Source organism: uncultured Shewanella sp. (genome assembly GCF_947497935.1).
Classification (GTDB): domain Bacteria; phylum Pseudomonadota; class Gammaproteobacteria; order Enterobacterales; family Shewanellaceae; genus Shewanella.
The window spans coordinates 115,343-173,013 of the sequence record NZ_CANMIO010000007.1 but is presented as its reverse complement, the minus strand read 5'-3'; the positions used below and the strand labels follow the sequence as shown (position 1 = coordinate 173,013).

Below are 57,671 nucleotides of genomic sequence, written 5' to 3'. Positions count from 1 at the left end.
GCCGAGGTGTAATGATTTTCTTATCGAATACAAAGAAAATATTCGCCATCGATGATTCAACCACATTGTCATCAGAGTCCAAAACCAACCAGTCCTGCGCCCCCTCAGCCAAATCTACCGACTTAACCAGTACCTGCTCTAAGCGATTACAATGCTTGATACCTGCAAGCTTAGGTTGTTTACCTAACCTCACCTCGGAAAGGGCTAAGCAGACCCCCTCCTGCTGCCAATTTTGATAATGGGTCGGCAAATTGTGCACCGACACAATTTCAGTGGCATTTAGTGGTGCAGCGGCTTGCGAGTTTGAAGCTGTCATAGCTTCACTTCGCAACACTGTCTCACTCACAGGGATAATTGCAGGATTATTCCTAACAACACTTGCACCGTAACCTCGACCGCCAACTCCACGAGTCAGTAGTATTTTGATGCAGGAATTAGAGTTAGCCTTAGCTAAGGAGTAAAGTTGCAGCTGAAGATTCTCGGATGGATGCCAGCCGAACCCGAGTCGAAAAGCGCCTTGTCTTAGTCGCTCAAGATGGGATCCTAAGAATTGAATTTCGCCCTGATGGACTCGCATCGTCGCGAAAATACCATCACCATAAGCGACTCCTCGATCAAGAGGATTAACATGATTATCGGGTTGTCCATCTACCCATACTTGTGTCATTCGTTTTCCTAGCTAATGCGGCTAGCAATCGTTTTGCACATCAGTGCTGAGATATTCAAGATCATATCAAGGATCCAGTGATGCAAAGAGACGGTATTGATTGCCTAATTTAATATCGGCCACTCGCCACTCGCTCACCACGATCCCTTAATATGTTGAATAATATAACTATGCTAATAGATGCTGAATACGCGCCTTTAAAATATCTGTCGCGATACGGTTTTTACCGCCACGTGGGACAATGATATCGGCGTACTGCTTGGATGGTTCGATAAACTGCAAAAACATTGGTCGAACCGTCTCAGTGTACTGTGACATAACCGATTGCATCGTTCTACCACGCTCAGCCACATCACGAGATAGACGGCGCATAAAGCAGATATCGAGCGGTGTATCCATAAATACTGATGCATCCATCTCTTTACGTAAAGCGGGATCGGTAAGCAACAAGATCCCTTCAAGAATAATGACCTTTTTAGGAGTTAGAGTCACTTTCTCGTCGGTACGAGTATGTTCTGTATAGCTATAGACTGGAATATCGACAGCATTACCCGCTTTAAGCTCACGCAGATGACTACACAATAGCTCGTGGTCTAGTGCCTTCGGATGGTCGTAGTTTGTCAAAATACGTTGGTCCATCGATAGGTGGCCTTGGTCGCGATAGTATGCGTCTTCTGCAATCACACCGATTTGATCTGTACCGAGATCACGACATAGTTCTTCATATATCGTTTTCGCGATAAGGCTTTTACCCGACGCTGAAGCACCCGCAATACCAATAACAACACAATCTTTAGAATTCATTAAGCTAACCTTTACTCGTCATCAGACATGCTGATTGATACTTTTGGCTGTGCTTGACATAGTGCAAGCTGAGCCCCTACTTTTCGCGCGATTTCACGATAAATTCCAGCAACTTGGCTAGATTCATCTGCCACTACAGTTGGTACGCCTTTATCCACATCTTCACGAATATTAAGCTGTAGTGGTAACTGCCCTAGTAATGGAACATTATAGCGAGTCGCCATTTTCTGACCACCTTCCGCACCAAATGGATGGTCTTTATGACCACACTCAGGGCATAAGTGGAAGCTCATATTCTCCACGATACCTAATACTGGGATATTCACTTTCTGGAACATGCTCACGCCTTTTTTAGCGTCAGCCAAGGCGATATCTTGAGGGGTAGTGACAATCACCGCGCCACTTACTGGCACTTTTTGAGAAAGTGTCAATTGGATATCACCGGTTCCTGGTGGCATATCAATAACCAAGTAATCCAGTTCTGGCCACTCGGTTTCAGTTAATAATTGCACTAGTGCGCCCGCCGCCATAGGGCCACGCCATACTGCCGCTTGATCACCATCTAGCATAAAGCCAATAGACTGGGCTGCAATGCCGTGTGCTGGTGCGAAGGTCATGATCTTGCCATCTGGTGAAACTGGCTTGAAATCTTCTACACCTAACATCATTGGGATTGATGGACCGTAAATATCGGCATCCAAAATACCCACACTTGCACCTTCTGCCGCAAGCGCTAACGCTAAGTTAACGGCAGTCGTCGACTTACCCACGCCACCTTTACCAGAGGCCACCGCAATCACTTGCTTGATGTTTGGCAGTGGCTCAACCGCGCTGATAGCTGAAACCGTTTCAGGCTGGAAGTCAATTTCACACTCAACTTCATCAATCGCATCCAGTACAGCCAACTCTTTAGTCACTGCCATCACAATATCGCGATACTGCGTCTGACAAGGGTATGAGTAGCATAACCCTAACTGCAGTCGCTTACCTTCAATCGCAAGTTTAGTAACCATACCTGCGCTTAATAGGCTCTTATTCAAATACGAGTCTTGAAACGTATCTAGAATCGCCAATACAGGACTGAGAAGATCATCATTAAGATGATAATTTGGATGTGTTGAAGACAAAATGCAGACCCCCGAAATATAATTTGCGCAATTGTACCAGATATTCCGGCAAACATTAGTCTAGATTTAATCCACTTGGGCGAGCTTTTGATGAAACTATGTATTGGATCGGTTAGTATCTATGCCATTCCAATTAGGTTCCCGGCGATTTTGAGAAAAGATGGCAAATTCACAACGTAAAATCCTAGTCACAAGTGCACTTCCGTATGCTAATGGTCCAATTCATTTGGGTCATATGCTTGAGTATATTCAAACCGATATCTGGTCACGTTTTCAAAAACTACGTGGACATGAGTGTCACTACATCTGCGCCGACGATGCTCACGGCACGCCAATCATGCTTAAAGCACAGCAGTTGGGTATGACGCCTGAAGAGATGATCGCTCAAGTTCAAAAAGAACATGAGAAGGATTTTGCTGACTTCAATATCCAGTTTGATAACTTCCACAGCACTCACAGTGATGAAAACCGTGAGCTAGCGAGCCAGATTTATATCAAGCTACGCGATGCAGGCTATATCAAGACTAAGACGATTTCTCAGCTATTCGACCCAGAAAAGTCGATGTTCCTACCTGATCGTTTTGTTAAGGGCACTTGCCCACGCTGTAAGTCTGAAGATCAATATGGTGACAACTGCGATAACTGTGGTGCAACCTACAGCACGACCGATCTGATTAATCCGAAATCAGCGGTATCGGGCGCAACACCTGTGATGAAAGATACCGAACACTTCTTCTTCGATCTTCCTTCTTTCGAAGGCATGCTTAAAGAGTGGATCAACTCAGGCTCTCTACAGCAAGAGATGGCTAACAAGCTTGGCGAGTGGTTCGAGCAAGGTTTACAGCAGTGGGATATCTCACGTGATTCACCATACTTTGGTTTTGAGATCCCAGATGCACCAGGTAAGTTCTTCTACGTTTGGTTAGATGCACCAATTGGCTACATGGGTTCATTTAAGAACCTATGTGACAAACGTGACGATCTAAACTTTGATGATTACTGGAGCAAAGATTCAACCGCCGAAGTCTATCACTTCATCGGTAAAGATATCGTTTACTTCCACAGCCTATTCTGGCCAGCCATGCTTGATGGTGCCGGTCTGCGTAAACCCACTAGCGTATATGCTCACGGTTATGTCACGGTTAACGGCGCTAAGATGTCAAAGTCTAAAGGCACCTTTATCAAGGCTCGTACTTACTTAGATAACCTAGATCCTGAGTACCTACGTTATTACTACGCAGCCAAGCTTAGCAGCAGAATTGATGACCTTGACTTAAACCTTGAAGATTTCGCCCAGCGCGTTAACTCAGATTTAGTCGGTAAGCTTGTCAATCTTGCGTCACGTACAGCGGGTTTTATCAGCAAACGTTTTGACGGCAAACTAGCACAAATTGCAGATACCAGCCTGACGACAAGCTTCTTGGCTAAACAAGAAGTTATCGCGAACTACTATGAGACGCGTGAATTCGGCAAAGCAATGCGTGAAGTGATGACTCTTGCAGACATCGCTAACGCTTATGTTGCAGACTCGGCTCCTTGGCAGTTAATCAAAGACGATGCTAAACAAGAAGAAGCGCATCAGGTTTGTAGTAATGCACTTAACCTATTCCGTATCTTGGTAACTTATCTTAAGCCTGTACTACCTAAGCTTGCACAAGATGTTGAAGCCTTCTTACAGATGGAACTCACTTGGGACAACCTTGACGTAGATCTTGCTGGCCATGAAATCGCTAAGTTCAAGGCGTTAATGCAGCGTGTAGAGATGAAGAGTATCGAAGCGATTATCGAAGCCTCTAAAGAGAACCTTCAAGTAGCAGCTGAGCCAGAAGTGAAAAAAGAAGTTAAGACACCGCTTGAGCAAGATCCAATTAGCGACGAGATTAGCTTCGATGATTTCGCTAAGATCGACTTACGTATCGCACGTATTGCCAAAGCAGAGCATGTAAAAGAAGCTAACAAGCTTCTGCGTCTTGAGCTAGATTTAGGCGGTGAGACCAAACAAGTATTTGCAGGTATTAAATCGGCTTACGCCCCAGAAGATCTCGAAGGTAAACTCACTGTGATGGTGGCAAACCTTGCACCGCGTCAAATGCGTTTCGGTGTATCTGAAGGCATGGTATTGGCCGCAGGGCCTGGCGGAAAAGATCTTTGGATCATGGAGCCACATGAAGGTGCCCAGCCTGGTATGAAAGTAAAATAAACTTTTTTACCTATACTGATTGGTATTAAACGCTCAAATAAAAAGCCGCTTTCATAAGCGGCTTTTTTTATGGGCAGAGACCAACCGAGTAAATAATTAAACGGGATTTACGATATCGACAAAATGGTGTTTAACACCAAATTTGTCAGCCAAATGCTCACCCAACGCCTGAATACCATAAAGCTCTGTTGCATGGTGACCTGCGGCATAATACTGAATGCCCTGCTCAACCGCACAGTGATAGGTACGCTCAGAAACCTCTCCGCTGATAAACGCATCAAGCCCCATACTTGCAGCAACGTCAATATAATCCTGGGCGCCACCAGTGCACCAAGCAACGGTACTAACCATGGCGCCACTATTACCTAAATGTTGGCATTGGCGATTAAGTTTAGCTGAAATCAGTTCATTAAAGGCTTGAGCCGTTAAAGGTTGCGCTAGCTTTCCTTGCCACATCAGGCCTTGCGCCACATTTTCTATCACTTCAGGCTCAGTAATGCCTAACACATTAGCCAACTGAGCATTGTTACCAACAATAGGATGCGCATCCAAAGGTAAGTGATAACCAAATAAACTAATATCATTTATCAACAGCGCTTTAATGCGCTTTTGTTTCATACCGACAATAATTTCTGGCTCACTTTTCCAGAAGAAACCGTGGTGCACTAAAATTGCATCGGCATTAAGCTCGACTGCGGCATCGATTAATGCCTGACATGCGGTCACACCAGTCACAATAGTGTTGATCTCTGTCTTTCCTTCAACTTGCAAACCATTTGGTGCGTAATCTTTAAAATTGGAAATTTGTAAAAAGTTTGCCAAGTATTGGCTTAGTTCGGTCCGAGTCATAAGTCCGCCGAGAGTAGCAAAAATCGTATTTTAACCTATTGTTAGTGTAAATAAATAGTTGAACGCGATCCGACCAATTTTACGGCGGCGCTCAAAAAGCACACCGATTCAACTCACTTTTTACGCTAAAGTGCTTAAAACATCATAGAAATACAGTCATATAAGGCTAAAATTGGACTTTACGGTACATTAAACGATAAAATCAGTTTAAACCTTCAAGTACACACAAAAATAAACAGGTTATTATTATGTCAAAACTGACCAAAGAAGAAGTTATCAGCACACTTGAGGCAGCGCTAACTCAGCGTGATGGCCAAGCTGTTAAAATTGAACAGAAAGGTAGCTGGTACAAAATCGATGGCGGTAAGTCTTTACGCTTTAGTGATTTAGAAGCGATGTTAGCCGAGTTCGGTGGCGAAAGTGCCCCTGTTGAAGCTAAAGCGGAGAAAAAGGCTGTTGCAGCTAAACCTGCCGCTAAGAAAGCGCCAGCGAAGAAAGCAGCTAAGCCTGCAGCCAAAAGTGGTGGTAAAACGCCGAAAGAACTTTGGCGTGAAAAGCTAGCGGGCAAAGGTCAACTACCTCGCGGTTTCTAATCGTATTCGATTAAGACTGTCCCAGCGATAGCCGCAGTGCTTAGTTAGGATGAAAATAGAAAACTCCATGACTGTAATAGTGATGGAGTTTTTTATTTTTAAGCCTTATCTAATTGGCGCTCCCATAGCCAATCAAAACCCTAAGCCATAGACACTGGTTGTTCCACTCAACTCATTGCCTATGACTAACAAGGGCTCAGCTGTTGGACTGTTCTGTGCTGAGATAATCTTCATGCCTTCTGGTCCTAAATCCCCTACAAGCGTTGCATCGCCGCTGACTTCACCAGTGTCGGTATCGATTTCAAATTCAGCATCAAAGTCGCGATTAACTACGTAATCGACAAAACTCACATCAAAAGGGTTACTGATATCATAAATCATGAAACCACCATTTCGCTCTAGCCCGATAAACGCATAATATTTATCAGCTATTTTTCCTAAAGCTAAGGCTTCTGGTTCATGGGCTTTGTCATCACTGCGGCTATCACCTTTATTCTCATCGTTATTGTTATTGAAGTTATCACCTAGCACAGCAGCTGTGATCCTCGAAAAATCTGACGCAGAGTCAAATACTCTATTACCTTGTTCGTCCCAAATTGAGAAAGAGCGCGCGCCATAGCTAACGATATTATCCATGTCGCCGTCATTATCGGTATCCCCCATACTCGTTGTCACTTTTAGACGACCGAGCTGAGTTTTATCCTGTGCAGCTGCAAGTTGTGGATGTGCAGCATCTAGGATTAAGTCGTCTGCCCTAACTTCTTCAGAAAAACCATCATAGTCCCTAGCATCACCTTCGTTTGCAGAAACGATAAAATTGGCGCCCTTCCATTGGTAACTTTGTATGGTATCGGGCTGGTACATACCATAAACGCCCTTATAGGCGACAAAGTTAACTTGACCATCTTTATCGCTGGCATCAATCTTATTGTGCTCTAAGCCATAATCTTTAAGCCCTAAAGCCAAAATTGACTCTATACGCATTTGATTCAAGTCAACAACAGCAATAGCATTGTTTTCTTGCAATGAAACATAAGCTTTATGATTATCTTCACTAACTGCAATGTATTCAGGTTCAAGATCTTGAGCAACACTTGCACCAGGGCCGTTAATCTTAATTAGCGAGCTAATTTCTGCTTCCCTTGCAGCGCCAAGATTAAACTCATTAAAGCTTAATTCTATAGCTGTGGGATCAGGTATATTATCCGTTATCGCAATAGCTGAAATGCTGCCTTCAGGGTCAAGCGTATAAGCGGAATTAGGCTCTCCCTCATTAGCAACTAGCAACAGCGAACCATCCCGATTAAAGGTAACATTATCCGGCAAGTAACCCACTTCAACTTGCTGGATAAGCTCCGCTTCGCCACTATCATCTAACCGATAAAAGGCTACATATCCACGACCTTGTTTACTGTTACCCTTATCGTCTGCACGTTCGATAGCAACGGCAAGCAGATCGCCATATATACTGAGACTGTTAACTCCACCTAACCTTTTCAGCGCGAGATCTGCAGCGACATCAACTTCAGTCACCTTTGTAAGATTATTTAACGCAAGCGCCCCTGCACCAATAACTGCATCGTCTAAGTTTAGACTTGATGCTTCTAACACATCGACCTTACCGCTCTTAGCATTTACAACAAAAATACGCTGAGACATGACATGATAATCAACAATCTCTGCAGCGCTTAAACCATAAACCCCACTTTGGTAGCGACCAATAAGGCTAGCGGTTAACTGTCCAACAGCTTGATTGCACATATACTGAGTCAACTCGCTGTTCACCTCTTCAGTATCTAAGCTTCCATTAGCATTTAAATCTATGCCGCTTGTCAGTAATTGTCCGCCTAAAGCGCATTGCTCATGCCCAATGGCAAGTGCTGACGCAGAGGTGAGAGCATTTAAGCCATCAGTGCCAGCCAGCCCCTGCTCACCATCATCACTACAAGCCGTTACCCAGCAAGCGCCCACTAAAAGAGGGATCAACGTCAGCGTTTTGTTCATTTTTATTCCTTTAATCATCTTTTGTGTGAGCCTCTTAACCTGTGCCATGAGCTCACCGCTTGTTTTAAAACCAGTAAACTAGAAATAATTAAAGACATGAAGATGACAAATAAAAGACATTTAAGTGACATACAACCAACAGTAAGCTCATATAGAGTACACGACGCGTTTGCTTACAAATTGAAGTGTTTTTGATTTAAAATAAGGCTGACTTAAGATTGATTATTAAGTTTAAAACGCTACTATAATTGAATCTGATCCTTTAAATATTCAGCACATTTAAAGGGTCCCTTTCATTCGCCAAAGCGGTTACCCCTTTGGTCGGCAATGTAAGTACCACCAGAACAATTTCACCTTTTTAACGTCAAGTTAAGGTATTCCAAACTCTGTTACTTTTGAAACTCGGTAACTCAGCCATGGCATAAACTAAAGGTTCGATTTAATTTGTAGATTAGTCGTATTTTATAGAGGTCTTTTTGAACAACTCATCCAATAGTCAAGCCATAAACAAACCAGCATTTGGCGTCAGTTTGGCTTTGTTGATCCCCATGTTATCGGCCATTGTCGCTATTACGCCGCTTGCTATTGATATGTACCTGCCAGCAATGGCAACACTCGCATCAAGCTTCGACACCGATATCACCTTAGTGCAACAGTCTCTAAGCCTGTACTTAGCCGGTTATTCACTCGGTATGCTTTGCTTCGGCCCCCTAGCAGATAGGTTTGGTCGAAAACGCTTAGTACTTATGGGGTTAACGGGCTTTATGCTTGCAAGCCTTGCTCTCGCCTTTGTGACTTCTATTGAAGCATTCCTTACTATTCGCTTCATACAGGCTTTTATTGGTGCTGCGGCAACCGTTGTAGTGCCGGGTTATATTAAAGAACTTTATGGCAAAAACACTGCAAAAGGCATGTCTTATGTCAGCCTTATTATGATGTTAGCGCCGCTTATCGCCCCGAGTATCGGCAGCCTGATTTTAGAGCTAGGTGACTGGCATCTGATCTTCTTTATCTTGGCTTTCTATGCATTCGTTTTATTGCTGCTAGTGAGCGTTAAACTTAAGATGCCCAGCGATAAAGACAAGAGCAGCCGGAGTACTCAGTCTTTTTTTGGCGCCTATGCTACGGTATTTACAAAAAAAGGCGTAAAGCTCAATATCGCCAGTGGTGTACTCACCTCATTTGCCTTTTTTTGTTATCTAACGGCTTCTCCATTCGTTTATATGGAAGTGTTTGGCTTAGACAAGTCACTGTTCGCGATTCTGTTTAGTACCAATGTTGGGGCTTTAATGCTGGCTAACGTGGTCAACAGTAAAATAGTGGGCCGATACGGCTCCAAACGTATGCTTAAGGTATCGACTTTTTTCGGGGCTATTTCAGGTATTGCGCTGCTGAGCGTTAATCTATTAGGCTTAAGCTATCACTTTACCGTGATGATGTTATTACCGCTAATGGCCTGCTTGGGTGTTATGTCAGTTAATGCCGATGCCATTGTACTGATGAAGTTTCAAAAAGAGACAGGAACCGCCACCGCTGTCATTGGTACATTGCGTTTTGGTTTTGGTGCATTAGCGGGGCCTTTACTGGCACTGTTTTATACCGGAACCGCGGTACCTTTTTCGGCTTTAATGCTTTCGGCAGTGCTATTAGTCGGTTTATGCCAGTTTTTAAGTCGCCATGAACCAGCAATTATTTTGGATTAGCCAGTGTAAATCACTGGCTCCTAAGCAATTGCTCTTAAGTACTCACTGACGGCATTCGAGTAAATTTATCTTTTGAAAGGCCTGGCCTTTAGCGACAAAGCTATTGAGATATAACTTCAGCTTAAAAACAAGGCGGAGTGGCTTAACAGCTAACCAGCCTAATCTCCCCCCTTGGCCGGTCCCCAAATCCGGCCGTTTACTTGCTCTTCGCCCTACTGATGGTGCGCAAAGTCGCCCCCTTCTTAAGTCAGCCTCTTGCTGCACCTTATTTACTCACTATTTTGCCAGCAATAATGAATTTTCTTCATTCAGAACGGTTTTTCTACTTAAGCACTTGTAATAACTGATGGGTTTTATATGATGAAAACACACTCAGCTTGAGTGTTTGCCGAGCAACTCGTTTGCGTTTTAATCTATATCTAAGATTAAATGGCTATTTAGCGAGCAAAGATTACCGTCTGAGCTTAATTATTAGAGCGATTACCGTCGCTGTAGCAAGATACTGCATACCGTCGCGGTAACTTAAGAGGAAGTACTATGGAGAAGTTATCAGGCGCCAGCATGGTTGTCCGTTCTCTTATTGATGAAGGTGTTAAACATATTTTTGGCTATCCAGGCGGCTCCGTACTGGATATCTATGATGCCCTACACGAAAAATCTAAGATCGAGCATATCCTAGTCCGTCACGAACAAGCCGCTGTACACATGGCCGATGGCTACGCGCGTGCGACTGGCGAAGTGGGTGTTGTACTCGTAACCTCAGGCCCCGGTGCTACCAACACCATTACCGGTATTGCTACTGCCTATATGGACTCGATTCCTATGGTGGTTATTTCTGGGCAGGTTCCGAGCAATCTAATTGGTAATGATGCATTCCAAGAATGCGACATGATTGGTATTTCAAGACCCGTTGTTAAGCACAGTTTCTTAGTGACCGATCCTAGAGATATTCCTGCCATTCTTAAGAAAGCCTTTTATATCGCTTCTAGTGGACGACCTGGTCCCGTGGTTGTCGATGTGCCAAAAGACTGTATGAACCCTGCGATATTACATGATTACCAATATCCTGAAGATATCAGCATGCGCTCATATAACCCGACGACTTCAGGGCATAAAGGCCAGATCCGTCGAGGCCTGCAAGCTCTATTGCAAGCCAAAAAGCCAGTACTTTATGTCGGTGGTGGCGCGGTTATATCAGGCTGCGACGCACAAATTTTAGCACTCTCGGAAAAGCTTGGGATCCCAGTTGTTAGCACATTGATGGGTTTAGGTGCTTTCCCAGGTACTCATAAAAACAGTGTCGGCATGTTAGGCATGCACGGCTGCTACGAAGCCAACATGACCATGCATAATAGTGACCTTATTTTTGGTATTGGTGTTCGATTTGATGATCGAACCACCAATAATGTTGAGAAGTACTGCCCTAACGCCAAAATATTACATATCGATATCGATCCCTCATCGATCTCAAAAACCATTCGAGTCGATATCCCTATTGTGGGCTCTGCTGAAAAAATCTTAGATGATATGCTCAAGCAGATTGAAACAAATGATTATCAAATCACAGATCCTGCAGCCAATGATCAATGGTGGAGCGATATAGCTAAATGGCGAGCAGTAGATAGCCTCAAGTACAGCACCAATGACAAAAAAATCAAACCCCAACAGGTTATAGAAGCCCTGCATAAGCTCACTAATGGCGATGCTTACGTTGCATCCGATGTGGGTCAGCACCAGATGTTTGCCGCACTCTATTACCCATTCAATAAACCACGTCGCTGGATCAACTCTGGGGGTCTAGGCACCATGGGCTTTGGTTTACCTGCCGCTTTAGGGGTAAAGCTTGCTATGCCAGAGGAAACCGTCATCTGTGTAACGGGCGATGGCTCAATTCAGATGAATATTCAAGAGCTTTCAACGGCACTGCAGTATGATATTCCGGTGATTATTGTCAACTTGAATAACCATTTCTTAGGTATGGTTAAGCAGTGGCAGGATATGATCTACGCGGGTCGACACTCTCAATCTTATATGGACTCTGTACCAGACTTTGCCAAAATCTCTGAAGCTTATGGCCATGTCGGTATGACAATTAGCAACCCAGCGGAATTAGAAGAAGGCCTTAAGAAAGCGCTTAGCATGAAAAATAGGCTGGTGTTTATGGATATTCACGTCGATGAAACTGAGCACGTTCACCCGATGCAGATCCGTGGTGGTGCAATGAATGAAATGTGGCTGAGCAAAACGGAGAAAAGCTAATGCGTCGTATTATTTGTGTATTACTTGAGAACCAACCCGGCGCCCTTTCACGAGTAGTTGGCCTGTTTTCTCAACGCGGTTACAACATCGAAACCCTCACGGTTGCGCCAACTGAAGACATGACACTTTCGCGCCTGACCGTTACGGTTAACGCTGATGAATATGTTTTAGAGCAGATAGAGAAGCAACTACATAAACTGATTGATGTACTCAAGGTGTCGAATATTACCGAATCAGCCCATGTTGAGCGTGAACTAGCACTTATCAAAGTAAAGGCTCACGGTGATAACCGCGAAGAGGTAAAACGCTTAGCTGATATTTTCCGTGGGCAAATTGTTGATGTGACACAGAGTCTCTATACAGTACAGCTTATTGGAACCAGTGAAAAACTCGATGCTTGTATCGCAGCGTTAGCAGAATTTACTAAGGTCGTTGAGATCTCCCGTTCTGGTGTAGTAGGTTTAGCACGTGGCGAGAAAGCAATGAAAGCCTAAAATTTATATAGAATAAATAGCAAAAGGGAGCTAATTGGCTCCCTTTTTAAATTCACTTATAATCAATAGTTGCTTCAGTTAGCAGTCTATTCTTTACTAGAATTTACTCAGCGTCGAGTATTCTTGTACTACCGATTTCAATCTTTCTAGGCTTCATCGCTTCAGGGATCTCGCGCTTGAGATCGATATTCAGTAAGCCGTTTTCAAGATTGGCACCAATCACAGTGACATAATCAGCAAGCTGGAATGTCCGCTCAAATCCGCGCTCTGCAATCCCTTGGTAAAGGTACTTACGCTCATCACTCGAGTCTGCTTTAGTGCCTTTGACTAACAGCTTGTCACCTTCGCTTGTGATATCAAGTTCCTGCATCGAAAAACCTGCGACAGCCATAGTAATGCGGTAGCGATGTTCATTAATCAGTTCGATGTTATAAGGCGGGTAACCGGAATTCGCTTTGTTCGATGCGGCATGCTCAGCAAGCTGTGCTAAACGGTCAAAGCCAATAGCGCTGCGGTATAGTGGTGTTAGGTCGTAATTTCTCATGGGTATATCCTTGTCTTAAGCAATATATTTTATCGTTAAATGGCCGACACATGTCGCACCACATCGAAGCGTTTATTCGCTTCTCACATATCCTCTGCCCCTAAGGCACAAAGTTTAAGTCGTTTATTTAGGCCCTCATCGAGCGGCCCTACTTCTAAATATGTGGATGCAAAAATTGTTTTCAAGGTTAAGAAACAAAAAATTTGCTAGCTATGTAAAAATTCGATTAAAAAATATTTTTATTGAGCAATGAGAAGTAAAAAACCAGCCACAAAGGGCTGGTTTTTAGCAAAATAATTCAAGATTAATTATTAAATTTTCGTTATTAGTAATTAATTTGAAGCAGGACAACCCTTAACTTCTGAACCATTGTGCAAGTATACAAGTTTACCTGGAACTGGTGCATAATCCGCAGCTTTAACACTCGGATTCGCCACAAAGAACTCACGTAATGCTGCAGCATCAGTGATTTGAGTTGACTCTACGTTAATCACAGGGTAATCATCGCCACCAGCTGCGCTGAAGCTAATAACTGAGAACGAATATGTATCAGTTAAGCTAAAGCCTTTATTATTGATATCGGTAATATCAACTTTACCAGCATCACAATCCACAGTCATAGAGATGTTATCAAGCTGAGCATATGCACCTGAACCTGCAGTCTTAGTCGCAACAACATTAAGATAGTCTATTACTTCAGCACCCGTCATCGTTGCTTTAGTTACAAAGTTACCAAATGGCTGTACAGTCAATACGTCACGGTATGTGATCTCACCAGCAGCAATTGAATCACGTACACCGCCCGAGTTCATTACACCAAAATCAGCGTTAACTAAATTGAATGTTCTGTATGCGTGGCCAAGTAAATGACCTAAGTTAGTCTGCTCGCTTCGAACAACATTACGGTCACCTTCAAGCTTAGCGTCAGTTTCAGAAATAACTTCATCAAGCAACTCCTGACCTTGATCTTGGAATGGCTTTAATACTGCTGTTACAACTGGATCTGCTGGGATTTCGTCACCGATGTTGACATAAACACTGTTGCCATCTTCATCTTTAACAGTTTCGCCGTTTTCGTCTTTTAACTTAGTTTTCAAGTTAATTGGGATCAACTTGTAGCTTGCAAGTTGTAACTGACCATTGAAGTATTCAAAATCCGCTCGACCTACATACTTGCCCCACTCGTGGGCTTGCATGATATACGTTCCATTTTGCTCATCAGGCTTACACTCGTCGCCTGGATTAAAATCAGCGTATTCACTCCCTTCCATACAAACTGGATTTTGTGAGTGACCACCGATAATTGCGTTTAATTGCCCAGCTTCTAAAGAACGAGCTAAAGTAACATCACCTGGAGCCTCACTACCATGATTACCGTCAGCGTAATGACCCATGTGGGTAGTAGCAAAGATAAGATCTACTGTTTCATTGGCTTTAACTTCAGCAATAGCTTTAGCTATTTCCGCTTCAGGATCAGCAAAATGGATCTTAGCAACGTTATCTGGGTTAACAAGTTTATCGGTATCTTTTGTTGTTAGACCGATAACCGCAATTTTCACACCATTAACTTCGAATACTTTATAAGGGGCAAAGTAACGTTCGTCAGTTACATTTCCTTTATCATCTTTGTGATAGATGTTCGCCGCTAGCATTGGGAAGTCAGCTAGTTTAGCTTGCATATCAAGTACTGACAGCTCGTTATCAAACTCGTGGTTACCAATTGCCATCGCATCGTAGCCAAGTAGATTCATACCGACGAAGTCTGGAACAGCATCTTGCATATCAGACTCAGGTACACCTGTATTAATATCACCACCAGATAGCAGGATAGTGTCACCACCAGCAGATTCAACTTCAGAACGGATCTGTTCAATAAGCGTCATACGCGCAGCCATGCCGTATTCGCCCTTGCTATTTTCCCAGAAACGACCATGGTTATCGTTAGTATGCAGTACAGTAAACGTCTTACATGCATCGCCAGCTTCAGCACATGTTTTAGGCGTGTTGTCATCATTATCACTACCACAAGCTGTTAACGCAGAGACAACAGCGGTCGCAACAAGTCCTTTTAATAAAATCTTATTCATTACAATCAACCCCTTGATTATTTTTTATATTTTGTAACTGTTATGTTATCCAGCAAAATTATTTATTTTTTGCCGCAATGCATCTTAGCAAAGCTTAGGTCAGATTTGTGTCACATTTATTACACATCGTGATCTAAGCGACTCTTTTATATACAATTAATCTAGAAAATAGTTCACAATATAAAACAAGGTGGCTAATAAGAAGTGTTTTAAAAAAGGGAGGCGGATAAACATCGGGATTAAAGCAAAAATAAAATCAGTTAATACATGACCTTACAACCACCACCATGCTAAAGCAAATTATTCTCAATGGCGAACAGGCCGAAGGGAATGTTAACGCCTCGGCCTGCACAAAAATCAATCAAACGGATTCTACTTAACGTTTGCCAGTACTTGTTGTAACCAAGCAGAGATATCTTGTAGTTGCTGAGGTAAGACACTATGAGGCATAGGATAAGTTTTCCATTGAGTATTAAACCCTTCACCTTGTAATAATTCGTATGCCATCTTGCCAGCACTAACAGGTACTACATCATCTTCGATACCGTGATGCTGTAGAATGGGAGTCTCTTTATTCACAGTTGAAAGACCATTAGGCAGTGAGTCACCGCTTGGTAGATAGCAGGATAACGCCATAATTCCTGCAAGTTTGTGCGGCAACCTTAGACCGGTATACAGGCTCATTACCCCTCCCTGACTAAAGCCCGCTAATACGATATTTTCTGTTGGGATCCCGAGTGCGACTTGTTCTTCAATCAGTGCGATGATCTGCTTCTCGCTCTGCTCTACACCTTGTTTATCGGCTCGCTCATGTAGGTCCATACTCTTGATATCGTACCAAGCACGCATGATATAGCCGCCGTTAATAGTCACAGCTTGTTCTGGCGCATGAGGGAAGATAAAGCGGATACCGTGATCTGAGCCCAAACCCAATGCTGGCACAACAGGGGCAAAACCTGCACCAGAGTCACCTAGTCCATGAAGCCAGATAACACAGGCTTTTACTTCTTGAGTTGGTTCAATCGTAATACGCTCAAGTTTTAGATCTGACGTAACGTCCCGTTCAGACATAGTTTACCTTTCTAATGAGTATGTTGAGTGGGCTGAGATAATAACAGACTAGGCTTAGTTATCCCATAGGGATTAACCATCATTAAAATCAAAATGTGTGCAAATTTAGCCTGTAGGCACTCGTTAGAGACTGTGTTCCTAGAGGTAACATTTGTAGAAACTTTAATCGATGCGACTTTATCTATCATCTGTTAGCACATAAGCTATGTTTTAGATGAATCTATGACTAGGTGGCAAAAAGATGGGACTGCTCCAAAATGGACACTGGGTTGATCAATGGTATTCAACCCAAGATAACGGCGGGGAGTTTCAACGACAAGAGTCTAGTTTCCGTCACTGGCTGACTGCGGATGTTCAAGCGCAAACAGGTAAACAAATAGGCTTTACAGCTGAAAAAGGCCGTTATCACTTATATGTCTCTCTCGCCTGCCCTTGGGCCCACAGAACCCTTATATATAGAGCCCTGAAAGGGCTAGAAGATTTTATCAGCATTAGTGTTGTTGAGCCTCATATGCTCAATCATGGTTGGGAATTCGCGGGTCAGCATCAAAGTGAGCTTGCTCAGCATATTCAAGGTGCAGATAAGGACGAATTATACCAAGCGAATTATCTTTACCAAATTTATCAAAGAGCTCAAACCGATTATAACGGCCGAGTGACCGTACCTGTTTTATGGGATAAACAAAATCAAACCATAGTGAATAATGAGTCATCAGAAATAATACGTATGCTCAATAGTGAGTTTGATCATTTGACGGGTAATAAGAAGGACTTTTACCCACAAAACCTTCGCAGTCAAATTGATGCTCTCAATGACTTTATTTATCCAACGATTAATAATGGGGTTTATCGTGCGGGCTTTGCAACCACACAAGCAGCCTATAACGAAGCTTATGTGCAGCTTTTCAATGCACTTGATACTATTGAAGTGAGTCTGAAGGCAAAACGCTATTTAACGGGTGAGCAACTCACTGAAGCAGATATTAGATTATTTACTACCCTTATTCGCTTCGATGCCGTTTATGTCGGGCATTTTAAAACCAATAAGAAGCGTATTGCTGACTACCCTAATCTTCAAGGATATTTAAAAGATATTTACCAAATACCTGGGGTCGCTAAAACGGTCAATTTTGAACATATTAAGCAGCACTACTATTTCAGCCATGACACTATTAACCCTACCCGCATCGTGCCTAAGGGACCACTGTTGGACTTTGACTCCCCACATCAACGTCAATAGTCCCTTAGCTAACGCCGAGCTCGCCTTTGATCTCTTGTAGCTGCTCCAATGAATCGAGCTTAATATTCCAGCGCACCGCTCCAGCATCGGCCACTAGCATAAGCGCTTCTTGATGAAACTTGATGTCATCAACCATGGCATATAGTTGGCAACCATTATCGAGCCGCACCTGTACTTCAAATGGAGAAAGAATGAGTTTTCCTGCAGAAAATTGAATAATCATAACGAGTCACTATCTCTAAGATGCAATAAAAAAGCCCAACACAGTTGGGCTTCAATTCACTGACGAAGCCAGTCTAGTGTTGGTGCCCGCCTTTACCATGGGCATGACCGTGAGCAATCTCTTCACTGGTCGCATCGCGTACATCCATCACTTCAAGATCGAAGGTTAACTCACGGCCTGCTAGTGGATGGTTAACATCAACTGTCGCCATAAATTTACCTACTTTTAAAATGGTCACTTGGCGCTGGCCTTGATCTGTGCTGATCAATGCACGCATACCTGGCTTCCATACTTTCGCGCCCTGTAGATGTTTTACTGAAACACGCTGTTCGCAATCTTCATTACGCTCACCATAGGTTTCACTCGCTGGTAGGGTCACTGAAAATTTAGCACCGACTTCTTTACCCGTTAGCGCATCTTCAACACCTGGCATCATATTATCATGGCCGTGAAGGTAGGCGATTGGGTCCAAACCTTCGTTGGTTTCTAATACTTCACCTTTCTCATCACGCAAAGTGTAGTTAAACTGCACAACTGAATCGTCTTTAATGCTCATGGTATTCCTTAACACTGTTCGCTCTAATTTAGTGGCCGCAGCTTAGCAAAACTCGCCTTAACCCTCTACTGTTATCTAATTAGGCAAATAAAATGATATCACTCACTTCAAACTTGCTTGTCAGTTAGCAGCTTAATTAACCTTCAGCGCCTTAAACGTCGCCTCATCCGGGTAACCATCGGCAACAAGCCCCTGACTCTTTTGGAAACTCTGTAATCCTTTAACCGACTTAGCGCCCAATATGCCGTCGGCCTTACCGACATCGTAGCCTAAATGGTTCAGCTGGTTTTGTAGCTCTTTAACTCGAGCACGGCTCAGATTAGGCATCTTAGGAGGTGTCACTTTAAGTGGCACAGCGCCATTGATCCTATCGGCAAGATGACCAACTGCGATGGCGTAAAAGGTCGAACGATTCCAGCGCATGATCACATCAAAGTTGTCATAACCTAAAAACGCGGGGCCAGTATGACCCGACGGCAGGTAAAGCGCAGCTTGCATATCCGGTGTACTTAACGCTGTACCGTTGGTTTGTGTAATCCCCAACTCAGCCCAGCGAGTAAGTGGCTGTGACTCGGCTTTACCTAAGTGCGCGTAGGAGAAATTGTCCGGTAAGGTCACTTCTCGACCCCAACGCTCATTACGCTTCCAACCTAGGTTTTGTAAAAAATTTGCCGCAGAGGTTAATGCATCTTCGGTACTGTTCCACAGATCGGCTTTGCCATCACCATTACCATCCACCGCGTATTTAGCGTAGGCTGATGGCATAAACTGAGTGTGTCCCATTGCACCAGCCCAAGACCCCACCATATCGGCTTCAGCGAAGTTATATCGCTCTTTAAGCTTTAATGCTTGCATCAACTCGGTGGTGAAATAACGACTACGCCTTGGATCGCAAGCAAGGGTTGCCAATGAGTCTAATACCGACATCTTACCTTTATAAGAGCCAAAGTTAGTTTCTAGGCCCCAGAATGCCAGCAGGTACTGAGGCGGTACACCATACTCTTTTGCCAGTTGTTGTAACAAGACTTTGTGCTCACGGTAGAGCTTACGCCCCTGCTCCACTCGCCAGTCAGTGACGCGTTTGCTGAAATAGTTTTCAAAGGACGTGCTAAATTCCGGTTGTTTTTGATCCAGCTCTATCACTCTTGGCACATACTTAACATTGGCCAATGTGTTCTCTATGGTCTGCTGAGATAAACCTTCCGCTTTTGCCGTTTGCTGTAACTCAGCCACGCAACTAGCCCAGTTAGGCTGTTCGTCTGCCGCATAAACAGCAGAAGAAGATAGGATAAGCGCTGTAGCCAGGGGGATTGATTTTAACAATTGAAGACTCCCAAAATGAATGACTGTAACGTATAAAATGACGCTGTTTGATTAAACTTTCCTTAAACTCACTTAATCTAGCTTGAGCCTTGAACTTTGTTTCATCACACCATTGTAAAATATCATACTATGTTCGCTGCATAATATAGACTAAATTCACTTAAATATTACGACCAAATGATGTTTGTGTTGCAAGCGCTCAATTTCCGAGCTAAAGCCGCACAGTTCTGCCGCAATTGACAATTTGCCGCAGAGATAAATACCTTAAATAACTTGCTAAAATCCGGCGTCAACTGCAGACTAATACTCATTAAAGCTCGTCTTTTCGATAGCGAACCAATATCTAACCAAACAAGAGATTAATCATGACTGAAATGACTCCTACATTAGAAAGCTTCATCAACAACGTAAAGCAATCCCAAGTTGTTTGGGGTCTTCAAGATGAGACTGGTGAAGGTTGGGTTGTTTGCGACTCTTCAGAGTTTGAAGCTACCGATGTAATGCCTTTGTGGTCTGAAGAAGCGCAAGCTAAGAGCCATTGCACTGATGAGTGGCAAGACTACCAGGCGGTTGCTATCACTTTAGAAGAGTTTCTAGAATTCTGGGTTAGCGACCTTAACGATGACGGCGTATTGATTGGTGTTGATTGGATTGCCGATCAAGAGTGTCAAGAAGTCGACCCTATCGTACTAGCAACATCATTAGTGGATGTTGAAAAAGAGTAATCGCTAAAATAACCATTGCGAAGTATCAACCAGAGCGCACAATCTAATCCATTGTGCGCTTTGTTTTTTAGAAGGAAATGTTTTGTGTTGGAGCTAGCCCCGTTAATCGACATCCCATTTGATCGTAGGCATAGTTGCTGGTTTTGTGGCGAGCCAAGTGATCAGCAATGGAGTTATCTAAAAGAAACCTATACTCCCCACCCTTCTTTAACGGTACCTTGCTGCAAAGAATGCTTAAGGTTAGCGAAACAACATAAGCTTACTTCAATTTGGGACTGTAAGATGGCGGTCAAAGACGAGCTGATGCGGATCTACGAAAAGCACTTAGCTATCGGCGTTAATTGGACCAAGCAAGAATTAGAAGAGTCTGAATTTGAAGACAAAGTATTCGGTGGCTTTAAGAAGAGTGGCTGGATGATGTATGAGATAGCCCGCGATCGCGTTAATTACAACGGCTGGCCTTTGGCTCTTAATGGGGTTGCTATCGATGATTATGGCTATGATGCTTCATTTAGTTTTGATGGTGTAAATTACCCTTCAGTAAGTAAAGCAATCGCATTCTTCGCCAAGCAGTTCATCTTAGATAAACGCTTTCTAGAAGATGTTATCGCTATCGTCGGTAAAGAAAGATTTGGCTTTGCCGTTCGCATCGCACAGATTAATATCGCTGCTGTGCCAGAGCTAAAAAAACAGGTAATCAATGACTTAAGAGAAGAGCACCAGTAATCGACTACAAAGAGTAAGCCTACTCATTGCTCTTGCTATTAAGAGATTTTTATTAAGAGATCTGCTAGCTATTTAGCGTTTCTCTTAATCTATCCTGCACCACTTCGACCAGCAGATCTGGCTGGAATTTTGAAATAAACCTATCACAACCAACCTTTTCGACCATGGCATTATTAAAGCTACCGCTTAATGAGGTGTTCAGGGTAATAAACAAGTCTGACATTCGTTTATCACTGCGTATTTCATGAGTAAGCTTATAACCATCCATTTCTGGCATCTCGGCATCGGTGATCAGCATTAAGATATGATCGGTTATCACTTTGCCTTCATCACACCATCGCTTTAGCTGATTCAATGCCATAAGCCCATCAGTAGCTTCTATAACCTCTAAACCCAATTGTTCGAGAGTTTCACGTACTTGACGCCTAGCAGTTGCCGAATCATCGACAATTAGCACTTTGCGTCCAAGCATCAAGGGTAAGAGTCGCTCGTCCAGTACCCCTTCAGATAACCTAATATCGTAATGTATGATCTCTGCTAGCACCTTCTCGACATCAATGATCGAAACCAGTTCTTGTTTATCTTGGTATTCGATACGGGTAATTGCCGTTAAGTAGTTATCTCGCCCCACCGTCTTTGGTGGCGGCATAATGTCGCCCCAGGTTAAGTTAACGATATGCTCGACTTTATCGACCAAGAAACCTTGAACGGAACGGTTATATTCAGTCACGATAAGATTACTTTCTGCTTGAATAACAGATGGCCTAAATCCAATTGCTTTACGGAGATCGATTACCGGTATTGAGCTTCCTCGCAAATTCGCAACCCCAATAATGCTGCTGTGGCTACCAGGCATTGTACTTAATGCCGGCACCTTGACCACTTCTTTGACCTTAAAAACATTAATTGCAAAAAGCTGAGTCACACTGATACGAAACAACAATAACTCCAGTCGGTTTTCACCCACCAACTTGGTACGTTGATCGACGCTTGCTAGCATTTGAGTCATTGGAGTCTCTTTACAAAGGTTATTATTTTTGACCTGATTATAATCATTTACGTCAATAAATCATTTACCTAAAGCACAATTTGGGGAATTTCTTAACAGAATAGCGAGTTAGCCAAACTTCGCACAAATAGTAAAGCTGACAGCCACTAGAATAAACTGATCGTAATCCGCAGCATTAACGTATAAGACTTCAATTCACAGCGGCACTGAGTATTATGGAATTAGCACTCTTTCCACTTCCAATATGTATATTGCCTGGTGGCTTCACACAGCTACGTATATTTGAGGTGAGGTATCAAAGACTTGTCAAAGAATCACTGCAAAGCAATTTAGGCTTTGGTGTGTGCATGTTAGATGACGATAAAAAATCGCTTCTGCCCATCGGCACCCGCTGCAAAATAGTTGATTTTGAAAACCTAGAAGATGGGCTGCTGGGAATAACAATTTCTGGTGTTGAGAAATTTAAGCTTGAGCACTTTACCAATGAGAAAGATGGCTTAAAAAGAGGGCAAGTAACAATTTTGCCCTGTTGGGAGTCCATACCAATAGAGATGAACCAGCAAAATTTACCTCTGCTATTAAAAGAGATAATGACTCACTACCCTACTCATTTTAACCAGTATGAAATAGATAATTTTAATGACTTATCATGGGTTTGCCAAAGATGGTTAGAGATCCTTCCTTTACCCGTTCTTGACAAACAACATTGTATTGCAGCTAAAGATCATCGCCTTGCCTTAAGCATGTTAGATGATTTGCTACAACAAAGTGATCTAAATTAAATACGCTTACGTATCGGTCAATATAACTTGTAGGGCGGTAACGAGCGCCTTTATTATAAAAGAGTGGTATGAATGCAAAATATTCAGTCACAAAGTCGTCAAAGTGGTTATGATAAAGCTCATGTAATAACAAATAAGCAACCTATGGACGACGCAGACGCAAAAGCGATTATAGACAAGCTGACAATATGTTTGACTGAGGTGGCGGAAAACCGAGACAGGCAGGCTTATGCCATGCTATTTAGCTATTTTGCGCCTAAAATTCTCAACTTTGGCAATCAGAAACTCGCTAATCAAGGTTTAGCGACGGATTTGGTTCAAGAGACTATGACAAACGTGTGGACCAAGGCGCACCTTTTCAATGCAGAAAAAGGCTCAATCACCACTTGGGTGTTTACTATAATGAGAAACCGCTGCTTTGACATGCTTAGAAAGGTTCAACACAACAAAGAAGACACTTTTGCTGATGATATTTGGCCGGTATTTGAAACCGCTATAGCAGAAGAACACCCAGACCATATTCTCACGGCAAAATTACTCAAGCATGTAGATGCCCTGCCCCTCGGTCAAAGGCAAGTCGTGAAAGGAGTTTACCTTCACGAATTAAGCCAACAAGAACTCGCCAGTAAATTAGAGGTGCCTTTAGGTACTATAAAATCAAGACTTAGACTAGGCCTTGTAAAACTGAGAAGCATTTTGGAGAAAGATTATGATTAAGTATCATCCAAAAGAAGAGATGCTATTACTGCATGCTCAGGGAAAGTTACATCTCGGTCTTGCAAATGCCGTATCTGCTCATTGTGAACTTTGTACTGTGTGTAAACACAAGTTAAATGCGCTTACCGAACAACTTGCACAAGCAAGCCTAGTGGATGATAAGCCATTACTTGAGCCTACAAACACTGAAATGGACTTCAGTAGCATGATGGCCCAGATCATGGAATTACCAGCAACGCCACAAACTAGCCACTCAACATCGAGACAAACAGTGCAAGTCAATGGCTATAAGTACCAACTGCCGCGCGCATTGAGCCAACAAGCGAATAAATCATGGAGCGGATTAGGAAAAATAAGTCGTATGCGACTAGATGCTGATGATGACACTGCACGTGCAAGCTTATTACATATCGATGCTAATGGTGAAATTCCCGAACACACCCATACTGGCCGGGAAGTAACCCTACTGTTAGCGGGTTATTTTGAAGATGAGTTTAGCCAATATGTACCAGGTGACTTTATTGAACTTGATGCTCAACATAAACACTCACCAAAAACAGCGAATGGATGCTTATGCTATACAGTTGTAGATGCACCACTGCATTTTACTAAAGGGATAAGTAAACTGCTCAACCCGATTGGAGAACTGATTTACTAGCTACGGTTAACCAAAGAAAAAGGTCGCTAAATAACAATATGCGACCTTTTTTATGTCTTTTAATAAGCGAAGAACAGCTATGTTTGCGTCGCCGCAATAGGTACTACAGGTACAATACGTGAACCATGCTTACTTACCACATTCATAATGCCAAAATGCAACTCTTCCGATACTAACTGAAACTCTGCAAAATCTGTTGTGCCAATATAGGCGAATACATTGAGCTGTAAACCATATAAACCAAACCCCTTGAAAGTCACCCTCAGAGGACTTTCCTCTACCTTGTCGTGTTCCTCTAGCAAGCTGCGTATATCATCGATAATATTGTGAATTTGCTCTGTACTGGTCTGATAATCTAGTCGAATATCTGTTTTTAAGCGGATCTTTTCTCGCTCAGAAATGTTTTCGATATCCATCTCTGATAACCGTGCATTTGGTACATTAATCACAGAGCGATCTATGGTTCGAATACGGGTACAGCGAAGTCCTATCTCCTCCACTGTGCCGGTTATACTGCCAAAACGGCCAATGTTACCCACCTTTATCGGAGCTGATGAATACAAAGTAATGGTGCCAATAAAGTTTTCTATCGACTGCTTTGAGGCCAAGGCCACCGCGATACCACCAATACCTAATCCCGCAAGGATAGTTGAGGCATCAAACCCTAAGTGTTCTAGCCAAATGAGTACCGACAAAGCCACCAGCATCACTCGGGTAAAATTAGCAAGCGGCCTTAATAAAGACGCACTCTGGCTGTTACCGCGGTTGATCCAACGCAAACGTAGGCTATTTTGAATCACATCGGTCAAAGACCAAATAAACCAGATCACCGCAATTAACAATAGAACACCGGTATTGACTACTTCAATCACGTTAGCCGATAGCGTGGTGTGTGCCATCCAGCCTCTTACGAGCAATAACGCAATAAGCAGACGAGCGGGTCCAATCACAAGGTGAGCGACATCTTCTTTATACTGATAATGACTGCGCAATATCAGCTTCTTCGCCACCCAAGTAATAGGAATAACCACCAGCAAGGCCAATAATAGATAGCAAACCAATAACGCCCATTCCCAGAGGTTTAACTTGAATAAATGTCCTTGAGGGATGTGCTGTACAAACCACTCCACCACAGGACCATAGCCTAATTCACTGTATAAAAGAGGGACCTTTGCAATCGTGGCATTAGAGATCTTCCAAATAGAGCCTAACTCTTTATTGGGTACCTTTTGCAACAATAGCGTGATTTCACTGCCTTTTACTTCGACTCGACCAAAGGCATCACGGTAATTGGGCAGTTGATCATTACTACTGCCACTCGGCGTATCATCGACCTCTTGTAAGTTGACCCAGATATTACGCTCTATAATTGCGACTAACTGTTTCGCGTATTCAGGACCAAGCTCAGCATTCATGCTTTCTGGTAGGTAACGTAGATCTAAATACTTGGCCGCCTTGTCATAATCTTGCTCAAACGCAGCTTCAAACAGCCCGGCAAGCGTGCCTCTGGGAGTATCTCGAAATAGGCTATCCTGATAATCATAGGATTCCTGTTTTGGTAACTGGACTTGTGACTCTTCAGTCGTTTGTTGCGCTTTAGTCGCTACCGATACGATTCCCGTTGCATGAGAATAAAATGAGGTAGAAAACATGATTAACAGCAGGACGAAATAAAAAATTCGCGGCATATAGACTCCATTCGAAAGTACGTACCCTTAAGGTTACAGCTTGCACTGCCGACACTGTAACAAACTGCTAACGGAAAACTAAAGTAATTATTGAGACAAATAATAACCGCATACCTATTGACATTGGTTTATTACTGAATATAATTCGCGCAGTTTTAAGATAAACCCTTTAAGATAGTCATTTCCGCCTTTTGGTAAAATCCACGATTCGTCGTTCGATCCCCCCACATAAGCGTTATCTCAACAGGTTAAACCATCTTTATTGACAGTCATGCCACTGTCATAACTATATGCTTAACTTAAGCAGCTTGTTTTTATGTTCATTTTGCGACAACGCATACATATTTACATAATTTATTGAACACAAGCGACTTGTATAAGCATAAAAAGATGAGTAGTCTCACATAGAACTTAAAATTCATCTTTCGCAAAAATGCTAAGGATATCTTATTGTTAAAAAACACTACCTATAATGGGTAGCTAAAAATATAAGGAGTGTGGCCATATGTCATACCTAGTAAATGGACATGAAATTACCGTTAACTTTCCAGTAGACTCAATTTCAGTCAACAAAACATCAATCGCCTTTACTGACAGTCGAGGCAAAAATAGACAGACATTTTCTAAGCGCATCGAAGCGCTATCATTTATGAAGTGGTTATTGTCTAGTAATAAATAAGCTCAAAAAAGTAAAAACTGACTCTTCGATACACCTCCTCTCACTCGTATCGAATGTTTGTCTTCATAGGCAAGCGAATAGGACTGAAACATCTACTCAGCTATTTAGTCAATTCATTTGGGTTAGGCCATACCTCTTAAGGTATTAAGCCTAACCAAATGGAAACCTCACCCTTAAAATATCCTGCTAAATTCACTCGTTAGCGTATTTACCTTGCTATCTTGGCAACTATCTTGGTATCGCTGCCGCATTACCCAGTAAGCCAGGTGGAAACTTCAACGTTAAATCATCCTGCTAAACTCATTCATTAGCGTATTTACGTTAGTATCTTGCTATCTTGGTATCACTACCGCATTACCCAGTAAGCCAAGTGGAAACTTCAACGTTAAATCATCCCGCTAAACTCATTCATTAGCGTATTTACGTTAGTATCTTGCTATCTTGGTATCGCTGCCGCATTACCCAGTAAGCCAAGTGGAAACTTCAACGTTAAATCATCCTGCTAAATTCACTCGTTAGCGTATTTACCTTGCTATCTTGGTAGCTCTTGCTAACTATCTTGGTATCATTACCCAGTAAGCCAAGTGGAAACTTCAACGTTAAATCATCCTGCTAAACTCACTCGTTAGCGTATTTACGTTGGTATCTTGGTAGCATAGTCGCATTACCTAATAGCCCCCCCTGATGTATGTAAAGCATGGGTATGTTCGCCTCGCTATGAAGCAACTTCTCGACGCACATCCAGCCTAGAGGATCATAAAGTAGTTCAAACTCAATGCCTGAAGAGCAGACTTTTTTATACATTTCGTAGAAAGGCTTATAAAGCTTACCAAAATGGTATTTCTTCTCTAATTCAACAATCTGTGGATGCAAACTATTATCTGCGACTAGGAAGGTAAATTGTTGCTTGAGGTATTCACTGTCACCCACACAGGCGCAGGTAAAGACTTGAATATGAGGTGCATGTAGGGCTAAATATTCACTGAGAAACACCGACGTTGTTCCAGTCCCTGAGGGTAAAAAGACTCGTAACTCACTTAACTCTTCGGCTTTAGCCCAGTCTATAACTTCTTGTGCCAGCTTATGAACACCGTATCTTGCATATTCACAGCGCCCCCCTTCAGGCACAAATAACAGATCATCGCGCTGTGGCAGCACTTTTTGCTCGATATACTCAATGCAGCTCAGCTCTTGCCTATCTGAAACCTTCGAGAGATCGATAACATTGGCGCCATTAGCAATGGCAGCGGCATAGTTACCAACTGACGAAAGCAAAACTTGTTCAGCAATATGATCGACATAGAAATCCAGCTGTAGGCCTTTAAGCTTAGCGAGTGCTGACATAGAGTAAAGAGAGTTTGCCACAGGTGATCCATGACCGACTAACACTCGTTTTCCAGCCACATCTGTATCGAGAAAATACGCAAATTTACGCGCCTTATTTCCAGAAAATGCTTCGCTTAACAGATCGTCCCGCTTCACATAGATCCGACTGCCGTTAAAATTGATGCTTTCTACAGGGGTATTAACTAACACGCTCTACTCACTCTAATGCTTGTTAAACAGCGCTTTATAATCACGCTGTTATAGGGGTAATTTATTAACTATTTCGATATCGCTATTCTAAACCTTAACCTTTTTTCAGGGTAATCATTTTGCTTAGTCAGAATAAACACAGCGGAAACCGTGACCAAGAATAAGCACAAGCCTTTACTCTTCACTCTTAGTCCTTAACTCTGAAAGCTAGACACTAAAAATAGTGTTTAAATCGCTAATTCTTGGTCAAAAGCAATATCCTGCGAAGAGTGAAACCAACTTACAGCAATAAATACAACAACTTAAATATTGGCACGGAAATAGCTTATACCTAATTAGGCTAAGAGCCTGTATGCAAAAATTATAAGGAGCCTTTAATGGCAGTTCTTCGTTTAGTGTTTAATATTGCTTGGTTCGTTTTAGGTGGATTTGTGATGGGGCTTGCTTGGTGGCTCGCAGGGCTACTCTGTTTTATCAGTATCATAGGGATCCCATTTGGTAGAGCCTGCTTTGTGATAGGCGAAATGACATTCTGGCCTTTCGGGCAAGACTCTATCAACAGGCGCACATTGACCGGAAATGATGACATTGGAACCGGCACCTTTGGCATGGTGGGAAATATTATATGGTTCCTGTTTTTTGGAATTTGGTTAGCCATAGGGCATATCGCCCATGCCTTAGCCTGCGCAGTTACCATCATAGGGATCCCATTTGCCCTACAGCACCTTAAGTTAGCGATTTTAAGCCTAACACCTATTGGGCAAACGGTAGTTGCAAAAGCTTAAGGTTTAAGGCTTAAAGTTTAAGAGTTAAGTGAGAAGCTCTCGATAAGCTCCTGACAGAGCTTTTCAGGACAATCCAAACTTAAGTCATGACCAGCGCGGTGAAATTCAATAAGCTTGCTTTGATAGTATTGAGCAAGCTTTTTACTGCAATCAGGGCTGACCAGTTTATCTTCTCTTCCACTGAGCACTGTGATTGGCACAGATAGCTTTGCAGGGCTCATATACTGGCTACAAGCCCATAGCTGACGCAATCCATTGGTCAACCTTGTCCTCGTTGCTATGCGATATTGACTCCACCTACGGGCTAAATCCATATTGTGCAGCTGAGTCGAGCTTGTTAAGGCTATAATACTTGCCTCTAGCGCACTGATGTTTGCTCCTTTAAGTCTGTGTTTAAACGCCAAGCACAAAGCATTAAGCTTAAACCGTTCATACCAAGGAGATAGATTGGCGGCGCTAGCATTAATCACCGCCACAGCTTTTATCCTTTTATCACTTTCTAAGCCCACAGCTCGCTCCTGCAAGCTGACCATCTGCAGCGCTATCATGCCCCCCATAGATAACCCAACCAAATAATAGTTCTCAGACTTATCAGAGTTTCTTTGGTAGGTTTTATCGTAGTTGCTATCGTAGTTTAAGCGCTCGAGTAACTCCTTGGCATATTCATCAATCCTTAATGGACTAAGACTATTAACCAGATACCCGTTACCTAAGGTATCTAACGCTATGACGCGATGCCTGTCAGATAGGCTTTGTTGAAGCAAGTTAGTAAAGTCTTTCCAATGACGTTTATCCCGCATTAAGCCACGAATTAACACCACAGTCGCCATGATTACTCCAATATCATTGAATCTGAGCTATTACTGCTAATTCAAAAGTGCAAAATCAATGACGTCGAAAATCACCAGCCTGAAATCATTAATGCTGCGTGCATTACCTGCCACAACTGTCAATCTAGCCTATTGATGCATATTGTTTTCTAAGATCTGCTGGACATCGATTTGGGCTAATCCTAGATTGAAACGGTCTCGCCACATGCGTCCCTCTTGATTATTTTTAAACGCAACGAATAACTCTTTGTATGTCAGAAACTTTTTATTAAATTGCAATTTATTCCTAACATGCGCCATATTGGGCTGGGCAAGCAGATACTTCAGCACATGCTCATCAATAATCGCTGCATCGATTCGCCCAGTAGCGACCTTATTCAGATTATGTAGATCCGATGCAACAACTTCGAATGGCTGGCTTCCTTTGGCCATCATCTCATCAAGTTCATTGGTATTAACGTAGCCTTGAACCACGCCAATGGTGTAATGATTCAAATCACTTTGTTGAGTCCAGCTAACAGGGTGGGATTTTTGTTCGACTAGGCCTAAAACACTTCGCGCCATAGCTTGGGAGAAAACAAACTTATCTGTGGGGTAGACATATTCAGGCAGGTAACCCAAGTATTTGGAATCATTTCGCGACGCCATTCTCACAGCTCGGCTCCAAGGAAAGAAGTCAACAACTACAGTATGCCCAACTGCCTCGAGTGCCGCTTTTGTGATAGCAATGCAGGCCCCTTGCTTTTTGAGCTGCTCACCAGCGAAAGGTGGCCAATGCAGTGACGTTAAATACAAGGTATCTGCATTTATATTGCAAGAGAAGATTACAAAATATAGACACAAGACGACGCTTGCCAGCCTTCTATAAAAGCTAGCGAAAATGGCTCTGAACTTCTTTAACAGCCTTATACCCGAGATCACATATCGCCTTTTACTTACTGCTAAAGCCGTTATTGATTATTTACCGCTCAGTAAGCGTTTTACTTAACCTACCAAAGATTTTAGTCAAAACCTGCGATAACACCAAGCCTATAACCTTGATACATCATGGCGCCTAGGCTAAATAAGCCAAATTATAGGGTAGGAGTCTTTGTTACAATTAACACAAATGATTACTTTTACTTTGGTTTACACTGATAAGAAGTAACAAATAGCGACAGACTCAGTTAGAGGTAAAAAGATGATAAAAAAAGCCGTAATTACACTCGTTGGCACCTGCCTAACACTTGCTGGCGCATTATTGCTTGTCCTTCCAGGGCCTGCTTGGCTTTTACTGCCTATCGGGCTGGCGGTACTTAGCCTAGAGTATGCATGGGCACGCCACTGGCTTAAAAAGAGTCAGGCTCATATGAGTAAAACGGCTCGCTGGATCGATAGGAAAATATTACTGCGTAGATTGAGCAAAAAATAGCTCGCTTTTTTACTGTTCGTAAGCGTTTTTTGTCTCGATTGAACCCTGATGTCGATTAAAGCAAGCGGTAGAAGTCAACTCTATACCTAACCTACCTCTCATTAGGTAGTCTGTCTGCGATCTTTATCCCAAAAAATCAATCCAAATCCACGATAGTCCCAATCGAAACAAAGCGTTACCATAATTTCCAAAAGCTCCTTATTATTGCCTCATTGATTACCCCTACAAACTGTAATGTTTACTTGAGGCCATTATGAATAAGCTGAGTTTACTTTCCATCGCGCTACTTTCGACAATATCTATCGGTGCACATGCTGCTAACGAACCTATTGAAATCATCCCTGCGGCGGTTATCACCAATCCTGAGAAAGTAGAACTTGGAAAGATGCTATTCTTTGAACCAAGATTATCAAAATCAGGCTTTATTTCTTGTAACTCTTGCCACAATTTATCTACTGGTGGCGTTGATGCACTGCCAACATCTATTGGCCATAACTGGCAACAGGGCCCAATCAACTCTCCAACCGTGCTAAACGCCGAATATGGTTTAGCACAGTTCTGGGATGGCCGAGCTAAGGATCTTAAAGAACAAGCAGCTGGACCGATTGCTAACCCGAAAGAGATGGGCTTTAGCCATGAACTGGCTGTTGATACCGTACGTTCTATGCCTGCATACCAAGCACGCTTTGAAAAAGTCTATGACTCGAAAAAGATCAGCATAGATATGATCACCGATGCGATTGCAGAATTCGAGAAAACACTTGTCACACCGAATGCACCATTCGATCTATATCTTCAAGGTGACAAAGCTGCAATTAGCGAGCAAGCTAAAGCTGGTTACCAGTTATTTAAAGATAAAGGCTGCGTGAGCTGTCATAACGGCCCAGCTGTTGGCGGCACCATGTATATGAAGATGGGACTGGTTAAGCCATTCCACACCAATAACCCAGCTGAAGGCAGAAAAGGCGTAACAGGCAAAGAAGCCGATAAATTTGTATTCAAGGTGCCTACGCTACGTAACATCGAGCTAACCTACCCGTACTTCCATGACGGCAGCGTTTGGGAGCTCGAAGAAGCGGTTAACACCATGGCTGACATTCAGCTTGGGCAAAAGCTGTCGGATAAAGAAGTGAAGGAGATGGTGGCATTCCTCAACTCTTTAACAGGTGAGCAGCCACAAATCGTATTGCCTATCCTACCGCCATCGAACAAGAACACGCCTCGCCCTGTTCCATTCGAAGACTAAATCAAGACTCCTTAGAGTATAAGGATCGAAAAGAGCCGCGAGTAGCGGCTCTTTCTATATATTAAGCTTTCACTATGATGTTTCTAGTTTCTAACTTCTTACGATTTTACTCGATGAAGTTTACCCTATTTCAGCATCAGCAGCTCAAATCGCTTGTTTATAATGAAGGGTTTGAAAGCGCTCTAAAATAGCAATTAATACCCCTTGGCATCGCATATTGCTTAAAATACCTGGACTGAATCTATCAATCCGTGCCATTGCCGTTAACAGTAACTGACATTCATAGAATGATGCCTCGGCTATATATTCAGGGCGATCAACCATATGGCTATTTTGATACCATTCATCCCAGTTAAACTTGCCTAACAAAATGCCGCTTGTTTCCAAATCAGTCACAAACTCTTGCAATCGCTTTTCAGAAACAAAATGCTCACCTAATTTAAGGTCATTCGCGTACTGAGTGTAAAGGCTCGACACGTAACCATGTAAAGTAGAGTTGTTCATCTTTAACCTCCAGCTAACCTAGGTACTGAGTGCCTTAAAATTTAATTTCAGCCCTATTAGGGCCACACTCTTAAAGCTGCATTTGCTGTACCAAGTTTTGATAAGCTAATTCTAATTGATGGAGACTGAACCCAAACTTAACAGCCGGAGGCGCTTATTAAAGCGTACACTCAGGGGGTTATGATTAAATAAGTCGCGCATATCTTGGAAGTTACTGCCTTAAAAGGCTGTAACATCGAATCGTGCTGTTGATATACACGCAAAATAAAAAGCCGATTCGCATTTATCCATGCAATCTGCATTTGCGCTTTGGCGTTAATCTCAACTTGTTTCAGTACTCATTCACTACTGAGCTTTTTCACAGCTAAATTCCTCCAAAACTAAATCTGTAAATAAACGACCTGCTCGACCAAGTGGCCGCTCCATGGTTGATACCAATTGAGGGATGAAGCTATAACGATTACCGCCATTAAAATCCACTGCCACTAACTCCCCACTAGCAAGCTCTTGTTCAATCAAAAAATCTGGCATCCAACCAAACCCTAACCCCATCAAGAGTGCATTCTTCTTCATAATAAAACCTGAAAGGTAAAACACCTTATCACCGCCAAACTGCAACTCGTCACGGTAGTGCTTATCTGGCGATGAGTCTTCAATGGTTAACTCCACATGTTGCTGCAGCTCAAATAAACTAAGGCCTTTTTCTTGAGCTAACGCATGTTCAGCGCTGACCACTAAAACACTGGTGATTGGCGGTAAAGCCTGAGGACGGTAACTGGGACCAGTGCGATAGTCTTTAACCAGCATCAGATCGGCACTGTCTCGCTCGAACCTATCTTGCACGCCGCCCAGAAACTCCATATTAAGCTGCACCTTTGTGGGGATCTGCTGCTCAGAAAGCCGTTTCAATGCTCTCATAATGGGCTTCATCGGCAGAGCTCCGTCGATGATAATTTCCAGCTTAGGCTCCCAGCCTTCGCTAAATCGGCTGGCTAGATGTTCAATATTCGCCAGATACTGCAGCAATCTTTGCCCCTCGGCCAAAATAACTTTTCCCTCAGGGGTTAACTCTGCCCGATACTGATCCCGACAAAAAAGGTTTACACCTAAGTGCTGCTCCAACTTTTTAACTTGGTAACTCACTGCAGACTGCGCCTTGTGCAAGCGCTCAGCCGCCTTAGCGAAACTGCCTTCTTCGACTAAAACCTGTAACACTTTAAAAGCATCTACATCAATACGCATTTAACCCTCCAACGTAAACAATAAATTACCATCTAAAAATCTGATTAAGATAGGCTAATTATTATTCTTTTTTTTGTTCATTCAAGCAACTAAATTGAACTTAGATCACATTATTATTTTAATGCGTGCGCTTGAGCACCGAAGGACTGCGAATATGCCATCTTATGTGAAGCAAGGTATTGTGCCGGCGAAGCGCCATATCACCTTTAAAAAAGACGATGGGGAGCTCTACCGTGAAGAGTTATTCTCCACCCATGGCTTTTCCAACATCTATTCCAACAAATACCATCACAACATGCCAACTAAGGCATTAGCGGTTAGCCCTTATAGCTTATCTCATGGCGAAGATTGGCAAGACTCATTAGTACAAAACTATAAGCTAGATACCAAGCAAGCCGACTGCGGCGGTAACTTCTTTAGTAGCCGTAACAAGATATTCTTTAACAACGATGTCGCCATGTATACGGCGAAGGTTAGTGAAGAGTGTGATGAGTTTTATCGCAATGCCTATGCCGATGAAGTGGTATTTGTTCACGAAGGTCAAGGCACGCTATTAAGCGAGTATGGCGCGATTGAAGTCAATAAGTGGGATTACCTCGTCATACCTCGCGGCACCACCTATCAACTGAAGTTTGATGACTACACTAATGTCAGGTTATTTGTTATCGAATCTTCGAGCATGGTGGAGGTACCAAAGCATTTTCGCAATGAATATGGCCAGATGCTGGAATCTGCGCCCTACTGCGAACGTGACATTCGCACTCCAGAGCTTCAAGAGGCCATAGTCGAGAAAGGTGACTTCCCTCTTATCTGCAAATTTGGTGATAAATATCAGCTGACATCACTTGAGTGGCACCCGTTTGATTTAGTGGGCTGGGACGGCTGCGTTTACCCTTGGGCATTCAATATTCAAGAGTACGCGCCTAAGGTTGGTAAGATCCACCTACCACCGTCTGACCACATAGTGTTTAGCGCACACAACTTTGTGATCTGTAACTTTGTGCCACGTCCCTACGACTTCCATCCAGAGTCGATCCCTGCGCCTTATTACCATAGCAATATCGACAGTGACGAAGTGCTTTATTACGTCGATGGCGACTTTATGAGCCGTACTGGTATCGAAGCAGGTTACATGACATTGCATCAAAAGGGGGTTCCCCACGGGCCACAACCAGGGAAAACAGAGGCGTCAATCGGTAAAACAGAAACCTACGAATACGCAGTGATGGTCGATACTTTCGCCCCGCTGAAACTAACCGAACATGTAAAACATTGCATGAGTGATGACTACAACCGCTCTTGGATTGAAAGCTAACCAAGGCAATATTTTCAAGACTTTAAGCTATCAAAAGAAGCCATCAAGAGAATGGCTGGTATGTAGCAACAAATTGACAGAGGACACAAGAATGGCAAGCGAACAAAACCCACTGGGCCTACTCGGCATCGAATTCACCGAGTTTGCCACACCAGAACAAGACTTCATGCATCAGGTCTTTATCGACTTCGGATTTTCACTATTAAAGAAGTCAAAAACAAAAGAGATTTTGTACTACAAGCAGAATGACATTAACTTCCTTTTAAATACCGAACGTAAAGGGTTTTCTGCTGAGTTTGCTAAAAGCCATGGCCCAGCGATTTGTTCTATGGGCTGGCGCGTAGAGGATGCACAATTTGCTTTTGAAGGCGCAGTCGCTCGCGGCGCAAAGCCTGCCGATGAGGCAGCAAAAGATATGCCTTACCCTGCCATTTACGGCATTGGCGATAGCTTGATTTACTTTATCGATACCTTCGGCGACAACAATAATATCTATGCCACTGACTTTGAGGATTTAGATGAGCAGATCATTGTTGAGGAAAAAGGTTTTATCGAAGTCGACCATCTTACCAATAATGTCTACAAAGGCACTATGGAGTATTGGTCTAACTTTTATAAAGATATCTTTGGCTTTACTGAGGTTCGCTACTTTGACATCAAGGGATCGCAAACTGCGCTGATCTCTTATGCGTTGCGCTCACCAGATGGTAGCTTCTGTATTCCAATCAACGAAGGTAAAGGCAACGACAAAAACCAAATTGATGAGTATCTACGTGAATACGACGGCCCCGGCGTACAGCATCTTGCCTTTAGAAGTCGTGACATCGTAGGCTCGCTCGATGCAATGGAAGGCACATCAATTCAAACTTTAGATATTATTCCTGAGTATTACGACACCATCTTTGACAAGCTGCCACAAGTTACCGAAGATCGTGACCGCATCAAACATCACCAAATTTTGGTCGACGGCGATGAAGATGGCTACCTATTACAGATTTTCACCAAGAATCTATTTGGTCCAATTTTCATCGAGATCATCCAGCGTAAAAACAACCTAGGCTTTGGTGAAGGTAACTTTACTGCACTGTTTGAGTCGATAGAGCGTGATCAAAAACGCCGCGGCGTACTGTAAAGCGAATATATACGAGACAAGTGAACTTACTTGATTACGATTAAAACCAGCCATAAGGCTGGTTTTTCTTTTCTTGCCCTCTATCTTAGTACAGCTTTCAACTTTACAATGTGCGCCATTTTCATATTCTTCGGTTTAATTCGTAAATCAAAATGCCAGACTTAACTTTATTAGCGGTATTTCTACCCACCTTCTTCTTTGTCTCAATCACGCCAGGTATGTGCATGACGCTCGCCATGACACTGGGTATGAGTATTGGCTTTCGCCGCACCTTATGGATGATGCTCGGTGAACTGGTTGGTGTTGCGTTAGTTGCCGTTGCTGCGGTGATGGGCGTAGCCAGCATCATGCTTAACTACCCTGACGTTTTCTCTGTTTTTAAATGGTTAGGCGGAATTTATTTAGTTTATATCGGCATCAATATGTGGCGTGCGCGCGGCAAAATGGCCATTGTCGACGGTGAGCAAACATCAAACGTCAGTAATCTTGAGCTTATATCTCAAGGTTTTGTTACCGCCATTGCTAACCCTAAAGGCTGGGCGTTTATGGTGTCATTATTACCACCTTTTATCAGTGTTGAACGTGATGTTGCCCCGCAGCTTATCGCCCTTGTCAGCATTATTTTATTTACTGAATTAATTAGCATGATGGCTTATGCTGCAGGTGGTAAGAGCCTCAGAATATTCCTAAGCCGCGGTGACAATATTAAGTGGATGAACCGTATTGCAGGCAGCTTGATGCTAGGTGTCGGCGTTTGGCTTGCCCTAGGCTAAGCCTCACTTCAATTTAAACTAATCGTTATCTTAAATTATTGAGTAACACAGCTTTTAAACTAACACTAAAGGATGAACTTAATGAAGTCGTTAAAGTTACTGTTTTTATTATTAAGTACGTTATCTTTATCTGCTTGTACCTCAGTCAAACTAGCCAACCTGACTCAGGAGCCTATACCTAGCAATAGTAGTCAATCGATAGAAACAGCGATAATTAACGGCTGTAAAGCCAAAGGCTGGACACCAGTCAAAGGCGATAATAACACCATTGATGCCTACATAACGGTCCGCTCCCATAAGGCCCATGTCCGCATTAGCTATAACGAACATGTTTATAATATCGACTATGTCGATAGCGCGAATCTAGATTACAACGATGGAGAAATCCACCGAAACTATAATAAGTGGGTGCACAAGTTATCTGCTTCAATTCGCCAGCAGATCAACAATTAAAGCTAATCAATTCAGGCCTTAAGCAAGATCCATCAATGATGCCAAGCACAATGCTTGGCATTTTTGTGTTTATAGGCCTATTTACATTCGAAGGATTTATTTAGATTTAATTGGCTTTATTGGACTGGCCTAGCTAACCGCTCTTTCCCCTATAGCCATCACAAAACAACCAAGCACCTTACAACTCGCTAGACACATGTCTTGAAACCCGCAACTAAACACCTGTATACTCAGCAGCCCATTACCTGCAATCTTGAGAAACCAGCAACATGTGTAAATTATTTAACCTAAGTTTAGTGCAAGCTATCACTCGTTTAATGCTTGCTGCGGGCTTACTTGCCTCAATAAGTTCTTACGCCATGACGATTGAGGGCAAGAAAGTATCAGTCAATGCAAACAGTTCATCTGTCTATGTCGCAGCCTATATGGCTCCCGTTCTTTGCCCTAAAGGTGGAGTGAATCTAACAGCCATTGGCGAGTATGCCGTTGATATTGTATCCCTTTACTGCCTAAACGATGCACAAGTAGATAGGCTGATTGAAGGATTGAAAGCAGCTAAAGCCGAATCAGTAAAACTCAGATCCCTATCCAAACCTTAATAAACCCGCGTTATGACAACTTAAAATCCAGAGCGGTTACTCAGTTAACTGATATGTCTGATAACAACAGATATAAGCAATCAAGGCCAATATGAATAGTATCGTTACTCTTAAAGCCAACCTAGCAAGCGCATTAAACAAGCAACGTTTAGCCGAGGAGCGGCAGCAAACTTTGAACTGGTTTGATCGTTTATTAGACCACTCGTTAAATAATGCCAACGCACAAGTCACTGCAGCTAGAACAGCATTGGCGGACGCAACACATAAAAACAAGGCTGTGGATGCAAGCCTATACGATACGCTTTGCACGGGTAATTATGAAACAAGTCATTTCGTTAATGCCACTGCTGCTGTGGTTATTCGTGCTATTGCTAGGTGATGAAAAAGACTCTCTCCCAACGAATATTTCAGTCAAAACTTAACTCAGCGGCGCTGATTGACTACAAACGTCATGCCTATTAATACACAACAAATATCGAGGATTAACAATGAACTACCTAGTTAACAATAAAGGCAATCGTGACCATGCTGGATTTTATGGCGAAGGAGCAATCTTTGACCTTGAACGACACCAACATGGCTACGTAGACTTAGAGCAAGCAAAAATAGGCGACTCTGTATTTGTTATCAATAAAAAGCGAATGGTTGAATTTGAATATGAAATAACTGCCATAAAAAAAACTACCGATTGCATTGTTCTATTTGGAAACCAGCTAGCTAATCCTAATGTTTTTTATCCAGCATTCGTTGAGGATAAAAGTATCAAGTCACCAAAACTTCAGAAGCAAAAGATGCTACGTGGTTTTAACGTCGCTGCTTTCACCTAACCTATTATCATTAGGTCCATTAAAGGACGAATGTTGATATATCAGACATTTTAAACACCTCAATGACCACAGGCACAGCGCTAGAAACTGTAATATCGGACATAAAGGGATGAGTAATAAACAATAGCTAACCGAAGTGTTGAGCTGGAAACGCACCAATAATTATTAGTTATATCATTGATAAAACAGAGCCAAGTTAGGCTCTGCTTTTATATGGTAACTTAGCTGTTAACTGCTGCATATAGGTCTTGATATTACCCGCTTCTTGAAGGGTGAAGCTTTCTATCGCTAGGCGAAACTCACTATGAGCAATCTCGTGATTGGAATAGGTTTCGATTGGCTCAAATCCTCTTGGTACCTTGTGTTCACCCTGCGCCCCCGCATCAAACACCTTTAGCCCATTGGCGATACAATACTCGATACCTTGGTAATAACAGGCCTCAAAGTGTAAGCCATCTATCTCTGTCAATGCCCCCCAGTAACGGCCGTATAGGTGTGTTTCAGACTTAAAATACAGCGCCGATGCCATGATCAGCTCGTTTGAGTCTCGCACTATCAACAACACGATAGACTCCGGCATGCTCTCAGCTAACGTTTGGAAGAAGGCCAAATTTAAATAACCATAGTGACCAGAACGTTTGGCATAGGTTTGTTGGTAACAGGCAGAGAAAATTTGCCATAGCTCAGCAGTAACATCAGCGCCCTCTACAAATTCAAAGGATAAATTAACCCGTTGCACCTTTTGTCTTTCTTTGTTTATGTCCTTACGTTTTCTTGAAGTCAACGCGGACAAAAAGGCTTGAAAATCACTATAGTCTCGATTAAACCAGTGAAACTGTGTCCCTAAGCGTTGTAAGTTCCCCAGTCTGGCAAAATCATCACATTGAGTTTTAGGTAGAAACAAACAGTGCCAACCTGAAAAGCCATATTCGGTCAAACATCGGTCTAGGGTTTGACTCACAAGTAACCAGAGCATCTGCAACTCTTCAGAGGTCAAAGCTGAAGACACGCCTAAACGCATGCCTGACACCGGGGTAAAAGGAACAGAGGAAACCAGTTTTGGATAATAAGCGAGTTGATGACGTTCATAAGCATCTGCCCAGGCCCAATCAAATACATACTCGCCGTATGAATGCGCTTTAATGTACAGCGGCATCACGGCAATAACAGCCTCATTCGCATGTTTAGTTTCTCGGATCACCATATGCAGTGGAGTCCAGCCTGTTTGATCGCAAACACACTTGCTCGACTCGAGCGCAGCTAAATACTCATGACGGTTAAATGGGTTGTTGTCATGCATTAATGCATTCCAGATATCCGCTGAAATCTTATCTATCGAATCGATAAGCTCAACCTTAAAAAGGGCTGAGACATTTGCTTCGCTACTGCTTAATACAATACCATTTTGGTCAAAGCCGCTATTTTCATCACGATTGTGATTAACATCGCTATGCTCAGTACGACTAAGCTTTGTAGGATTAGTCTTGATCCCTTTCACCCTCCCCCCTTCAACTTAATATTTTTTACAACAGCCCTGCGCATCAGGATTTCTCAAGATAGCTCCTTGCTGAGATAGAGTAAGAAAGTCAAACCTGCCAGTTAAGTCCGATACTTGCATTTAGTCTAGATAAACGTCACATTGCATTTATTAGATAGTAAAACACAATACTCTAGATAGAAAACCACAATAATATAACTCTCTATCTTCAAACTATAACTGTCTATCTTCAAACTATAACAATAAAGCTATTGGGCTTTGCCAAAACGATAGCGACGATACAAAGGATTAAAAATGCGCACTTTTAAGCCACTCTGGTCGAAATCTCATTCGTTTAAGCCCTATGTGTTTAAAGCATTGGCCTTCGCCATATCGATGGTAATCCCCTTAACTACCCTGACCATTACAGCAAGTGCGCCGCTGCAGGTTCAGGCTAAAGAAACCTCTATTTATAGCCATATCGCCACCGCTCAACCTATTTGGGCTAAGCATGGTATGGTGTCGAGCCAAGAAGCACTAGCCACCCAAGCTGGTGTTGAGATCTTAAAACAGGGTGGTAATGCGGTCGATGCGGCTGTTGCCGTGGGCTTTAGTCTAGCGGTTACCCTACCACGTGCAGGTAATATTGGAGGCGGCGGCTTTATGCTGGTACACCTCAGCGAGCCTAACAAAACCATCGCCATCGATTACCGTGAAATGGCGCCCTCTAAAGCCCATCGAGATATTTTCCTCGATGAAAAAGGCAATCCAGTTAACAAGTTAAGCCGCGAGCACGGTTTAGCTGTTGGCGTGCCCGGCACCGTTATGGGAATGGAACTTGCCCTTGAGAAATATGGCACCATGACGATGAAACAAGTAACCGATGCCGCGATTAAGATGGCTAAAGAAGGCATTATTGTTACCCCCGACCTACAGGCTTCATTATCGGGACTTAAAAGACGCATCGCCCAATGGCCAAGCTCTGCCGAAATATTTTACAAGCCAGATGGTAGTGATTTCCAAAGTGGTGAGTTATTAAAACAACCCGAGCTGGCTCACTCCCTGTCACTTATCGCAAAATCTGGTAGCGAAGGCTTTTACCAAGGTGAAACTGCACAGAAGCTAGTCAACGCGATCCAAAAAGCTGGTGGGATCATGACTTTAGCCGATCTTAAAAACTATAAGGTGGTTGAACGAGATCCTGTGGTGGGGGAATATCGAGGCTATCAAGTTGTTTCTATGCCGCCACCATCATCTGGCGGTGTACATATTATCGAAATGCTTAATATGCTAGAGGGCTATCCGATTAAAGAGTTAGGCCACAATACCGCCGCCACACTCCATTTAATGACCGAATCCATGAAACGCGCCTACGCAGATCGCAGTGAATACCTAGGCGATCCAGATTTTTATGATGTGCCAGTTAAGGCTCTTTTGAGTAAAGATTATGCCAAGCAACTCGCCAAACAGATCTCCCCAGACAAAGCCACGCCTAGCAGCGAAATCAAACCCGGGAAACTGGCGCCGTATGAAAGCAATCAAACGACCCACTACTCAGTGGTTGATCAATGGGGTAACGCCGTATCTAACACCTATACCCTTAACTTTAGTTATGGTTCAGGCCTAGTGGCAAAAGGCACCGGTATTTTGCTTAATAATGAGATGGATGACTTTTCAGCAAAACCCGGCACCCCGAACGGATATGGTTTAGTGGGCGGTGAAGCCAATGCTGTTGAAGGAAATAAACGCCCGTTAAGCTCAATGAGCCCAACCATAGTGATGAAGGATGGTAAGCCCTTTATCGTGACGGGCAGCCCAGGCGGTTCACGCATTATCACCACGACTATGCAGATCATCATGAATGTTATCGACCACGACCTTAATATTGCTGAGGCGACCTATGCCCCTCGTGTGCACCATCAATGGCTTCCCGATGTACTGCGAGTTGAGCATAGTCTTAACCGTGATACCCAGGGCTTGCTACGAGCTAAAGGGCATGAGGTGAAAGTCAACAATGCCATAGGCTCAACCCAGTCGATAATGGTAACTGAACAAGGCATATTTGGCTCGAGCGATCCTCGCCGCGCGGGCAGTGAAACGGCAGGCTACTGATAACGACTTTTTACGTGGTTTGTAACGATCGCAAATTTCGTTCACTAACGATAAGCTTTAATTCACTCAAATAAAACGGATAATTAGCTGATAACAGCCCTGACGAATAATGTATTTGTCAGGGCTTTTTAACTGTTAACAATAAATAAGCAGAGCAACAGATAAAAAATTGCACAACAACCAAAGCGATTACTCAGTCACAGTTTTTACCGCTATTACTTACTAGGATGCTATACAAAATCGATAAACCATTTAATAACCACGCATTTTGCGGAGCAAAATAATGAGCCCTACACAATCAAGTCAAGTATCCAAAAAAGTGACCCCTATTATTCTCGACTGCGATCCCGGTCATGATGATGCTATTTCTCTTATTCTTGCTATGAGCAGTAGCGCATTAAAACCGTTAGCCGTAACCACCAGTGCAGGCAACCAAACCCCTGATAAAACATTAAACAACGCGCTGCGTATTTTAACCCTACTTGAACGTCACGATATTCCAGTCGCGGCCGGTGCACCTAAACCTTTAGCCCGTGAGCTGATTATTGCCGACAACGTTCATGGCGAAAGCGGCTTAGACGGCCCAAAACTGCCAGACCCTGCTTTTGAGCCGCTAACGATTTCAGGGATTGAGCTTATGGCGCAAAAAGTCCGTGAGAGCAATGAAGCCGTTACCTTAGTGCCTTCAGGTCCCCTGACCAATATCGCGTTATTTTTAGCGACCTATCCAGAGCTTCATAGCAAGATTGAGCGCATCGTGTTGATGGGCGGCGCCGCTGAAGCGGGCAACTGGACACCCGCTGCCGAGTTTAACATCTTCGTCGATCCCGAAGCCGCCGATATGGTGTTCAAATCGGGGATTCCTATCACTATGTGTGGCCTTGATATTACCCATCAGGCTCAGATCATGGATGAAGATATCGAGCGTATTCGCGTGATTCCAAACCCTGTTGCTAAATGCGTCGCCGAACTCCTAGACTTCTTTATGATTTACCACAGAGATCCTAAATGGGGCTTTGAAGGGGCGCCACTGCACGACCCTTGCACCATAGCTTGGTTACTTAAACCTGAGCTATTCACCTCTTATGACTGCTGGGTGGGCGTTGAAACCAAAGGCGAATATACCCAAGGCATGACGGTGGTTGACAGATATCAACTCACCAGTAACCCGCACAACACCCAAGTCTTGTGCAAGCTAGATAGACAAGGTTTTGTCGACTTAATCGTTGAGTGTCTAGAAGCTTATAACTAGTAGGTTAGCCTTCGAATGAAGGCTGATTACATTTATTTTGGGTTTGGTGTTACCAAGTAGAGTGTTTGAACTTATAGCTTCTTAGTTATCAATCGCCTCCAGCGGGGCATGTGCAGCCACTGCCGTGACACGCAGCAATTCTTTTTAAAACACAGGATCCTTGGAAGCTCGGCCATGACGTCCATGTCATGGACGGTCACGGCCGTATCTACACCGAATAGTTGGTGTACTCATTTAGGTTGGGGTTGCTTGATGTCTAACGCGGAAATGCCCCAAAGTGAGTTAGCCTTTGAATGAAGGTTCATTACATTTTTTATTTGTATAGTTGCTATGGGGTAGCCCGTTTGAGATTGTAGCTGAGTCGCTATTAATCGCCTCCAGCGGGGTATGTGCAGACACTGCTGCAAGACGCTGTGAATATGTCCCTATACGCTCTGCGGTTTCATCCCTGAAACCGAAGCCCGCAGCCGTATCTACACGAGGTAATTGGTGCCTTCATTTAGGCGGAGTGGTTTCAGCTCTAACTTGGAAATGCCCCATTCCGAGTTGAGTTGGCACTTTATTTGACTAACTTCTTCTCATGTTACAAAGTGCCCTGTCGTTTGATGCGGGGGGGATATAAGAAGAATTAAGAACACTATTTATCAAATGGGCTAACAATTCCTGATTGATGAATACCTGCAACATGTGTATATATTTGAGTTGTTTTAATATCTTTATGACCTAGCATTTCTTGTAATGTACGTATATCCGCACCACTTTTCAGTACGCTAGTGGCAAATGAATGTCTAAAAGTGTGCGCAGTAACGCGCTTTTCAATACCCACTGACTTAACAGATGCACGTAATGCCCTAGAGAACGCAGTCGGATGTATGTGATGACGACAGACATAACCATCAATAGTATGCGCACAGAGGCTACTAGCAGGAAATATATACTGCCAATACCATTGCTTGGCACTGTGTTGATATTTCTTTAATAAGGCAGGTGGTAAAGATGCAAGACCATAACCTTCTGATAAATCGCACTGGTGGATTAACTTGACTCGTTCGAGATGCTCTTTCAACCGTGCATGAATGCCTTTGGGGAGTATAGTTATACGATCTTTTTTCCCCTTTCCACGAAATACAAACAGTGAGTTATTAGTAAAATCAACGTCCTTCACCCTCAACCTTAGTGCTTCATTAAGCCTCAGCCCTCCCCCAAATAATATTGAAGCAATTAGCTTATATTTCGCTGGTAAAGCAGAAATTATTGTCATTGCTTCATCCTCAGTCAACACTTGAGGAATCCTAACTGGTTGCTTGGCATAAGCAAAATCTAATGCCTGAGTGTCGATGTTAAGTACGTGTTTGAAAGCAAAAACGATGGCACATAATGCTTGCTGCTGGGTACTACTAGAAACTTGACGGTTTACTGCAATATACGTCAAAAAACGCTCTATATGATTAACATCAAGCTCTCTAGCGTGGCTAATTTGATGAAACCTTATAATATAACGATTCCAATACAGGTAACTTTTCTCTGTTTGGTAACTGTAATGACGAACGCGAATCGCATTTCGTATCGCTTCTATAAATCCAGATTCAGACATGATCTCTCCAAACACAGACACTGTGCATATATACAGTTATAATGTTTTTTCAAGAATTTGCCAATATTATCGAAGCAGAAACAATCTCAATCCGCATCGATAAATCAGAGAGTGAAAATATAAGTGATATGTTTCAATGCCTTATTGTTTTGGTGTTGACTTACAATGGACTCGATAAATGTTCTTGTTCAATTTTGCGGAGTAATGTACTTGAGAGTGACAAGGGAACTGAGAATTAGTCGCTTTACATCAATGAGTTACATTGATATGTTTTAGTGATAATTTTTTATAGGCAGAGATTTATCCGAGACGCAGGATAATAAGCTGTTATGAGTCAGGAGTTAGACAATGGCAAGGATTGTCAAAGGGTTTTATATTCGTTTAGCTTTGATGGTATTTTTTTGGCTTATACATGTTATTTTTAGTTCTGATAGTTCATTTGAAGATGGTTTAGAAAATGTATCAATTACCTATTGGGTTGGAATAGTTTATTTTGTATATTTCAGCTTTTATCTAATGCGATTAAAGTGCAACTCTTGTGGTGAACCTGTCATCTATAAAACGGTATATTTCTCTGGTTGGCGACTCCCAAAGTCTCATTGTAGTAAATGCGGAAAAGAGTTGTAGTATGTAGCTATCAACTCATAACAAGCTGCTGAATTCAGATTCACCAAGGCTGTCATGCCATTTGCTGAGCAAATCGCCCGCCAGCACATGGCTCACTTATTAGCAGGGCGTTATATGACTACGGAATTTGGCAATAGATGAGTCTTAACATGGACAAGATTCCCCCTAAAGGTATATATCATCTTAAATATGCTGGAATATTCTTAGGTTTAATCATAGTGTGGGTTATTGTTGCCCAGCTAATAGATATGTATTTACCTGGTGGAGAAGAGCTCGCATTTAAAGGTAAAAGGTTATTTGGTTACGTTCTTTTGTATTTTCAAATCACTAATGCTATTAAATGGGTAAAAGGTGCTAAAAAGTTTGAGAGTTAGTTTGCGTCATATAACAAGGCGCTCAAGAGGGAAAATTTACAGTTGGCTGTTTTCACTCCGTTCAACATTTTAGCCAACAATAAATTTCCCCTTAGCGGGGCGTTATGTTTTCAGGAAAAAGTGGTGTTTAATTAATGGATAACAAACAACCTTTATTTCATGCTCCTAAAGTAATCAAAGTAAAAGCAAAGTGGCTTTGGCCAACTAGATTTATTTTATTGTGTGTATCGTTTTATTTTATTTATAAAACTTATAATGCATACGTTACAGGGGCATTTTATGGAACAGTTAGATATCATTATTTAGAAGAAAGTCCCAATTTCTTTTGGTTTATGCTCTTAATGTTTCTGGTTGCTGCCATTGCATTTATTTGGCAGGCGTTTAGGGTTAAGTCAAAAACATAACAAGCCAATTAAGTGCGGGACTGCTAAAGCTTGGCTCAGCTCCACTTCGTTACACAGTTTAGCCAAGCATTATCAGCCCCTTATTGGGGCGTTAGCTGTCTCGAGAATTATGAGTAAATTAAAGTATCAAGATGTCCATACAAATGAATTTAGTGACGCTGACATATGGGAAGCCATAAAGCTAGATGATGTCGAGGCTCTCAAATTAATCCCTATTAAACTTGGTTTCAACCATGAGAACTGGCGATTCGTTCAAGATGTGAGTTTAAAACTCTCTGAACATCCTGATGAAAATGTTAGAGGAAATTCATTTCGTGGATTTGCTTATACAGCGATGAATCTTAATAAATTAGAAAAAAATATAGTAAAACCAGCTTTACTTCGTGGCTTAAAAGATGAAAGTGATTGGGTTAGATCATGTGCTCAAGAGGCAATGGACGATATAAATCATTATATGGGTTGGAAAATAGGTTCAGCTAAAGAAAACAAAGAAAGAGAAAAGAAATATTACGAGCGCCGTAGTAAAGACAGCTAACAAGGCATTCAATCGGACAATTTACCGTTGGCTTTTTGTTCGTGCCTCACTATTTTAGCCAACTGCAATTTGCCGCCTAAAACGGCGTTATAACTCACCACACTGTAGAGTGTAAGGATGCACAAATGAACATAAATGCAACGGTTGCAGGTCAAATGATATTTCTTAATTTCTTAGTTATGCTGTATTTAACTTTGAAGTTTGCCAAAGGAAAATCTGATAACTTACCACTTGTAGGGTTTTATACTTTCCTGCTAAGTTTCCTTTTCTTTCCTGCTAGTTGGTTATATTGCTGGTACTGGTCAAAAAAGAAGCCGAAAGTAGCAAGTGAGTTATAACAAGCTAATTAATAAGGACAAAAAACAGTTGGCTGTTTTCGTTCCTCAACATTTTAGCCAAAAATTTTTGACCATTATTAGGGCGTTAGGTGAATAGATTAGCTATGAGTATTTTAAAAATTATTTTATATGTGATTTTTATACCTCCACTATTATTCATTATTCTATTTATCATTGCTTTGTTCTTGCCATCAAGCCCTAATGAACCAATAGATATGGTCTTTAAAAAAGCTTGTGGGAGCAAATTACCTGTTAGAGCTGTAATTATAAAACGTGAACCTATTCAATCTTTTCTTCCTCAAGGTTTTAACTATTCTGAATCAGGAACAATTCAAGTAAGCTCTGAACAAGCTACAGCTATTCTGGCAGAGTTAGAAGGAAATCCAGAATACCGACTGGACTATGAATATAACACTTATGAAAGGTTTGTTGTTGGTGATACTTTAGGCATCTGTAATGTAAGTAAATTTTCTGGTTATATAGACTATCAATATACAGTTTGGTAAATTCACCTAACAAGCTGTTCAAGGTGGGACAGCTAAAGTTTGCTCGGTTCGGTTCCGCTTCGCTTCGCTTCACATTTTAGCAAACTATTAATCAGCCCATTATTTGGGCGTTAGGTTACATGGAGAGTAATTTGAAATATCCAGTATTTATCACATCTCTTCTTTTAATCGTCTATTGTGCTTCCGGTCATTTTTTATTGCCTTCATATGTTGAAGATAACTCTATTATTGTGCCTTAAACTGAGCTTATTAATAAACTTGAAACCAAAATTGATAACGCAGACGAAGAAGCCCTGAGAGGGTTAACAAAAATGATGTTGGCAGACCTTAAAGAAGATTTACCAAAACGAAATGAGGTTCAGTATCATACAATAGCTATGTATTCAGGCTTCAATAAAATTTTGGCTGGGTTACTAATGTTTCATTTCATTGCATTATTTAATCTATTTTTAGCTAGGCGTAAAAAGTAACCTAACAAGAAAATAAAGCGGAACTGCTAAAGTTTGGCTCGGTTCCGCTTCGATACACATTGTAGCCAAACATTATCAGGGCGTTATACGCTAATCACTATCAACAAGGATATGTTATGTTTCAAAACTATAAAATAATCTCATGCGCTACTCTTTTTACTTTGTTTTCTTTTTCGGCTACAGCTGAAGAGTCAACTTCAATCGGTTTATCTTTAGGCTCTCCAGCAGGAGCAAACTTTGTTATCAAGAGCGATGAGTTAGGTTTTCCTTTACAGGTTTCAGGTGGTTACTGGGGAGACAAAGTTAGTGGCGTTGAGTTGGGGTACAATTTCTACCAACAAAAAGATTCTTTTTTTCATTCTGCTCAGGTAATTACAGGTTACTCTGATGTTGAGAAAAACCAGTTTGAATCTGATAAGTGGACATATGCAGGGATTTCAGCCACCTTTAAAACAGGTGGTTTTTTTATGGAACCAGGCTTAACTTTTGGTTCAGGTGATTACTCAAATCCACAACTTACGTTCCAAATAGGTTGGCTATGGGACTTATAAATCGCATATAACAAGCAAATAAAGCAGGACTTAAAACAGTTAGTTATACTCCTGCATCGATAATTTTAACCAACTATTTTTAGCTCATTATTAGGGCGTTAGGTATACAAGGTCAGCATGTATCGAACGATTACACTATCAGAGTACGTAAAAAAACGTAATGGAGTAGCCCTTGGCGCATCGGGTTCGATGACCAATATGCTAAAACGTTCCTTAGGTGCGAGTTCATTTTATTTATTTTGGCAATATTGGAATCCAATATGGGGGTATTACCTTTCTCGTAATATAATGAAGCCATTGAGCCAACTTTTTCCATTATGGTTAGCAATTATTTTTACTTTTGCTGTTAGTGGTGCTTTACACGATTTGGCTATAACTTTGGTAAAATTGAAATTAACATTCTTTTTCACACCGTGGTTTACCTTAATGAGCTTTATCGTTTTAGCAACAAAGAAATTTGGTATTTCATACCGTGAATATCATTGGCTTATTCGAGCATCAATAAACATATCACTCGTAATAGTATGTTTAGTTTTAACTCGCCAGTATACCTAACAAGCTGCTCAGATATGTGGGGGCAGGATATGTGGGGTCAGTGTAAACTTTAATTGATATCCACACATTTACTCATCCCACAACCCACTTTGAGACCTTTTGCACTAACGCATTTTTGTCCATTAACGTGTTAGGGCCTGTCCTATTACTCTAAATGCAAAGGGTATGCTTTTCTAACTCAGTGTAGATACGGCCGTGACCGTCGAAAACAGGGATGTTTTCGTTGAGCTTACAGGGCCAATTCTGTTCCATACAGAATTTGGCATTTCCTCCATCCTTGGAGGTCAGATGGACTTGCAACGATATCCATATCTAAAAGCCAGTTCAGCATCCATGCTTCTCGTTCGTAGCATAAAGCTTCACTTTACTCACCGTGTCATGGAAGTGTCTGCGCAGGCCGCAGGCCATTGGAACCACTTTTGTTAGATGCCACTCTTAGCCACAAATATATCGAGTCTTTAGGGGCTTTGTTATCAAACAAAGTTTGATTTCGATGTGAGGGCTAGTCGAGCTGTAAGCTCCAACTTTCTTTTGCCCAAAAACGATTTAAATCTAAACAACAGTCCCTTGTATTAATTCTTTGTACTCGCTCCATATGATGCATAGCAGCTTTAAGATCTTTCCTCGTGAGACGTTTAACTCAGAGCGCTTAAGCGATAACCTAAGCACTGAAAAGTGCGACTAAGCTAAATCATTATCTTCAGCAGAACCCTTATTAAAATCACTAGCACAAGGTGATTTTGGTCACACTCTTTGAGCCCTGCTAATGAGAAAATAGCGGCCTTTCTTAGCCTAACCCACTTCAGCTAAATTTATATGCAATCCACAACATCACACAACGCTGCTTCTTCATGTAAGGGCAACGCGCTCGCTGCTTTCTCATTTCTATTATGGGGCTTGATGCCGCTCTACTATCACTTTTTGCCGAATGCCAATATCAATGAATTATTAGCATTTAGAATACTCTTCTCAGTTCCTTTTATGGCACTGGTGTTTGTGCTGATGGGTCGCCGCTTTCCTTCGATTGCTGTTCTTAAAGCTGATAAAAGATCTGTGCTACTTTGTGGACTGGCCTCGCTTATCATGTGCGTGTCTTGGTACAGCTTTACCTGGGCTATCACTCATGGACAAGTGCTTGCCGCTAGCTTAGGCTTTTTCATTAACCCACTTTTTGCCATTGGCTTAGGTGTACTGTTTCTTGGGGATAAACTCACTGCGGCACAAAAAATGGCGGTGGTACTAGGCACCTGCGGCATAAGCTATATGGTATATAGCTATGGTGAGCTGCCATGGCTGGCACTCAGTATGGGGAGCTTCTTTGCGCTTTACGGCCTATGTAAAAAGTTTATTCGCTTCGACTCGCTGACCTCTGTCACCGTCGAGGCCCTGCTATTAATGCCAATTGCTGCAATCTATTTATTATGGCTGTGGAGCTCAGATCAAAGTGTCGCGATATCGGCTGCATTATCTGGAGAGACATCGGTATTACTGCTTTATATCGGCTCGGCTCCTGTAACTTTAATGCCGTTAGTCTTCTTTGCGCTAGCCATCAGAGCGACCAGCTTGTCTATGATAGGACTGATGCAATATATCGAGCCTAGCTTGCAATTCTTGTTGGCTGTTATTGTATTTAATGAAGTGTTTGATCAGGTTAAAGCGGTGAGTTTTGCCTTAATATGGACGGGATTGCTGCTTTGCTCACTAGAAGCACTTCCAGCGCTAAGACATAAATACCGCGCCAGCCGACATCCAAGTTAATCTCACTCTCTAAGCACAACCGTAGCGATTAGCGCTACGGTTCACCTTCCGGTCTAAGAAGGGGCAAGGTCCTAGGGCGCTTAGCTACGAGGACGGGCTATGCCCTACTAGGTACAACAAAAACCCGACCTACAACAACCACCGCTTTTCCGTAAGCGCAGCGTTCCATGAGTGACGCAGTCGCGTTCCCTAGGCCACAGGCCGTTCGGCTTATACCGTCTCAGCTTTAAAAGAAGGTCCTAGATTCTAGGGCGCTTCGCTGCGAGGACGGACTTCGTCCTGCTAGGAAAATCAAAAGCATGGCGGGCTAAAGCCCGACTTACAACAAACACCACTTTTCTGTAAGCGCAGCGTTCCGTGAGTGACGCTGTCACGTTCCCTAGGCCACAGGCCGTTCGGCTTATACCGTCTCAGCTTTAAAAGAAGGTCCTAGATTCTAGGACGCTTCGCTGCGAGGACGGACTTCGTCCTGCTAGAAAAATCAAAAGCATGACGGGCTAAAGCCCGACCTACAACAAACACCGCAGTTCCGTAAGCGCAGCGTTCCGTGAGTGACGCTGTCACGTTCCCTAGGCCACAGGCCGTTCGGCTCTTACCGTCTCAGTTTATACCGTCTTTGCTCTTCCTAGAGCCTAGAACCTTCTTTTCCTAGGACCTTCTTTAAATCAAATCTTGCGCTGTACGCTTTGTTCCCAGAACTGCTTAGATAAACTATGGGTTTTAGTCGATAAGCGAGACACTTGCTGACCACGCTCTGCGGCATCTTGTGTCTGCTCAAGACTCTCAATCGCCAGCTCACTGATCACTTGAATTGAGTGGCTGATATCGTTCGCCACTGCCGTTTGCTGGCTCATGGCACAAGCATTTTCATCACTCATCGTATTCATCTTAATAATAGAATGGCGTAGTGCTTCGAATGATTCATCGACCTGTTTAGCTAGGTCTACCGACTGCTCTGCACTACGTTGGCCTGCTTCCATCGTTTTAGCAGCCATTACGGTACTTTCGCGGAACTTAGCAACGATAGCCTCAATATGAGAAGTAGACTCACTGGTTCGGCTAGAAAGTTGGCGTACTTCGTCGGCCACGACCGCAAAGCCACGCCCCGACTCTCCTGCTCTTGCCGCTTCAATCGCAGCGTTAAGTGCGAGTAAATTAGTCTGCTCGGCAATGCCACGGATCACATCCAATACTTTATTAATATCTTGGCTATCTTGCTCGATTGACGCGACGACCGAAGCAAAGTTACCCACCTCGCCTTTGAGCTGGTTGATAGACTCAATCACACGTTCAAGTAGTTGATGGCCTTGTTCTGCAGAAAGGTTACTCACTGACATCTCTCTGGCGGCGCTGTGAATATTTTGACTCACCTCATTAAAGCTGGCGCTCATCTCTTCAATGGCGGTGGCCGCTTGACTGGTTTGCATACTCTGGCTGTCGGCACGTTGACGTGTATTGTGGATGGTATCGTTTAAACTCGCGCTAAGGGATTCGATTGAGCCTGCTGAATCCGCCATTCGGCCTATCACACCGCCAGTTTCTGTAAGTAAGAACTGCAGCGCAAAACTTATTGTGCCTAATTCATCTTGCCGCCCGGTAAATACGCCTTTAGCGAGAGGATCGTCGACGGTATTTTTAGCTTGTATCACTAATTGGTTGAATGGCTTCAAAATACGCTGCAAACCAATCGCGCCAACTAGGCTGAGTACTATCACTGCAGCTATTGGTGAGTAAGTCGTTAATATAACCGCCATCACTAAAATGGTGAGCAGCCAAGCATACAACTTAGCCCCAAAGCCTAGCAGCGGGTTACGTAACGCTTTAGGTTGCTTTCCAGCATTAACCTGCTGATAAATCGCTTCTGCGCGCTGGATTTGCTCCGGTGTGGCTTTACGGCGTACCGACTGATACTCATGAATTTTGCCGTTTTCATACACTGGGGCTATATACGCATTAACCCAATAGTGATCGCCTGATTTGCTGCGGTTTTTCACCACGCCAACCCAGGGCTTTCCTTGCTTGATCCGTTCCCAAAGTGATTGAAATGCAGCTTCTGGCATGTCTGGGTGACGCACCATGTTGTGAGGCTGACGTTGTAATTCATCAAAACTATAGCCACTAACCTTGATAAAGCCCTCATTCGCATATTTGATATTTCCGTCGAGATCTGTGGTCGACAGTAAAATACAATTATCGGTTAAGCTATTTTCTATTTGTGTGACAGGTTGATTGTTTCGCATTGCTTACAAGCCCATAGCATAAATTAATCGCCCCTCATTTTGGCAAAATATATTAAGAAAAGGATTGATAACTATCACGAAAAAAAAGCATAACAAACGGGGATGTGTGTCGGATGCCACACTTATTTAAATCAATAGGTTAATTCGATAGTTTCAGATGAAAATTTGATAACAAAGGCCAAGTTGTTTTCCAAAATGGCCTTACGAATTAAGTAAACTCAGCTATCAAAATGAACATTTAATAAGAGATACCTCAGGGCTAGCTTACTGGTTTGCAGCTAGCTCAATAAATGCGGCGGTATACATTTTAAGGTTCAACATAAATTGTTCATATGTAATGAACTCATTCTCGCTGTGCCCCGTGTATTCCACACCAGGCATTGCTGGGCCAAAACTTAAGGCATTTGGGAATAGTTTGCTGTTTGTCGAGCCGCCGATCGACACGGGCTGTGGATCTTTAGTGCCTGTATAATGACCAAAGACATTCAGTAAGGTGTCTAAATGAGGCGCATTCTCCATTACCATGGGCTTACCCCAATAGGTTTCAAGCCCAGCGACTTTAACATTATGATTTTGTTGCCACGTTTGCATCGCAGTAAAGGTTTCACTATCTAATAGCTCTGCCGTTTTACCTATAGGACGCCTTAAGTTGATGGTGATTTCAGTGCCTAAAGCACTTTGTTTCACTACCGTCGGGGCTAAGGTCATCTCTCCCATAAAGTCATCTTTATAAGCTATATCGCCAAATTGCTCTGCATAGATCCCTAAACCAACCATTTCATCAATAAAAGCTTGGGTTAAAGATGCCGTCGTTCGGGGCCATGAATGAATAGATAACACGTCAGCAAGATGAGTGACCGCATTAATCCCGTCTTCGGGTGTTGATGAGTGGGTCGACTTACCGTCTGCATAGATCATCAGGTCATCCCCCAAAGCTTCGAAGCGATAGTTCATCTGCGATTGGGTTTGCGCTTTCTGCTTAAGCGCAGTCACTAATTCACTGTCGACATTTTTTAATTTTGCGCTGGCTTGTTGCGGCACTTGGCTAGCAAAAGAGCCACCATCAAAGCTCAATAGTTGAGGTTGTTTTAACGATTGGTCAATGTGGATATTTGGAATAGTAAATGCTATCTGACTCCAACCTTTCTCCGCGGTCACTACTGGATACTCGGCATCAATGGTGATGTTTATGTCCGCCGGCGTATAAACCTTAAGGAAATCTCTCAATGGCTGCCAATTTGACTCTTCTGCCATATACACCATAAGTTCTATGCGCTTATTTAATTCGATATTTTTGTCTTTTATCGACTTCATCGCATACATAGCAGTAACTATCGCGCCTTTATCATCTTCAGTGCCACGGCCAATAAGCTTACCCGGCTCAGACTCCAGATCCAGAATATAAGGGCTCTGTGCCCAAAGCTCAGCATTTGCCGGCTGTATATCACCATGGGTGATCACCCCAAGCTTATCTTCACTGTCACCTAGGCCGATTAACATCACATAGCCATGATCACTCACATCTAAACCTAGTTCCGTGCTCAGTGCTGTTAACTTCGCCTTAAAACCTATAAATTCAGGGTTGGTATCAGGGGTTAGTCCTTCAACAGCTTGAGTATTAAATCGCACTAATTCTGCTAAGTTCGTTACCATTTTTTCAGAGTAAGTATCAACGGCGTAATCGGCAACTTTTTGTGATTGAGTCGTTACAGCCAAAACTGGGGCTGATAGCAGTGTTGCGGCCAGAATTGGCGCGGAAAAGTAAGCAAGAGTTCTCATGGTATTCCATTTGTTATTATCGATAAAACTGCCCCCAGTCTGCCATAAAGTAACCCGTTAAATGTATAAAAAATGACTAAACGCACCATTTGTTACAAATAACACCGATTCTTAATAGATCTAACACCTTGATGCATGATACTTAAAGATATTAACGTTAACGCAATTAAGTTGACGAGAATTAAAACAAGTATAATCGGGGATATAAATATGAAGGGATTAACCCTCAAACCAATCGTATCAGCAGTCGCTTTAGCATTAGCGCTTAGTGCATGTGGCGATTCAAATATAAGCAAAGATACCAGCACTGAAACACAAGTCGCACCTAAGGTTGTTGCCCAGCAAAGCATTGAAAACAATGCCAGCAATCCGTTTTTCAAGCCTTACGATACCTATTTAGGTATTCCAGATTTTGCCAAAATCAAGCCTGAGCACTATCTGCCTGCATTCAAAGCTGGTATCGCTGAACATAAAGCTGAAATTCAAGCCATTATCGATAACCCTGAAGCACCGACCTTTGCTAATACCATAGAAGCAATGGAGTTCTCTGGAGACTTAACCACCAAGGTCGCCAGCGTGTTCTATAACCTAACGGGCGCAGACACTAACGAGCAGCTACAGGCTATCTCTAAAGAAGTAGCGCCGATGCTCTCTTCAGCAAACGATGACATTCTGTTAAACGATGCACTTTTCCAAAAAGTGAAAGCGGTTTATAACCAGCGCGATAGCCTTTCACTCAATGTTGCACAAACTAAGCTACTCGAAGACACCTATAAGTCGTTTACTCGTGGCGGCGCCAACTTAAGCGAAGCTGAAAAAACTCAGCTGCGTGGCTTAAATGAACAGATCGGTAAGTTGAGCTTGGAGTTTGGTGACAACCTGCTGGCCGAAACCAATGCCTTTGAGCTTGTAATTGATAGCAAAGCCGACTTAGCTGGCCTGCCTGAAGACGTCATTAACACTGCGGCGCAAACAGCTGCTAAACGTGGCCATGAAGGCAAATGGGTATTTACCACGTCTCGCCCATCGATTACGCCATTTTTAACTTATGCAGACAATCGCGACCTTCGCGAAAAGCTATATAAAGGTTATGTTGAGCGCGGTAATAACGATAACGCTAACGACAACAAGAAAATCTTGGCTAAGATGGCAGCGCTACGTGCTGAACGCGCACAGCTTATGGGTTACAAGACTCACGCGCACTTCGTACTCGAAGAGCGAACAGCGCAAACCCCTGAAAATGTCTATGAGTTGCTCAACAAAGTTTGGCCTGCTGCGCTGGCACAAGCTGAATCTGAAGTGGCCGATATGCAGGCGCTTATCAAAGAAGAAGGCGGCGACTTTAAGTTAGCGGGCTGGGACTGGTGGTACTATTCAGATAAAATTCGTGTGGCTAAATACAGCTTCAACGAGCAACAAACCCGTCCTTACTTCTCTTTAGAGAACACCCTTAAAGGCGTATTCTACACGGCTAACCGTCTATTTGGCATCACAGTTAAAGAACGTACCGACTTGCCTAAATACAATGATGAAGTCCGTACCTGGGAAGTGTATGACAAGAATGGCGAGCTAATGGCTATCTTCTTAGGTGACTACTTCGTTCGCGACAGCAAGCGTGGCGGTGCTTGGATGAACTCTTATCGCCAACAGTACAATATGGATGGGGTAGACTCTATACCTATCATAGTTAACGTCTTGAACTACCCTCGCCCTGTAGG

56 protein-coding genes (2 of these 56 running past the window's edge) are annotated in these 57,671 nt (G+C 42.7%); 34 read left to right on the top strand and 22 right to left on the bottom strand.

Annotation, left to right across the window (positions count from 1 at the left end):
* From pabC to apbC, 3 genes are all read right to left on the bottom strand, one after another.
* Window positions 1-667, bottom strand: the 5' portion of a protein-coding gene (pabC, locus tag Q1A86_RS10550) for an aminodeoxychorismate lyase (protein ID WP_299806251.1). The gene continues 236 nt to the left of window position 1, outside the view; only the first 667 of its 903 coding nucleotides appear in the window; its start codon is at window positions 665-667; the stop codon falls past the left edge of the window.
* 168 nt (window positions 668-835) lie between these two features.
* Entirely contained in the window at window positions 836-1,471 is a 636-nt protein-coding gene (gene udk / locus Q1A86_RS10545; RefSeq protein WP_299806249.1) for a uridine kinase, read from the bottom strand.
* Window positions 1,472-1,482: 11 nt separating this feature from the next.
* Window positions 1,483-2,598: an iron-sulfur cluster carrier protein ApbC gene (gene apbC / locus Q1A86_RS10540; protein WP_299806247.1), complete on the bottom strand. Its 1,116-nt coding sequence runs from the start codon at window positions 2,596-2,598 to the stop codon at window positions 1,483-1,485.
* A 160-nt stretch (window positions 2,599-2,758) separates the two neighbouring features.
* On the opposite strand from apbC, the gene metG reads away from it, so the two are divergent.
* Window positions 2,759-4,798, top strand: a complete 2,040-nt coding sequence (gene metG, locus Q1A86_RS10535) for a methionine--tRNA ligase (RefSeq protein ID WP_299806244.1) — start codon at window positions 2,759-2,761, stop codon at window positions 4,796-4,798.
* Window positions 4,799-4,894: 96 nt separating this feature from the next.
* Here the strand turns inward: metG and Q1A86_RS10530 are convergent, their stop codons facing one another.
* Window positions 4,895-5,647 carry a Nif3-like dinuclear metal center hexameric protein gene (locus Q1A86_RS10530; RefSeq protein ID WP_299806241.1) on the bottom strand — a complete coding sequence of 251 codons (753 nt, stop codon included), beginning with the start codon at window positions 5,645-5,647 and terminating at the stop codon, window positions 4,895-4,897.
* Window positions 5,648-5,895: 248 nt separating this feature from the next.
* On the opposite strand from Q1A86_RS10530, the gene Q1A86_RS10525 reads away from it, so the two are divergent.
* Window positions 5,896-6,240, top strand: a complete 345-nt coding sequence (locus Q1A86_RS10525) for a hypothetical protein (protein ID WP_220759233.1) — start codon at window positions 5,896-5,898, stop codon at window positions 6,238-6,240.
* Between the two features lie 132 nt (window positions 6,241-6,372).
* On the opposite strand, the gene Q1A86_RS10520 is transcribed toward Q1A86_RS10525, so the two are convergent.
* Complete coding sequence (locus Q1A86_RS10520) at window positions 6,373-8,244, bottom strand: choice-of-anchor I family protein (protein ID WP_299806238.1); 1,872 nt, start codon at window positions 8,242-8,244, stop codon at window positions 6,373-6,375.
* Window positions 8,245-8,720: 476 nt separating this feature from the next.
* On the opposite strand from Q1A86_RS10520, the gene Q1A86_RS10515 reads away from it, so the two are divergent.
* The 3 genes from Q1A86_RS10515 (at window position 8,721) to ilvN (ending at window position 12,700) form a co-directional block, all read left to right on the top strand.
* Window positions 8,721-9,947, top strand: coding sequence for a multidrug effflux MFS transporter (locus tag Q1A86_RS10515; RefSeq protein ID WP_299806235.1), 1,227 nt, complete (start codon window positions 8,721-8,723; stop codon window positions 9,945-9,947).
* Between the two features lie 537 nt (window positions 9,948-10,484).
* Complete coding sequence (locus Q1A86_RS10510; protein ID WP_299806232.1) at window positions 10,485-12,206, top strand: acetolactate synthase 3 large subunit; 1,722 nt, start codon at window positions 10,485-10,487, stop codon at window positions 12,204-12,206.
* Entirely contained in the window at window positions 12,206-12,700 is a 495-nt protein-coding gene (gene ilvN / locus Q1A86_RS10505; protein WP_220759240.1) for an acetolactate synthase small subunit, read from the top strand. Before Q1A86_RS10510 ends, ilvN begins: the two co-directional genes overlap by 1 nt.
* Before the next feature lie 103 nt (window positions 12,701-12,803).
* On the opposite strand, the gene Q1A86_RS10500 is transcribed toward ilvN, so the two are convergent.
* The 3 genes from Q1A86_RS10500 to Q1A86_RS10490 form a co-directional block, all read right to left on the bottom strand.
* The gene (locus tag Q1A86_RS10500) at window positions 12,804-13,244 is read right to left on the bottom strand and encodes an Hsp20 family protein (protein ID WP_299806228.1); all 441 of its coding nucleotides are present in this window, start codon (window positions 13,242-13,244) and stop codon (window positions 12,804-12,806) included.
* A 332-nt stretch (window positions 13,245-13,576) separates the two neighbouring features.
* Complete coding sequence (gene ushA, locus Q1A86_RS10495; protein WP_299806226.1) at window positions 13,577-15,331, bottom strand: bifunctional UDP-sugar hydrolase/5'-nucleotidase UshA; 1,755 nt, start codon at window positions 15,329-15,331, stop codon at window positions 13,577-13,579.
* A 372-nt stretch (window positions 15,332-15,703) separates the two neighbouring features.
* On the bottom strand, window positions 15,704-16,402 hold the full coding sequence (locus Q1A86_RS10490) for a carboxylesterase (protein WP_299806224.1): 699 nt from the start codon (window positions 16,400-16,402) through the stop codon (window positions 15,704-15,706).
* 241 nt (window positions 16,403-16,643) lie between these two features.
* Here Q1A86_RS10490 and Q1A86_RS10485 point away from each other — a divergent pair, with 241 nt between their 5' ends.
* Window positions 16,644-17,642 carry a glutathione S-transferase family protein gene (locus tag Q1A86_RS10485; RefSeq protein ID WP_299806221.1) on the top strand — a complete coding sequence of 333 codons (999 nt, stop codon included), beginning with the start codon at window positions 16,644-16,646 and terminating at the stop codon, window positions 17,640-17,642.
* A 4-nt stretch (window positions 17,643-17,646) separates the two neighbouring features.
* Here the strand turns inward: Q1A86_RS10485 and Q1A86_RS10480 are convergent, their stop codons facing one another.
* From Q1A86_RS10480 to Q1A86_RS10470, 3 genes are all read right to left on the bottom strand, one after another.
* Entirely contained in the window at window positions 17,647-17,865 is a 219-nt protein-coding gene (locus tag Q1A86_RS10480) for a DUF3389 family protein (RefSeq protein WP_299806219.1), read from the bottom strand.
* A 73-nt stretch (window positions 17,866-17,938) separates the two neighbouring features.
* On the bottom strand, window positions 17,939-18,421 hold the full coding sequence (locus tag Q1A86_RS10475; RefSeq protein WP_299806217.1) for a peptidylprolyl isomerase: 483 nt from the start codon (window positions 18,419-18,421) through the stop codon (window positions 17,939-17,941).
* 132 nt (window positions 18,422-18,553) lie between these two features.
* Window positions 18,554-19,726 (bottom strand): lytic murein transglycosylase, encoded by a 1,173-nt coding sequence (locus Q1A86_RS10470; RefSeq protein WP_299806437.1) that lies wholly within the window; start codon window positions 19,724-19,726, stop codon window positions 18,554-18,556.
* A 383-nt stretch (window positions 19,727-20,109) separates the two neighbouring features.
* Between Q1A86_RS10470 and Q1A86_RS10465 the strand changes: the two genes are divergently transcribed.
* Window positions 20,110-20,469, top strand: a complete 360-nt coding sequence (locus Q1A86_RS10465; RefSeq protein WP_299806215.1) for a DUF2750 domain-containing protein — start codon at window positions 20,110-20,112, stop codon at window positions 20,467-20,469.
* 87 nt (window positions 20,470-20,556) lie between these two features.
* Window positions 20,557-21,195 (top strand): hypothetical protein, encoded by a 639-nt coding sequence (locus Q1A86_RS10460; RefSeq protein WP_299806435.1) that lies wholly within the window; start codon window positions 20,557-20,559, stop codon window positions 21,193-21,195.
* Window positions 21,196-21,259: 64 nt separating this feature from the next.
* On the opposite strand, the gene Q1A86_RS10455 is transcribed toward Q1A86_RS10460, so the two are convergent.
* The gene (locus Q1A86_RS10455) at window positions 21,260-22,204 is read right to left on the bottom strand and encodes a chemotaxis protein CheV (RefSeq protein ID WP_299806212.1); all 945 of its coding nucleotides are present in this window, start codon (window positions 22,202-22,204) and stop codon (window positions 21,260-21,262) included.
* Between the two features lie 215 nt (window positions 22,205-22,419).
* On the opposite strand from Q1A86_RS10455, the gene Q1A86_RS10450 reads away from it, so the two are divergent.
* The 3 genes from Q1A86_RS10450 (at window position 22,420) to Q1A86_RS10440 (ending at window position 24,361) form a co-directional block, all read left to right on the top strand.
* Window positions 22,420-22,986, top strand: a complete 567-nt coding sequence (locus tag Q1A86_RS10450; protein ID WP_299806209.1) for an LON peptidase substrate-binding domain-containing protein — start codon at window positions 22,420-22,422, stop codon at window positions 22,984-22,986.
* 72 nt (window positions 22,987-23,058) lie between these two features.
* The gene (locus Q1A86_RS10445) at window positions 23,059-23,703 is read left to right on the top strand and encodes a sigma-70 family RNA polymerase sigma factor (RefSeq protein WP_299806207.1); all 645 of its coding nucleotides are present in this window, start codon (window positions 23,059-23,061) and stop codon (window positions 23,701-23,703) included.
* Complete coding sequence (locus tag Q1A86_RS10440; protein WP_299806204.1) at window positions 23,696-24,361, top strand: ChrR family anti-sigma-E factor; 666 nt, start codon at window positions 23,696-23,698, stop codon at window positions 24,359-24,361. The genes Q1A86_RS10445 and Q1A86_RS10440 overlap by 8 nt, the downstream gene beginning before the upstream one ends.
* Before the next feature lie 77 nt (window positions 24,362-24,438).
* On the opposite strand, the gene Q1A86_RS10435 is transcribed toward Q1A86_RS10440, so the two are convergent.
* Entirely contained in the window at window positions 24,439-26,049 is a 1,611-nt protein-coding gene (locus Q1A86_RS10435) for a mechanosensitive ion channel family protein (RefSeq protein ID WP_299806201.1), read from the bottom strand.
* A 505-nt stretch (window positions 26,050-26,554) separates the two neighbouring features.
* Between Q1A86_RS10435 and Q1A86_RS10430 the strand changes: the two genes are divergently transcribed.
* A complete protein-coding gene (locus tag Q1A86_RS10430; protein ID WP_299806198.1) occupies window positions 26,555-26,728 on the top strand; it encodes a hypothetical protein in 174 nt (57 codons plus the stop codon).
* A gap of 618 nt (window positions 26,729-27,346) precedes the next feature.
* On the opposite strand, the gene Q1A86_RS10425 is transcribed toward Q1A86_RS10430, so the two are convergent.
* Window positions 27,347-28,264 carry a pyridoxal-phosphate dependent enzyme gene (locus Q1A86_RS10425; protein WP_299806196.1) on the bottom strand — a complete coding sequence of 306 codons (918 nt, stop codon included), beginning with the start codon at window positions 28,262-28,264 and terminating at the stop codon, window positions 27,347-27,349.
* A gap of 377 nt (window positions 28,265-28,641) precedes the next feature.
* On the opposite strand from Q1A86_RS10425, the gene Q1A86_RS10420 reads away from it, so the two are divergent.
* Window positions 28,642-29,049 carry a YccF domain-containing protein gene (locus Q1A86_RS10420; RefSeq protein WP_299806194.1) on the top strand — a complete coding sequence of 136 codons (408 nt, stop codon included), beginning with the start codon at window positions 28,642-28,644 and terminating at the stop codon, window positions 29,047-29,049.
* 17 nt (window positions 29,050-29,066) lie between these two features.
* Here the strand turns inward: Q1A86_RS10420 and Q1A86_RS10415 are convergent, their stop codons facing one another.
* On the bottom strand, window positions 29,067-29,879 hold the full coding sequence (locus Q1A86_RS10415) for an alpha/beta hydrolase (RefSeq protein WP_299806191.1): 813 nt from the start codon (window positions 29,877-29,879) through the stop codon (window positions 29,067-29,069).
* Window positions 29,880-30,008: 129 nt separating this feature from the next.
* Window positions 30,009-30,674 (bottom strand): ABC transporter substrate-binding protein, encoded by a 666-nt coding sequence (locus Q1A86_RS10410; protein ID WP_299806189.1) that lies wholly within the window; start codon window positions 30,672-30,674, stop codon window positions 30,009-30,011.
* Window positions 30,675-31,059: 385 nt separating this feature from the next.
* Between Q1A86_RS10410 and Q1A86_RS10405 the strand changes: the two genes are divergently transcribed.
* Both Q1A86_RS10405 and Q1A86_RS10400 read left to right on the top strand, forming a co-directional pair.
* Window positions 31,060-31,290, top strand: coding sequence for a PGPGW domain-containing protein (locus tag Q1A86_RS10405; protein ID WP_299806187.1), 231 nt, complete (start codon window positions 31,060-31,062; stop codon window positions 31,288-31,290).
* Window positions 31,291-31,543: 253 nt separating this feature from the next.
* Complete coding sequence (locus Q1A86_RS10400; RefSeq protein WP_299806185.1) at window positions 31,544-32,536, top strand: cytochrome-c peroxidase; 993 nt, start codon at window positions 31,544-31,546, stop codon at window positions 32,534-32,536.
* A gap of 144 nt (window positions 32,537-32,680) precedes the next feature.
* On the opposite strand, the gene Q1A86_RS10395 is transcribed toward Q1A86_RS10400, so the two are convergent.
* Window positions 32,681-33,040: a DUF6508 domain-containing protein gene (locus Q1A86_RS10395; RefSeq protein WP_299806183.1), complete on the bottom strand. Its 360-nt coding sequence runs from the start codon at window positions 33,038-33,040 to the stop codon at window positions 32,681-32,683.
* A gap of 345 nt (window positions 33,041-33,385) precedes the next feature.
* Complete coding sequence (locus tag Q1A86_RS10390; RefSeq protein WP_299806181.1) at window positions 33,386-34,282, bottom strand: LysR family transcriptional regulator; 897 nt, start codon at window positions 34,280-34,282, stop codon at window positions 33,386-33,388.
* 154 nt (window positions 34,283-34,436) lie between these two features.
* Between Q1A86_RS10390 and Q1A86_RS10385 the strand changes: the two genes are divergently transcribed.
* From Q1A86_RS10385 to Q1A86_RS10355, 7 genes are all read left to right on the top strand, one after another.
* On the top strand, window positions 34,437-35,597 hold the full coding sequence (locus Q1A86_RS10385) for a homogentisate 1,2-dioxygenase (protein WP_299806179.1): 1,161 nt from the start codon (window positions 34,437-34,439) through the stop codon (window positions 35,595-35,597).
* 91 nt (window positions 35,598-35,688) lie between these two features.
* The gene (gene hppD / locus Q1A86_RS10380; RefSeq protein ID WP_299806177.1) at window positions 35,689-36,729 is read left to right on the top strand and encodes a 4-hydroxyphenylpyruvate dioxygenase; all 1,041 of its coding nucleotides are present in this window, start codon (window positions 35,689-35,691) and stop codon (window positions 36,727-36,729) included.
* 152 nt (window positions 36,730-36,881) lie between these two features.
* Complete coding sequence (locus Q1A86_RS10375) at window positions 36,882-37,502, top strand: LysE family translocator (RefSeq protein ID WP_299806175.1); 621 nt, start codon at window positions 36,882-36,884, stop codon at window positions 37,500-37,502.
* A gap of 81 nt (window positions 37,503-37,583) precedes the next feature.
* On the top strand, window positions 37,584-37,955 hold the full coding sequence (locus Q1A86_RS10370) for a hypothetical protein (RefSeq protein ID WP_299806173.1): 372 nt from the start codon (window positions 37,584-37,586) through the stop codon (window positions 37,953-37,955).
* 269 nt (window positions 37,956-38,224) lie between these two features.
* A complete protein-coding gene (locus Q1A86_RS10365; protein ID WP_299806171.1) occupies window positions 38,225-38,554 on the top strand; it encodes a hypothetical protein in 330 nt (109 codons plus the stop codon).
* Between the two features lie 91 nt (window positions 38,555-38,645).
* Window positions 38,646-38,933, top strand: a complete 288-nt coding sequence (locus Q1A86_RS10360) for a hypothetical protein (protein ID WP_299806169.1) — start codon at window positions 38,646-38,648, stop codon at window positions 38,931-38,933.
* A 109-nt stretch (window positions 38,934-39,042) separates the two neighbouring features.
* The gene (locus Q1A86_RS10355) at window positions 39,043-39,381 is read left to right on the top strand and encodes a hypothetical protein (protein ID WP_299806167.1); all 339 of its coding nucleotides are present in this window, start codon (window positions 39,043-39,045) and stop codon (window positions 39,379-39,381) included.
* 196 nt (window positions 39,382-39,577) lie between these two features.
* Here the strand turns inward: Q1A86_RS10355 and Q1A86_RS10350 are convergent, their stop codons facing one another.
* On the bottom strand, window positions 39,578-40,726 hold the full coding sequence (locus Q1A86_RS10350; protein ID WP_299806433.1) for a GNAT family N-acetyltransferase: 1,149 nt from the start codon (window positions 40,724-40,726) through the stop codon (window positions 39,578-39,580).
* A 447-nt stretch (window positions 40,727-41,173) separates the two neighbouring features.
* On the opposite strand from Q1A86_RS10350, the gene ggt reads away from it, so the two are divergent.
* Entirely contained in the window at window positions 41,174-42,970 is a 1,797-nt protein-coding gene (gene ggt, locus Q1A86_RS10345; protein ID WP_299806165.1) for a gamma-glutamyltransferase, read from the top strand.
* Window positions 42,971-43,253: 283 nt separating this feature from the next.
* On the top strand, window positions 43,254-44,222 hold the full coding sequence (rihA, locus tag Q1A86_RS10340; RefSeq protein WP_299806163.1) for a pyrimidine-specific ribonucleoside hydrolase RihA: 969 nt from the start codon (window positions 43,254-43,256) through the stop codon (window positions 44,220-44,222).
* Between the two features lie 637 nt (window positions 44,223-44,859).
* Here the strand turns inward: rihA and Q1A86_RS10335 are convergent.
* A complete protein-coding gene (locus tag Q1A86_RS10335; RefSeq protein ID WP_299806161.1) occupies window positions 44,860-45,816 on the bottom strand; it encodes an integron integrase in 957 nt (318 codons plus the stop codon).
* Window positions 45,817-46,592: 776 nt separating this feature from the next.
* Between Q1A86_RS10335 and Q1A86_RS10330 the strand changes: the two genes are divergently transcribed.
* From Q1A86_RS10330 to rarD, 9 genes are all read left to right on the top strand, one after another.
* Window positions 46,593-46,817: a hypothetical protein gene (locus tag Q1A86_RS10330; protein ID WP_299806160.1), complete on the top strand. Its 225-nt coding sequence runs from the start codon at window positions 46,593-46,595 to the stop codon at window positions 46,815-46,817.
* A 134-nt stretch (window positions 46,818-46,951) separates the two neighbouring features.
* Window positions 46,952-47,221, top strand: a complete 270-nt coding sequence (locus tag Q1A86_RS10325; RefSeq protein ID WP_299806158.1) for a hypothetical protein — start codon at window positions 46,952-46,954, stop codon at window positions 47,219-47,221.
* A 109-nt stretch (window positions 47,222-47,330) separates the two neighbouring features.
* A complete protein-coding gene (locus Q1A86_RS10320; protein ID WP_299806156.1) occupies window positions 47,331-47,756 on the top strand; it encodes a hypothetical protein in 426 nt (141 codons plus the stop codon).
* 125 nt (window positions 47,757-47,881) lie between these two features.
* Entirely contained in the window at window positions 47,882-48,094 is a 213-nt protein-coding gene (locus Q1A86_RS10315; RefSeq protein ID WP_299806154.1) for a hypothetical protein, read from the top strand.
* An 89-nt stretch (window positions 48,095-48,183) separates the two neighbouring features.
* Window positions 48,184-48,600 (top strand): hypothetical protein, encoded by a 417-nt coding sequence (locus tag Q1A86_RS10310; protein ID WP_299806153.1) that lies wholly within the window; start codon window positions 48,184-48,186, stop codon window positions 48,598-48,600.
* A 586-nt stretch (window positions 48,601-49,186) separates the two neighbouring features.
* A complete protein-coding gene (locus tag Q1A86_RS10305) occupies window positions 49,187-49,621 on the top strand; it encodes a hypothetical protein (RefSeq protein ID WP_299806151.1) in 435 nt (144 codons plus the stop codon).
* A 117-nt stretch (window positions 49,622-49,738) separates the two neighbouring features.
* Window positions 49,739-50,176, top strand: a complete 438-nt coding sequence (locus tag Q1A86_RS10300; protein WP_299806149.1) for an acyltransferase — start codon at window positions 49,739-49,741, stop codon at window positions 50,174-50,176.
* Window positions 50,177-50,464: 288 nt separating this feature from the next.
* On the top strand, window positions 50,465-50,602 hold the full coding sequence (locus Q1A86_RS10295; RefSeq protein ID WP_299806147.1) for a hypothetical protein: 138 nt from the start codon (window positions 50,465-50,467) through the stop codon (window positions 50,600-50,602).
* 390 nt (window positions 50,603-50,992) lie between these two features.
* The gene (gene rarD, locus Q1A86_RS10290; protein ID WP_299806145.1) at window positions 50,993-51,934 is read left to right on the top strand and encodes an EamA family transporter RarD; all 942 of its coding nucleotides are present in this window, start codon (window positions 50,993-50,995) and stop codon (window positions 51,932-51,934) included.
* Window positions 51,935-52,599: 665 nt separating this feature from the next.
* On the opposite strand, the gene Q1A86_RS10285 is transcribed toward rarD, so the two are convergent.
* Together Q1A86_RS10285 and Q1A86_RS10280 are read right to left on the bottom strand one after the other, a co-directional pair.
* Window positions 52,600-54,174: a PAS domain-containing methyl-accepting chemotaxis protein gene (locus Q1A86_RS10285; RefSeq protein ID WP_299806143.1), complete on the bottom strand. Its 1,575-nt coding sequence runs from the start codon at window positions 54,172-54,174 to the stop codon at window positions 52,600-52,602.
* A gap of 264 nt (window positions 54,175-54,438) precedes the next feature.
* Window positions 54,439-55,953, bottom strand: coding sequence for a dipeptidase (locus tag Q1A86_RS10280; protein WP_299806141.1), 1,515 nt, complete (start codon window positions 55,951-55,953; stop codon window positions 54,439-54,441).
* A 210-nt stretch (window positions 55,954-56,163) separates the two neighbouring features.
* Here Q1A86_RS10280 and Q1A86_RS10275 point away from each other — a divergent pair, with 210 nt between their 5' ends.
* Window positions 56,164-57,671: the 5' portion of a M3 family metallopeptidase gene (locus Q1A86_RS10275; protein WP_299806139.1), read on the top strand. Its footprint extends 682 nt past the window's final position; the window shows 1,508 of its 2,190 coding nt (coding positions 1-1,508); its start codon is at window positions 56,164-56,166; its stop codon lies off the right edge, out of view.

Bases quoted from the DNA above. Each gene is read 5' to 3' on its own strand.
- udk (WP_299806249.1), bottom strand. From the start codon at position 1,471: ATGAATTCTAAAGATTGTGTTGTTATTGGTATTGCGGGTGCTTCAGCG.
- metG (WP_299806244.1), top strand. From the start codon at position 2,759: ATGGCAAATTCACAACGTAAAATCCTAGTCACAAGTGCACTTCCGTAT.
- Q1A86_RS10530 (WP_299806241.1), bottom strand. From the start codon at position 5,647: ATGACTCGGACCGAACTAAGCCAATACTTGGCAAACTTTTTACAAATT.
- Q1A86_RS10525 (WP_220759233.1), top strand. From the start codon at position 5,896: ATGTCAAAACTGACCAAAGAAGAAGTTATCAGCACACTTGAGGCAGCG.
- Q1A86_RS10520 (WP_299806238.1), bottom strand. From the start codon at position 8,244: ATGAACAAAACGCTGACGTTGATCCCTCTTTTAGTGGGCGCTTGCTGG.
- Q1A86_RS10510 (WP_299806232.1), top strand. From the start codon at position 10,485: ATGGAGAAGTTATCAGGCGCCAGCATGGTTGTCCGTTCTCTTATTGAT.
- ilvN (WP_220759240.1), top strand. From the start codon at position 12,206: ATGCGTCGTATTATTTGTGTATTACTTGAGAACCAACCCGGCGCCCTT.
- Q1A86_RS10500 (WP_299806228.1), bottom strand. From the start codon at position 13,244: ATGAGAAATTACGACCTAACACCACTATACCGCAGCGCTATTGGCTTT.
- ushA (WP_299806226.1), bottom strand. From the start codon at position 15,331: ATGAATAAGATTTTATTAAAAGGACTTGTTGCGACCGCTGTTGTCTCT.
- Q1A86_RS10490 (WP_299806224.1), bottom strand. From the start codon at position 16,402: ATGTCTGAACGGGACGTTACGTCAGATCTAAAACTTGAGCGTATTACG.
- Q1A86_RS10485 (WP_299806221.1), top strand. From the start codon at position 16,644: ATGGGACTGCTCCAAAATGGACACTGGGTTGATCAATGGTATTCAACC.
- Q1A86_RS10480 (WP_299806219.1), bottom strand. From the start codon at position 17,865: ATGATTATTCAATTTTCTGCAGGAAAACTCATTCTTTCTCCATTTGAA.
- Q1A86_RS10475 (WP_299806217.1), bottom strand. From the start codon at position 18,421: ATGAGCATTAAAGACGATTCAGTTGTGCAGTTTAACTACACTTTGCGT.
- Q1A86_RS10465 (WP_299806215.1), top strand. From the start codon at position 20,110: ATGACTGAAATGACTCCTACATTAGAAAGCTTCATCAACAACGTAAAG.
- Q1A86_RS10455 (WP_299806212.1), bottom strand. From the start codon at position 22,204: ATGACTCAAATGCTAGCAAGCGTCGATCAACGTACCAAGTTGGTGGGT.
- Q1A86_RS10450 (WP_299806209.1), top strand. From the start codon at position 22,420: ATGGAATTAGCACTCTTTCCACTTCCAATATGTATATTGCCTGGTGGC.
- Q1A86_RS10445 (WP_299806207.1), top strand. From the start codon at position 23,059: ATGCAAAATATTCAGTCACAAAGTCGTCAAAGTGGTTATGATAAAGCT.
- Q1A86_RS10440 (WP_299806204.1), top strand. From the start codon at position 23,696: ATGATTAAGTATCATCCAAAAGAAGAGATGCTATTACTGCATGCTCAG.
- Q1A86_RS10435 (WP_299806201.1), bottom strand. From the start codon at position 26,049: ATGCCGCGAATTTTTTATTTCGTCCTGCTGTTAATCATGTTTTCTACC.
- Q1A86_RS10430 (WP_299806198.1), top strand. From the start codon at position 26,555: ATGTCATACCTAGTAAATGGACATGAAATTACCGTTAACTTTCCAGTA.
- Q1A86_RS10420 (WP_299806194.1), top strand. From the start codon at position 28,642: ATGGCAGTTCTTCGTTTAGTGTTTAATATTGCTTGGTTCGTTTTAGGT.
- Q1A86_RS10415 (WP_299806191.1), bottom strand. From the start codon at position 29,879: ATGGCGACTGTGGTGTTAATTCGTGGCTTAATGCGGGATAAACGTCAT.
- Q1A86_RS10405 (WP_299806187.1), top strand. From the start codon at position 31,060: ATGATAAAAAAAGCCGTAATTACACTCGTTGGCACCTGCCTAACACTT.
- Q1A86_RS10400 (WP_299806185.1), top strand. From the start codon at position 31,544: ATGAATAAGCTGAGTTTACTTTCCATCGCGCTACTTTCGACAATATCT.
- Q1A86_RS10395 (WP_299806183.1), bottom strand. From the start codon at position 33,040: ATGAACAACTCTACTTTACATGGTTACGTGTCGAGCCTTTACACTCAG.
- Q1A86_RS10390 (WP_299806181.1), bottom strand. From the start codon at position 34,282: ATGCGTATTGATGTAGATGCTTTTAAAGTGTTACAGGTTTTAGTCGAA.
- Q1A86_RS10385 (WP_299806179.1), top strand. From the start codon at position 34,437: ATGCCATCTTATGTGAAGCAAGGTATTGTGCCGGCGAAGCGCCATATC.
- hppD (WP_299806177.1), top strand. From the start codon at position 35,689: ATGGCAAGCGAACAAAACCCACTGGGCCTACTCGGCATCGAATTCACC.
- Q1A86_RS10375 (WP_299806175.1), top strand. From the start codon at position 36,882: ATGCCAGACTTAACTTTATTAGCGGTATTTCTACCCACCTTCTTCTTT.
- Q1A86_RS10370 (WP_299806173.1), top strand. From the start codon at position 37,584: ATGAAGTCGTTAAAGTTACTGTTTTTATTATTAAGTACGTTATCTTTA.
- Q1A86_RS10365 (WP_299806171.1), top strand. From the start codon at position 38,225: ATGTGTAAATTATTTAACCTAAGTTTAGTGCAAGCTATCACTCGTTTA.
- Q1A86_RS10360 (WP_299806169.1), top strand. From the start codon at position 38,646: ATGAATAGTATCGTTACTCTTAAAGCCAACCTAGCAAGCGCATTAAAC.
- Q1A86_RS10355 (WP_299806167.1), top strand. From the start codon at position 39,043: ATGAACTACCTAGTTAACAATAAAGGCAATCGTGACCATGCTGGATTT.
- ggt (WP_299806165.1), top strand. From the start codon at position 41,174: ATGCGCACTTTTAAGCCACTCTGGTCGAAATCTCATTCGTTTAAGCCC.
- rihA (WP_299806163.1), top strand. From the start codon at position 43,254: ATGAGCCCTACACAATCAAGTCAAGTATCCAAAAAAGTGACCCCTATT.
- Q1A86_RS10335 (WP_299806161.1), bottom strand. From the start codon at position 45,816: ATGTCTGAATCTGGATTTATAGAAGCGATACGAAATGCGATTCGCGTT.
- Q1A86_RS10330 (WP_299806160.1), top strand. From the start codon at position 46,593: ATGGACAAGATTCCCCCTAAAGGTATATATCATCTTAAATATGCTGGA.
- Q1A86_RS10325 (WP_299806158.1), top strand. From the start codon at position 46,952: ATGGATAACAAACAACCTTTATTTCATGCTCCTAAAGTAATCAAAGTA.
- Q1A86_RS10320 (WP_299806156.1), top strand. From the start codon at position 47,331: ATGAGTAAATTAAAGTATCAAGATGTCCATACAAATGAATTTAGTGAC.
- Q1A86_RS10315 (WP_299806154.1), top strand. From the start codon at position 47,882: ATGAACATAAATGCAACGGTTGCAGGTCAAATGATATTTCTTAATTTC.
- Q1A86_RS10305 (WP_299806151.1), top strand. From the start codon at position 49,187: ATGTTTCAAAACTATAAAATAATCTCATGCGCTACTCTTTTTACTTTG.
- Q1A86_RS10300 (WP_299806149.1), top strand. From the start codon at position 49,739: ATGTATCGAACGATTACACTATCAGAGTACGTAAAAAAACGTAATGGA.
- Q1A86_RS10295 (WP_299806147.1), top strand. From the start codon at position 50,465: ATGGACTTGCAACGATATCCATATCTAAAAGCCAGTTCAGCATCCATG.
- rarD (WP_299806145.1), top strand. From the start codon at position 50,993: ATGCAATCCACAACATCACACAACGCTGCTTCTTCATGTAAGGGCAAC.
- Q1A86_RS10285 (WP_299806143.1), bottom strand. From the start codon at position 54,174: ATGCGAAACAATCAACCTGTCACACAAATAGAAAATAGCTTAACCGAT.
- Q1A86_RS10280 (WP_299806141.1), bottom strand. From the start codon at position 55,953: ATGAGAACTCTTGCTTACTTTTCCGCGCCAATTCTGGCCGCAACACTG.